The organism is Acetobacter cerevisiae (genome assembly GCF_001580535.1).
Lineage (GTDB): Bacteria > Pseudomonadota > Alphaproteobacteria > Acetobacterales > Acetobacteraceae > Acetobacter > Acetobacter cerevisiae.
In genome coordinates this window covers 1-57671 of record NZ_LHZA01000150.1, presented here as the reverse complement: position 1 = coordinate 57671, position 57671 = coordinate 1, and the positions used below count along the sequence as shown (strand labels likewise).

At 59.3% G+C, this 57671-nt stretch carries 51 protein-coding genes, 1 tRNA gene and 1 riboswitch (1 of these 53 running past the window's edge); of the genes, 29 read left to right on the top strand and 23 right to left on the bottom strand.

Translation table 11 applies throughout. From position 1 onward, the window contains the following. The 3 genes from AD928_RS09710 to AD928_RS09700 all read left to right on the top strand — a co-directional run. Nucleotides 1-334: the 3' portion of a LemA family protein gene (locus AD928_RS09710; protein WP_043549582.1), read on the top strand. 260 nt of this gene lie to the left of the window's left edge; the window shows 334 of its 594 coding nt (coding positions 261-594); its start codon lies beyond the left edge, outside the window; the stop codon is at nt 332-334. Nucleotides 335-359: 25 nt separating this feature from the next. Then, complete coding sequence (locus AD928_RS09705) at nt 360-1352, top strand: TPM domain-containing protein (protein ID WP_062250162.1); 993 nt, start codon at nt 360-362, stop codon at nt 1350-1352. 73 nt (nt 1353-1425) lie between these two features. Continuing rightward, nucleotides 1426-1728 carry a putative quinol monooxygenase gene (locus AD928_RS09700; RefSeq protein ID WP_062250160.1) on the top strand — a complete coding sequence of 101 codons (303 nt, stop codon included), beginning with the start codon at nt 1426-1428 and terminating at the stop codon, nt 1726-1728. 101 nt (nt 1729-1829) lie between these two features. Here the strand turns inward: AD928_RS09700 and AD928_RS09695 are convergent, their stop codons facing one another. The 3 genes from AD928_RS09695 to AD928_RS09685 are packed head-to-tail and all read right to left on the bottom strand — an operon-like array spanning nt 1830 to nt 3594. Next, complete coding sequence (locus AD928_RS09695; RefSeq protein WP_062250158.1) at nt 1830-2504, bottom strand: DUF799 domain-containing protein; 675 nt, start codon at nt 2502-2504, stop codon at nt 1830-1832. After that, nucleotides 2501-2875 carry a DUF4810 domain-containing protein gene (locus AD928_RS09690; RefSeq protein WP_062250156.1) on the bottom strand — a complete coding sequence of 125 codons (375 nt, stop codon included), beginning with the start codon at nt 2873-2875 and terminating at the stop codon, nt 2501-2503. Before AD928_RS09690 ends, AD928_RS09695 begins: the two co-directional genes overlap by 4 nt. 56 nt (nt 2876-2931) lie before the next feature. Continuing rightward, the gene (locus tag AD928_RS09685) at nt 2932-3594 is read right to left on the bottom strand and encodes a CsgG/HfaB family protein (protein WP_231874808.1); all 663 of its coding nucleotides are present in this window, start codon (nt 3592-3594) and stop codon (nt 2932-2934) included. Between the two features lie 668 nt (nt 3595-4262). On the opposite strand from AD928_RS09685, the gene AD928_RS09680 reads away from it, so the two are divergent. Beyond that, the gene (locus tag AD928_RS09680) at nt 4263-7427 is read left to right on the top strand and encodes a TonB-dependent receptor domain-containing protein (RefSeq protein WP_062250153.1); all 3165 of its coding nucleotides are present in this window, start codon (nt 4263-4265) and stop codon (nt 7425-7427) included. 161 nt (nt 7428-7588) lie between these two features. Here AD928_RS09680 and AD928_RS09675 read toward each other — a convergent pair whose 3' ends face one another. Then, nucleotides 7589-9187 (bottom strand): L-lactate permease, encoded by a 1599-nt coding sequence (locus AD928_RS09675; RefSeq protein ID WP_062250152.1) that lies wholly within the window; start codon nt 9185-9187, stop codon nt 7589-7591. A gap of 289 nt (nt 9188-9476) precedes the next feature. On the opposite strand from AD928_RS09675, the gene AD928_RS09670 reads away from it, so the two are divergent. After that, nucleotides 9477-10907, top strand: coding sequence for a lytic transglycosylase domain-containing protein (locus AD928_RS09670; RefSeq protein ID WP_407639266.1), 1431 nt, complete (start codon nt 9477-9479; stop codon nt 10905-10907). 43 nt (nt 10908-10950) lie between these two features. Here the strand turns inward: AD928_RS09670 and AD928_RS09665 are convergent, their stop codons facing one another. Continuing rightward, nucleotides 10951-11316, bottom strand: a complete 366-nt coding sequence (locus tag AD928_RS09665) for an Ivy family c-type lysozyme inhibitor (protein ID WP_062250148.1) — start codon at nt 11314-11316, stop codon at nt 10951-10953. 99 nt (nt 11317-11415) lie between these two features. Here AD928_RS09665 and AD928_RS09660 point away from each other — a divergent pair, with 99 nt between their 5' ends. Then, nucleotides 11416-12114, top strand: coding sequence for a glycosyltransferase family 2 protein (locus tag AD928_RS09660; RefSeq protein WP_062250147.1), 699 nt, complete (start codon nt 11416-11418; stop codon nt 12112-12114). Nucleotides 12115-12123: 9 nt separating this feature from the next. Next, on the top strand, nt 12124-12375 hold the full coding sequence (locus tag AD928_RS09655; protein WP_156470173.1) for a hypothetical protein: 252 nt from the start codon (nt 12124-12126) through the stop codon (nt 12373-12375). 219 nt (nt 12376-12594) lie between these two features. Here AD928_RS09655 and AD928_RS09650 read toward each other — a convergent pair. After that, nucleotides 12595-12671 (bottom strand) — tRNA-Arg (locus AD928_RS09650). Between the two features lie 71 nt (nt 12672-12742). Then, nucleotides 12743-13213: a hypothetical protein gene (locus AD928_RS09645; protein WP_233420034.1), complete on the bottom strand. Its 471-nt coding sequence runs from the start codon at nt 13211-13213 to the stop codon at nt 12743-12745. A gap of 255 nt (nt 13214-13468) precedes the next feature. Between AD928_RS09645 and guaA the strand changes: the two genes are divergently transcribed. Continuing rightward, entirely contained in the window at nt 13469-15070 is a 1602-nt protein-coding gene (guaA, locus tag AD928_RS09640) for a glutamine-hydrolyzing GMP synthase (protein ID WP_062250143.1), read from the top strand. A 277-nt stretch (nt 15071-15347) separates the two neighbouring features. On the opposite strand, the gene AD928_RS09635 is transcribed toward guaA, so the two are convergent. The 5 genes from AD928_RS09635 to mtnA form a co-directional block, all read right to left on the bottom strand. After that, nucleotides 15348-15932, bottom strand: a complete 585-nt coding sequence (locus AD928_RS09635) for a DUF3574 domain-containing protein (RefSeq protein WP_062250141.1) — start codon at nt 15930-15932, stop codon at nt 15348-15350. A 27-nt stretch (nt 15933-15959) separates the two neighbouring features. Continuing rightward, nucleotides 15960-16997, bottom strand: a complete 1038-nt coding sequence (locus tag AD928_RS09630; RefSeq protein ID WP_062250139.1) for a cysteine synthase A — start codon at nt 16995-16997, stop codon at nt 15960-15962. Nucleotides 16998-17102: 105 nt separating this feature from the next. Beyond that, nucleotides 17103-18023, bottom strand: a complete 921-nt coding sequence (locus tag AD928_RS09625; RefSeq protein ID WP_062250137.1) for a DUF2272 domain-containing protein — start codon at nt 18021-18023, stop codon at nt 17103-17105. 149 nt (nt 18024-18172) lie between these two features. Beyond that, nucleotides 18173-18667, bottom strand: coding sequence for a Cys-tRNA(Pro) deacylase (gene ybaK, locus AD928_RS09620; RefSeq protein WP_062250135.1), 495 nt, complete (start codon nt 18665-18667; stop codon nt 18173-18175). 179 nt (nt 18668-18846) lie between these two features. Further along, nucleotides 18847-19941, bottom strand: a complete 1095-nt coding sequence (mtnA, locus tag AD928_RS09615) for an S-methyl-5-thioribose-1-phosphate isomerase (protein ID WP_062250130.1) — start codon at nt 19939-19941, stop codon at nt 18847-18849. 323 nt (nt 19942-20264) lie between these two features. Between mtnA and AD928_RS09610 the strand changes: the two genes are divergently transcribed. Next, nucleotides 20265-20993: a hypothetical protein gene (locus AD928_RS09610; RefSeq protein WP_062250128.1), complete on the top strand. Its 729-nt coding sequence runs from the start codon at nt 20265-20267 to the stop codon at nt 20991-20993. A gap of 457 nt (nt 20994-21450) precedes the next feature. Here the strand turns inward: AD928_RS09610 and AD928_RS09605 are convergent, their stop codons facing one another. The 3 genes from AD928_RS09605 to AD928_RS09595 are packed head-to-tail and all read right to left on the bottom strand — an operon-like array spanning nt 21451 to nt 23645. Then, nucleotides 21451-22488, bottom strand: coding sequence for an asparaginase (locus AD928_RS09605; RefSeq protein WP_062250126.1), 1038 nt, complete (start codon nt 22486-22488; stop codon nt 21451-21453). A gap of 21 nt (nt 22489-22509) precedes the next feature. After that, a complete protein-coding gene (locus AD928_RS09600) occupies nt 22510-23085 on the bottom strand; it encodes a hypothetical protein (RefSeq protein WP_062250124.1) in 576 nt (191 codons plus the stop codon). Next, complete coding sequence (locus tag AD928_RS09595; protein ID WP_062142358.1) at nt 23082-23645, bottom strand: Fur family transcriptional regulator; 564 nt, start codon at nt 23643-23645, stop codon at nt 23082-23084. The genes AD928_RS09600 and AD928_RS09595 overlap by 4 nt, the downstream gene beginning before the upstream one ends. 227 nt (nt 23646-23872) lie before the next feature. On the opposite strand from AD928_RS09595, the gene AD928_RS09590 reads away from it, so the two are divergent. The 3 genes from AD928_RS09590 to AD928_RS09580 all read left to right on the top strand — a co-directional run bounded on the left by AD928_RS09590 (nt 23873) and on the right by AD928_RS09580 (nt 26458). Then, the gene (locus tag AD928_RS09590) at nt 23873-24751 is read left to right on the top strand and encodes a metal ABC transporter solute-binding protein, Zn/Mn family (RefSeq protein ID WP_062250122.1); all 879 of its coding nucleotides are present in this window, start codon (nt 23873-23875) and stop codon (nt 24749-24751) included. A gap of 62 nt (nt 24752-24813) precedes the next feature. Then, nucleotides 24814-25674, top strand: coding sequence for a metal ABC transporter ATP-binding protein (locus tag AD928_RS09585; protein WP_082779846.1), 861 nt, complete (start codon nt 24814-24816; stop codon nt 25672-25674). Beyond that, nucleotides 25667-26458, top strand: a complete 792-nt coding sequence (locus AD928_RS09580; RefSeq protein WP_062250120.1) for a metal ABC transporter permease — start codon at nt 25667-25669, stop codon at nt 26456-26458. Before AD928_RS09585 ends, AD928_RS09580 begins: the two co-directional genes overlap by 8 nt. A 19-nt stretch (nt 26459-26477) precedes the next feature. Here AD928_RS09580 and AD928_RS15290 read toward each other — a convergent pair whose 3' ends face one another. Together AD928_RS15290 and AD928_RS09575 are read right to left on the bottom strand one after the other, a co-directional pair. After that, nucleotides 26478-26612, bottom strand: a complete 135-nt coding sequence (locus AD928_RS15290) for a hypothetical protein (protein ID WP_256441415.1) — start codon at nt 26610-26612, stop codon at nt 26478-26480. 19 nt (nt 26613-26631) lie between these two features. Next, nucleotides 26632-27126 carry a flavin reductase gene (locus tag AD928_RS09575; RefSeq protein ID WP_062142388.1) on the bottom strand — a complete coding sequence of 165 codons (495 nt, stop codon included), beginning with the start codon at nt 27124-27126 and terminating at the stop codon, nt 26632-26634. Nucleotides 27127-27186: 60 nt separating this feature from the next. Here AD928_RS09575 and AD928_RS09570 point away from each other — a divergent pair, with 60 nt between their 5' ends. After that, a complete protein-coding gene (locus tag AD928_RS09570; RefSeq protein WP_062250118.1) occupies nt 27187-28209 on the top strand; it encodes an enoyl-CoA hydratase/isomerase family protein in 1023 nt (340 codons plus the stop codon). Here the strand turns inward: AD928_RS09570 and AD928_RS09565 are convergent. Further along, the gene (locus AD928_RS09565; RefSeq protein WP_062250116.1) at nt 28197-29360 is read right to left on the bottom strand and encodes an arabinose transporter; all 1164 of its coding nucleotides are present in this window, start codon (nt 29358-29360) and stop codon (nt 28197-28199) included. The genes AD928_RS09570 and AD928_RS09565 overlap by 13 nt on opposite strands. Nucleotides 29361-29414: 54 nt before the next feature. Continuing rightward, nucleotides 29415-29864 (bottom strand): hypothetical protein, encoded by a 450-nt coding sequence (locus AD928_RS09560; protein ID WP_062142350.1) that lies wholly within the window; start codon nt 29862-29864, stop codon nt 29415-29417. 211 nt (nt 29865-30075) lie between these two features. Between AD928_RS09560 and AD928_RS09555 the strand changes: the two genes are divergently transcribed. Continuing rightward, a complete protein-coding gene (locus AD928_RS09555) occupies nt 30076-31119 on the top strand; it encodes a glycosyltransferase family 61 protein (RefSeq protein ID WP_156470172.1) in 1044 nt (347 codons plus the stop codon). Nucleotides 31120-31177: 58 nt separating this feature from the next. Here AD928_RS09555 and AD928_RS09550 read toward each other — a convergent pair whose 3' ends face one another. Further along, a complete protein-coding gene (locus tag AD928_RS09550) occupies nt 31178-33328 on the bottom strand; it encodes a TonB-dependent receptor (RefSeq protein WP_062250207.1) in 2151 nt (716 codons plus the stop codon). 647 nt (nt 33329-33975) lie between these two features. Between AD928_RS09550 and AD928_RS09545 the strand changes: the two genes are divergently transcribed. Continuing rightward, on the top strand, nt 33976-35061 hold the full coding sequence (locus AD928_RS09545) for a phosphatidylinositol-specific phospholipase C1-like protein (RefSeq protein WP_233420033.1): 1086 nt from the start codon (nt 33976-33978) through the stop codon (nt 35059-35061). Between the two features lie 97 nt (nt 35062-35158). Here the strand turns inward: AD928_RS09545 and AD928_RS09540 are convergent, their stop codons facing one another. Further along, a complete protein-coding gene (locus tag AD928_RS09540) occupies nt 35159-37387 on the bottom strand; it encodes an FUSC family protein (RefSeq protein WP_062250109.1) in 2229 nt (742 codons plus the stop codon). Between the two features lie 22 nt (nt 37388-37409). Next, nucleotides 37410-37832, bottom strand: coding sequence for a MarR family winged helix-turn-helix transcriptional regulator (locus tag AD928_RS09535; RefSeq protein ID WP_062250205.1), 423 nt, complete (start codon nt 37830-37832; stop codon nt 37410-37412). Nucleotides 37833-38321: 489 nt separating this feature from the next. Between AD928_RS09535 and AD928_RS09530 the strand changes: the two genes are divergently transcribed. From AD928_RS09530 to AD928_RS09480, 11 genes are all read left to right on the top strand, one after another. After that, the gene (locus AD928_RS09530) at nt 38322-38957 is read left to right on the top strand and encodes a sorbitol dehydrogenase family protein (RefSeq protein ID WP_062250107.1); all 636 of its coding nucleotides are present in this window, start codon (nt 38322-38324) and stop codon (nt 38955-38957) included. Between the two features lie 19 nt (nt 38958-38976). Beyond that, entirely contained in the window at nt 38977-40614 is a 1638-nt protein-coding gene (locus AD928_RS09525) for a GMC family oxidoreductase (protein WP_062250105.1), read from the top strand. A 301-nt stretch (nt 40615-40915) separates the two neighbouring features. Continuing rightward, nucleotides 40916-42205, top strand: coding sequence for a c-type cytochrome (locus AD928_RS09520; protein WP_062250203.1), 1290 nt, complete (start codon nt 40916-40918; stop codon nt 42203-42205). 370 nt (nt 42206-42575) lie between these two features. Beyond that, nucleotides 42576-43808: an MFS transporter gene (locus AD928_RS09515; RefSeq protein WP_062250103.1), complete on the top strand. Its 1233-nt coding sequence runs from the start codon at nt 42576-42578 to the stop codon at nt 43806-43808. Between the two features lie 18 nt (nt 43809-43826). Further along, nucleotides 43827-44087: riboswitch (cobalamin riboswitch) on the top strand. Between the two features lie 157 nt (nt 44088-44244). Beyond that, on the top strand, nt 44245-44667 hold the full coding sequence (locus tag AD928_RS09510; protein ID WP_062250201.1) for a DUF1636 family protein: 423 nt from the start codon (nt 44245-44247) through the stop codon (nt 44665-44667). Beyond that, the gene (cobW, locus tag AD928_RS09505; RefSeq protein WP_062143794.1) at nt 44664-45728 is read left to right on the top strand and encodes a cobalamin biosynthesis protein CobW; all 1065 of its coding nucleotides are present in this window, start codon (nt 44664-44666) and stop codon (nt 45726-45728) included. Before AD928_RS09510 ends, cobW begins: the two co-directional genes overlap by 4 nt. Before the next feature lie 18 nt (nt 45729-45746). After that, nucleotides 45747-49283: a cobaltochelatase subunit CobN gene (gene cobN / locus AD928_RS09500; protein ID WP_062250101.1), complete on the top strand. Its 3537-nt coding sequence runs from the start codon at nt 45747-45749 to the stop codon at nt 49281-49283. Next, nucleotides 49280-50731: a cobyrinic acid a,c-diamide synthase CobB gene (locus AD928_RS09495; RefSeq protein WP_062250098.1), complete on the top strand. Its 1452-nt coding sequence runs from the start codon at nt 49280-49282 to the stop codon at nt 50729-50731. Before cobN ends, AD928_RS09495 begins: the two co-directional genes overlap by 4 nt. Before the next feature lie 111 nt (nt 50732-50842). Then, nucleotides 50843-51532 carry a histidine phosphatase family protein gene (locus AD928_RS09490; protein ID WP_082779361.1) on the top strand — a complete coding sequence of 230 codons (690 nt, stop codon included), beginning with the start codon at nt 50843-50845 and terminating at the stop codon, nt 51530-51532. Continuing rightward, on the top strand, nt 51529-52155 hold the full coding sequence (gene cobO / locus AD928_RS09485) for a cob(I)yrinic acid a,c-diamide adenosyltransferase (protein ID WP_062250096.1): 627 nt from the start codon (nt 51529-51531) through the stop codon (nt 52153-52155). The genes AD928_RS09490 and cobO overlap by 4 nt, the downstream gene beginning before the upstream one ends. Nucleotides 52156-52169: 14 nt before the next feature. After that, the gene (locus tag AD928_RS09480; RefSeq protein WP_062250095.1) at nt 52170-53735 is read left to right on the top strand and encodes a cobyric acid synthase; all 1566 of its coding nucleotides are present in this window, start codon (nt 52170-52172) and stop codon (nt 53733-53735) included. A 120-nt stretch (nt 53736-53855) separates the two neighbouring features. Here AD928_RS09480 and AD928_RS09475 read toward each other — a convergent pair whose 3' ends face one another. After that, nucleotides 53856-54680: a mechanosensitive ion channel family protein gene (locus AD928_RS09475; protein ID WP_197461360.1), complete on the bottom strand. Its 825-nt coding sequence runs from the start codon at nt 54678-54680 to the stop codon at nt 53856-53858. A 205-nt stretch (nt 54681-54885) separates the two neighbouring features. Between AD928_RS09475 and AD928_RS09470 the strand changes: the two genes are divergently transcribed. The 3 genes from AD928_RS09470 to AD928_RS14810 all read left to right on the top strand — a co-directional run bounded on the left by AD928_RS09470 (nt 54886) and on the right by AD928_RS14810 (nt 57649). Beyond that, complete coding sequence (locus AD928_RS09470) at nt 54886-55392, top strand: 2-thiouracil desulfurase family protein (protein WP_062250093.1); 507 nt, start codon at nt 54886-54888, stop codon at nt 55390-55392. A 297-nt stretch (nt 55393-55689) separates the two neighbouring features. After that, nucleotides 55690-56520, top strand: a complete 831-nt coding sequence (locus tag AD928_RS09465) for an IS5-like element IS1032 family transposase (protein ID WP_062250199.1) — start codon at nt 55690-55692, stop codon at nt 56518-56520. Between the two features lie 466 nt (nt 56521-56986). Then, nucleotides 56987-57649, top strand: coding sequence for a hypothetical protein (locus AD928_RS14810; RefSeq protein ID WP_156470171.1), 663 nt, complete (start codon nt 56987-56989; stop codon nt 57647-57649). Nucleotides 57650-57671: the final 22 nt, after the last annotated feature.

Genomic DNA, 57671 nt, shown 5'->3' with positions numbered 1-57671 from the left:
CACCGTGGACAACGCGACCCTCCAGCAGAAAATTCTGGAAGCCCAGACCCGCAACGCCAAGGAAATCAGCGCGATTAACGCCGTTGTGGAACAGTCTCCGCAGCTTCAGGCCAATCAGGACTTCACCCGCCTGATGGTGCAGCTGGAAGGTTCCCAGAACCGCATTACCGTAGCGCGCCAGCGTCTGCAGCAGGCCATTCTGTCCTATAACCAGACGGTCATGCACTTCCCCGGTAATCTGGTGGCAGGCATCATGGGTTACCATGCCCGCGTGTACTATCAGGCCTCCCCGGAAGCCCAGACCCCGCCGGTTGTTGATTTCTCCAAACACTGAAACCAGCGCGTTGAGGCATAACACCATGCGGCAGGATCACCTCCCCACGTTCCGCGCTTCGCAGCCCGTGATGCAGGCGGGTTTTCTGGCGCGTATGGCGGCTGCCTGCTCCGGGCTGCTTGTGTTGCGCTGGCTGGCCGGGCGGGGGCTGCCGCGTGTGGCCCGTGCCCGTGCGTTCGGGCTGGCCTCCCTTCTGGGGCTGGTGCTGTGCGGGCTGGGGGCGGGCCTTGCCGCCCCGGCATGGGCGGGTGATGGCGTGCTGCTGCGGCAATGGGTGACAGACCCGCAGAATGTTCTCTCAGCCGATGAGAACGAGGCCCTCTCCCACAAGCTCTATCAGCTCTCCCAGACTGTGCCCGGCAACCCGCAGATTCTGGTCTCTCTGCCCGGCCATGTGGAGGATATAAGCCTCTATGCCAACGAGGCCTTCCACAAGACCGGCATTGGCAAAAAGGGCGTGGATAACGGCCTGCTGGTTGTGCTGGATATTCCCGACCGTCAGTCCCGCATTGAGGTGGGTTACGGGCTGGAAGGTGTGCTGACCGACCTGCAAACCAATGACATCCTGCAAGCTGCCAAGCCCGATTTGCAGGCAGGCCATTACGCACAGGCCATCAACGGCATTGTGGATGCGCTGGCCACTGAGCTGACCCATGCAGACCCTGCCGACATTGGCGGGAATGCCTCTGCCCAACAGCCGGATTCCCAGACAGACGCCATGGAGGCGCTGATTGGTCTGGTTGTGCTGGGGCTGCTGTTTGTCGCGCTGCCCATCTGGCTGATCCGCCGGTCCCGCCGTCGCGCAGCACTCTATCCGGGGGGCTATGTGCCGCCGGAAGTGCAGGCCGAGCGGAGTGCAAAATGGAGCTTCTTCCTCAACCTTGGCCTCAACATTCTCTCCGCCATTCTGCAAAGTCGTGGTGGCGGTCGGGGTGGCGGGTCCTCCGGTGGAGGCGGTGGCGGCTTTAGCGGCGGCGGAGGGGATTCCGGCGGCGGTGGGTCGCAGAGTTCCTGGTAAGGCGGGCAGGGGCGTTTGCTCCCCGAACCGTCTGGCCATGTTTTAAGAATGATCTGAGTGAAAGATAAACGACGTGAGTGAAGACATTACAGTTGTTGCTTTTCTGAAAGCTAAACCGGGTTCAGAGAAAATCGTGGGGGATGCCATGGCAGCCTGCGTGGCCCCGACCCTGAAGGAAGCTGGCAACATCTCCTACGTGCCGCAGCAGGATCAGGACGATGCGCAGACTTTTGTGTTTGTGGAGCGCTGGACCAGCCGCCAGACCCTGAACGAGCATATGGAAACCCCGCACTTCAAGACGCTGATTGCCAGCGTGAAGGACCATCTGGCCGCCCCGGCTGCCGTGCATGTGCTGAAGCCAGTTGCCGGGATCTGATTTCCATCAGGTCTGAGAGTTAAAAAAACCGGGATGGCCTGATGGCTCTCCCGGTTTTTTTGTGCCTGCATACGGTAGGGCTACACGCGGTGCGGGTGGCCTCAGTCCGTACCGTATTTCACGGAACGCGGGCCATAAAGCATCCCGTCTGGCGGACCAACCCGCAGCAGACGTTCCGCCGCGACATGGGCCACGTCAAAGCTCTGATCCGTCAGATTATGCACCGCCTGTTTGACCGCAGCGGTGACGAGCAGGCCAATAATGCCCCCGGCCGCCACCTGCGGGTCGCCCACATCACTACTATTCGCGGTGGCAGAACCACTCCACAGAACGCTGCCGGTTTTAAGGTCCACCAGTTTGGATGTGGCCGTGACAACCGTATTACTGCTGAGAACCTGATAGACGGAGCCATAGGCCGTAATGGTGGTGTACAGCGCAGCATCGGCCCCAAAAACGGACTGCAATTTGGCTGCCGGAGCCTGCATGATGTCATCGGGCGTATCCAGCCCGTTCTGGCGGAAGGTTTCAATTTCCACCGCGACTGGCACCACATAATAGCCGCCTTCGGCCAGCGGGTGCGTCATCTGCGCAATCAGGCCGTTGGAGGCGTTCACATCCGGTGTGTGGTTGACCGGCGGCAGAACCAGAATGGAGCGCGGCCTGGCGGAGCGGAAAGCGGTGTAATCTGGCGCTTTGGCTGTCGTGGTGCTGCAGGCCGAGGTCATCAGCGGCAGGGCGGCGCAGAGGCACAGGCGGGCAAGGTGAGAGAGCTTCATGAGGACGGCTGCGCTTTTTGGCCAAGGTTGTTCAGCAGAAAATCCATGTAGGTTGCGGATTCAGGAAACAGCGTTTTTTCCTGACTGAATTCCTGCTGGGCCAGATCTGTCCTGCCAGTGGTGGCGTAGAGCATGCCCAGATGCGCGTGGAAGCCCGGCGGAAGTGCGAGCCCTTTGGCCTGTGCTTTCTGCACATCCTTTTCCAGAACAATAATCTGGGCCTGCGGGTCGGTTTGCCCTTTCAGATACAGATATTGCTGGGGCGGGAAATCCTGCCAGCTATAAAGGGGCGGGGTTTTGCTCCCATTGGAACATGCAGCCAGACAGCCCAGCAGGCCGAGGCCCGCCAGTGCTTTTTGGGACAAAGCCATAAGCGATAAAATCCAGTTTTGAGAGACGCGTTTTCAGGGGCGGAGGGCTGAACGCCTTACCGGATCTGCCCTGCATCCACCTGCTGCGCGAGATGATTGACGGCATCCTGCACGGCCAGATCCAGCACCTTGCCATTGAGCGTGGAATCATAGCTGGCGGTGCTGCCAAAACCGATAATTTCACGGTCAGACAAGGCATATTCCGCAGCGCCTTCGCTGGACGTGACAATCTGTGAGGTCAGCGGATTGACGATCTGAAGGCTGACTTTGGCATAGGCAATCTGTTTGTGGCCCCGGCCTGCAATGCCAAACAGCTGCTGGTCGCCCACTTCCTTGCGGCCAAATGCCGTCACGTCACCGGTAATCAGATAATTGGCCCCCTGAATGCTCTGGCCCTGCTTGAGGAACGCGGCTTCCTGCCGGCCTTCCGTCAGATTATCGCGGTCCATCACGTTAAAGCGACCGCTTTGTTGCAGGCGTGTGAGCAGGATGGTGCGGGCCTGATTACCCAGACGATCAATCCCGTCGGAAAAAATACCGTTCATGTAATTGGAGCGGTTGGCAAACTTGCCTGCCGCAATCGCCACACGCGGCCCGTTATAAGGCGTCTGGGCAGATGCCACAGGAGGAACAGGCAGCGTGCGCGAGGATTCCGTTGCGCATCCACACAGAAGCAGACCAGTCAGGGCAAGGCTGCTCATAGAAAAAACAGAACGCAAACCGATAATCCTTATAAAAATCATAATGTGAGCAATGTATACTAATATTTAGAAAAATTGTGAATACTTTTGGATGGTATGAAGAAGGCGTCTAATTTTTAAACCGATTGCTGTTTGTGTGGTCCTCTTACCGTTTTCTTCTGAAAAAGAGGCTGAAAGCGTTCCAGAACAAAAAAATCAGCCTTCCCGCAATCGCTAGTCTGTATGACCTCCGGCCAGCCCTGTGGGACGTCTCTTTTTGCCTTCTGAAAGAAATAAGGACTGCGTGCAGATTCGGGCCGAGATGTTCTGCGTGCACGGCTCACGAAGAGCAGGAACAGGTTTGGAAAGGAGGAAGGCGGTCCGACTACCTACAGTCTCAGAGGCTTGCATCGTGCAGACGAGCCGGTTTACAGCCGATTCTTAAGAATTTCTCTTCCAGTCACTCAGAAGGGGTGCTTCAAAAAAGACACAAATCATGCAGAAATCGCATATCTGAATTCCCTTGTATGCAATGAGAAGGGAGAAGTGTGTCGAAAATGTATCATTTCAGGTGCAAAATATTACCCACTTCTATTTTGGGGCTTCCCGACCTCACGAAAAGGCGGCTTTTAAGAAATTACGAGCTTAAAAACTATTTCACACCTTACACCTTGGGAACGAATTTGATGGTGCAGAGACATCGCAGATTGACGAAACACGGGCAGAGCAAAAAGGGGCGCGTTTCCCTGTCCTTTTCCCTGCTGTATGTTTTGCCGGTTCTTACTGCCAGCGCGCCGGTTTTTGCGCAGGCTGCCGCGCCACAGGATGCAGCCAATGCGGCTGAAGTCGCGCCGGGTTCTGCCAAAGCCTCAAAGAAATATGTCACCCGCTCCAAAGCAAAAGCGGCTACAAATTCAGCACCGGCTAAAGCATCTGTCGCCCCGGCTGCCCCGGCTGCCCAGGCTGCTCCGGCCGCTACTGCCCCGATCACTGCCTCAAAAACCAGTGCTGCGCGCACAACCGTTTCCAATGCCCGCCTTGCTGCTGCGGAATCTAACAAGCCGGAAAGTGTGACGGTTATCGGGTCGCTCTTTAAAGATCCTAACCTGAAAAGCATGTCGCCCATCACGCACATTTCGCGGCAGGACATGCAGCGTCGCGGGTTTGCAAACGTCACGGATGCTTTGCAGTCTCTCTCGTCCAACGGGGCAGGGACGCTGGCAAACTCCTTCTCGGCAAACGGTGCGTTTGCCGGTGGTGCCTCTGCGCCGTCTCTGCGAGGTCTTTCAACAGACTCAACGCTGGTGCTGATGGACGGCATGCGTCTGTCCTACTATCCGCTTTCTGATGATGGTGAACGCAACTTTGTGGACACCAACTGGATGCCCTCTTCCATCATGGAGTCAGTCGATACCATGGAAGATGCAGGCTCATCCCTTTACGGTGCGGATGCGGTCGCCGGTGTGATCAACTACAACACCCGTAAAGAAATCAAAGGGTTTGAAGGCAACGCGGAAGGCGGTCTTGCACAGGGCGGTTTTGGCGGTCATCAGAAGCTGTATGCAACATACGGTGTGGGTGACCTGCACCGCGATGGTTACAACTTCTACGTCAACTCTGAATATCAGCAGGATGACGCCATTTATAACCGCCAGCTGGGCTACCCGTATAATACGGCGAACCTGAGCGGCATTGGTGGGATTGACGGCACAACAAACGTGTCTGATGGCGCTGGCGGCATCAATAACTTTGGCGCAACGCCGGTTGCTCTTGTCCGCCCCAGTGATGGCGGCAACAGCGGCACTGGCGCATGGCAGTTGCTGAACCAGTCAGCGGGTTGCGGTAAATATGGCTCCGTGGTGACGGGTGCAGTGGCCGGGGCTGCGGGCACCAGTCAGGCCTGCTCTCAGGATTCCGTCCACGACTATTCCCAGATTTCGCCGTCCCTGCGGCGCATCAGCGCAACCGCGCATCTGACTGTGGACGTGACGCCGCGTTCTCAGTTGACGACGATGTTCATGTATTCGCAGTCTCTGTCTGAGTATTCAAGTTCACCGTATGCGGCACGTTCACGCTCTCAGTCCCGGAATGCGGATAGTTACAGCACGCCGCTTCCTGTCTATTTGCCGGACGGCTCTCTGAACCCGAACAACCCGTTCGCCGCGCAAGGTGAAGAAGCCGAAATTAACTACGCCTTTGGTGACCTTACCCCAACCACGGAGCAGTTCAGCCAGAACTTCCGTGGAGCCCTTCGTTACGCTGGTACAGCAGCCTCCCATTGGGGATCAGACTGGAATTACGACGTCAACTTTACCGGCATGAATACCATGCTGCAGCAGACCATTACCGGTGCGCCCACCATTGCCGGTATCAAGAATGCGATTACCAACGGCACGTATAACTTTGTTGATCCGTCTGAAAACAGTCAGGCTGTTCTGAATTCCATCGCGCCGAAAAACGTCATGAACGCCCGCTCTCAGGAATATTCGGGTGACATGCATGTGTCCAAAGGGCTGTTCCGCCTGCCGGGCGGTATGGCGAACCTCGCGATCGGTGGGAACATTCGTTACGAAGCTCTGAACGACCCAAGCGCAAACCCCTATGACCGTAACAACCCGGATGCGCAGTATGTAGGGTACATTAACCCCTTCAACGCCGCAGGCAGCCGTTGGGTTGAAGCCGGATACTGGGAGCTCGGTCTGCCATTCCACAAAATGGTGCAGGCTGATATTTCCGGCCGTTATGACCATTACGCTCAGGGCAGCGGGTTTGGACGTTACTCACCTAAAGCGGGTCTGTCTTTCACGCCGGTGCGTCAGTTTACGCTGCGCGGCACGTTCTCCCGTGGTTTCCGTGTGCCCAGCTTTGCGGAAACAAACGGCATGAACGTGGCCTACACCACGTATAACGTGACCAACCAGAACTTCATCAACCAGCATCTTAACGCCAACGGCACAGCCAACAGCTATGCACAGGCTTACAGCCTTGGGCAGAACACGGCAGGTAACCCGAACCTGAAGCCGGAAATTTCCACCAACTTTACCGGCTCTGCCATTATCCGCCCCACGGACTGGCTAAACTTCACGTTCGGATATTACTACATCAAGAAGAGCAACTACATTGCGCCGAACCCGCTGGGCGCGACGGCTATTGCCAATGCATGGCTGACGGGCGGGGACGCCGCTCTTCCGGCAGGCACAAGTGTGACGCCGGATGTGGTTGATACACAGAACCCCACTGGGCAGGTTCGGCCCTACATGGTTAACCTGGCCTACCTGAATACCCGCAGCCTCGTCACAGATGGTGTGGATATGAAGGTGAACGCCAATGTGCGTCTGCCGGGCTTCCTGCGGGAGGTCCGTCTCATCAGCACCGGGCAGGCAACCTATGTCCGCTCCTTCAACCTGACGATGCCGGACGGGCAGGTGCAGCATTGGGCTGGCACGCTGGCACCGTACAACGCGGTTTCTGCCTCCGGCACACCCCGCTGGCGTGCTAACTGGTCCAACACCTTTATCTGGAAAAACCTGTCTGTTACGCCGACGGTTTACTATACCAGCGGCTATAAGAACGTGGCAGAAGATACCAACGGTGTCGGCACCCGGAGCTGTGGGGATAGCGCCAACCTTCTGGTCGGCAGTGCATACGCTCCCACCAACCAGTGCCATATTAAAAACTGGTGGGATGTGGATCTGAACGTGACCTATCGTATCAACGACAGATGGCGCGTTTACACCACGGTGTATAACCTGCTGGGTTTCCGCTCTCCTGCTGATTACGGCACGTTTGGGTCTTACCTTTACAACTCCGCCTGGACTGAAAAAGGTGCCATCATGCGGTCCTTCCAGTTCGGTGTGAACGTAACCCTCTAATCCGAAAAACAAAGTTTGCAGGGCGGTGTTTCCTCACCTCCCTGCGGTTCTTTCGGGATACTGCGGACGATATGCAAAAGGGTCAGAGGATTATCCTCTGACCCTTTTTTATGGGCTGTTGCCCGTAGTTTCGGGAAACAGCCAGAACGGAATGCGCCGGCCTACCGCATAATAAACTGCTGCACCGCCACCATCACCCCAAGGCAGATGGTCAGGAACAGGCTGTGTTTGAATGTGCGGGCCAGCACCACGCCTTCCTGCCCTTTGAGGGACGTGACGGCCACGCCGGTGGTAATGTTCTGCGGGGAGATCATTTTCCCCATCACTCCGCCGGATGAGTTGGCGGAGGCAAAGACCACCGGGTCCAGTGAGAGCTGGTGCGCAGCTGCCACCTGCAAATTGCCGAATAGCGCGTTGCCCGACGTATCGCTGCCTGTCAAAAAGACTGCAATCCAGCCGAGGAAAACGGAAACGAACGGGAACAGAACGCCTGTGGAGGCCACGGCGTATCCCAGCGTGTAGGTCATGCCGGAATAGTTCATCAGAAAAGCCAGACCGATGGTCAGGGCCACCGTCACCACGGCCAGCCAGCCCTGCCGTGCAGTGGTGACCAGCGCTGCCCAGATTTTGCGCGGAGCAAGGCGGGTGAACAGGGCCGTCAGCAGGGCGGAAACCAGAATGGCCGTGCCCGTGCCCAGAGGCTCAAAGTTCCAGACGGCCGCATAGGGTTTCTGATACAGCGAGATAAAGACCTGATGGTCCAGCCCTGGCCAGTGGATGGGCATCGCGCCAATTTTGGCAATGTGCAGGGAATCCCACACAATCACCACCAGTACGACCGTGATCCACGGAATCCAGCCCTGCCAGTGTGGGCCGTTCCAGTCGCCTGCCTTGCGGGGCGCCTGTTGCAGAATACGGTCGTCAATGGCGTGGGCCGGGTCAGGCGTTGGCTGCCAGACTTTCAAAAACGCAATGGTGGCTAGCAGAGAAACGCAGGAGGAGAGCACATTGGTCAGGCTGTATGTCACCCAGCTGGAGACAACCACCAGTGTCAGGGCAAAGCTTCCGCTTGCCACTACCAGCACCGGCCAGATCTGCCGCAGTGTGGACCAGCCCGCATACAGCACCATCACATAAAACGGGATGAAGAAAGCAAAGGGTGCAATCTGGTGGCCAATGGTCGCCCCCAGCGTATCGGCGGGCAGGCCGGTAATGGAGGCCAGCACGGTAATGGGAATACCAAGGCCGCCAAATGCCACCGGGGCGGAGTTGAAGATCAGCACATAGGTCAGGGCTTCCAGCGCGGGGAAGCCGAGCATGATCAGCAATGCGCTGGTAATCGCGACAGGTGTGCCAAATCCGGCAACCCCTTCCAGCGCGGCGCTGAAGCAGAACCCCAGCACGACCAGCATAATTCGGCGGTCATTGGGCAGATGGGTGATGATCCACTGTCGGAAGGCGTCAAACCGCCCGCTTTCCATGGCGATGTTGAAGAGAAACAGCGCGGAGAGCGCAATCCACATCACCGGCAGGAAGGAGAAAATCACGCCGTTGCTGATACTGGCGAGGGCCAGCGAGACCGGCAGCCCCCAGACGCCAAGGGCCATGATGACCCCCACAATCAGCCCGCCCAGCGTGGCCTGCCATGCGGGGCGCCTCAGCACGCCCATCAGGACCAGCGTGGTGAGAATAGGGGCGGCGGCAAGAAGAAAGGAAAGAACCAGAGAGTGACCTGCAGGCACGAGAGGCTGAATAAACATGATCGTCTCTTTGACAGGATTAATCCCCAAAACGGGAAGGTCCTATGCGTAACGTGCAAGTCTGTAAGAGGCTGACTCACGTTTGAGTGTAAGAGGCGGAGAAAAGCCGTTTTCATTAAAATGACATAATAGTAACCTTAACAGCATCATCCCTGATGTCAGGGTGACTTGAAGGTTTTTAGCGGAGCGTAGGGTAAAACAGGCGCGTCAGGCGGCAGAGCAGAGCCGGTGGCGCAGGGATAAGGGGCAGATTGTGCGGAGTCGAACACCAAAAGCACATTCACTTTGCGTGCTGGCGACAGCGCTCGGGCTGGGGGCAGGTGGTTTTCTGCCCGCGCAGGCTGGCTCCTATCACGCTGTGTATGACCCCAATGCCGCGTATGACCCGGACGCCATTTATGACATGGGCACCGTCGAGACCACGCACCCGGCCTATCGTGCCCCCGGTCCGGCGGAAGACCCCTGGGGGCCATATATCCGGCAAGCCGCTAAACGCTTTGCTCTCCCCGAGACGTGGATACGCGCGGTCATGCAGCAGGAATCCGGCGGTAAACAATATCTCAATGGCGGCCTGACAACGTCCGGGGCAGGGGCTATGGGGCTGATGCAGCTCATGCCCGCTACCTATGCGGACATGCAGAGCCAGTATGGTCTGGGGGGCGACCCTTATAACCCGAAAGACAATATTCAGGCCGGCGCCGCCTATATCCGCCTGATGTATGACCGCTACGGCGCACCGGGCTTTCTGGCCGCCTACAATGCCGGGCCGGACCGGGTGGATGATTACCTGAATAATGGCCGCCATCTGCCGGATGAAACGGTGAATTACGTGGCCGCCATTACGCCGCATCTGGGCGGTGGTGTGGCCGTGCGTGGCAAGTGGGCGCCGGTGCCTATCCAGAGCACAACGCAGGTTGCGTCTTCCGAGGCCTATTACGCCAAGGCCGATCTCTCCCGAACCGCCGATGGCTGCCTGAGAGACCCGGATGCCGCGTATGACCCTTCCGCTCCCTGCCTGATGGACCGCGACATTCCCCACCCCGACCCGGTGCCCGAGGCCAGCAGTCCGGCACCTGTCGCGGTGGCGCAGGACGATGCACCCACTGTTCCGGCGCAGGCCCAAATGGCGGCCAATACGGGCACTTCCAATGTCGGACAGTTTGCGGCTGGTTCTTCATCTTACGGAACAGAAGCCCCCATACAGACAGCATCCTCTGCCCCTGTAACCCAGTCCGCTACCATCACGCAGGCCAGCCTGCCACCGGCTCGCGTCATGCCGGCCTCTTTCGCGTCTGCGTCGTCATCCCGCACTCAAACAGGCCGCGTGCAAAATGCCGTTTACACGTCGCCCGCATCGTCTTCTGCGCATGTGCTGAGGTTGCCAGCTTCCTCTTCTTCGTCTGCCGGGGCCAGCCGTGCCCCGATGCTGTCTTCTGCGGTTGCAACACGATCTTTGCAGACATCGCATAGCGGTAAGGGCGGCACGGTGCAGGTGGGGGCTTTTGCATCCTATGCGGAAGCGCGGCGTACAGCAGAAAGTGTGAACCGTGTTCTCGCGTCTCGCTCCATGCAGGCAACGCCGACCGTGCAATCCGTCTCCGTTTCCGGAAAAGCCATGTATCGGGCACAGCTTGTCGCCAGTGATGGCTCAGGCGCTTCCGGCGTTTGCCAGATTCTGCATGCCCGTTCCATGCCGTGTATCCCGGTAAGGAGCAGCTAAGCCGGCGGGCAATGATCACACAGGGTCATTGCCTTTTAAGGCGTCATTTCGCCGGATCATCCGGGTTGTTCTTGTGGTAAGACGCCGTGAGTACAGCAAGGGTTTCCGCATTCGGCTCACCGAGCGGCAGCTGGTAAAGCGTTTTGCCGTAACGGCGGGACAGCAGGCCCCATGTGGCCTTGCCATCTTCTGAGAACACAACATCAAGCTGATGGTCGCCGCAGTCATGCGGTTTGCAGAGATGGCCTGTCAGATAGGTCTTGCCGTTCTGCTTCAGCGTTTCAGCCGGTGCAGAAACAGCCGCGGCTTTTGTAACCCAGTCAGGCAGTTCCGTCATGGTTTGCGTGCTTTGTGCAAAAGCCGGGGTCGCAAGGCAAAGCGCCAGTGCCATAAACGGGAGTTTTTTCATTCTTGTTGCTCCTGTCAGAAGACTGCAAAAGGATAGCCCCTCCAGTGTAAACCCGTTAGACTCAAACACAGAGTATAAAATGCGGATGTAAAGACCCAGATGAACACGAATGCGGGACTGGTGGACTTCCTGAATGGACTGAATCATCGCGCAAAACGCGCGTTTGATACGCTGCGGGCCGGACCACGCTGGCAGGTGCGGTCAGACGTCACCATTCCCGCTTTGCGGCATACTGCCCTGCTTATGCTGGTGAAAGATGAAGCCGATATTCTGGGGCTGAATTTACGGCATCATTACCGGCTGGGTTTCCGGCGCTTCTTTATTCTGGATAACAACAGCACAGACGGCACAGCGCAGGAAATTGAGCTTTTTCGAAAAGATGCGCCTCCGGCTGATATTTTTTACGCACAGGACTATCAGGACGCTTATTATCAGGCTGCAAAAATGCAGGCTCTGCAACAGTTTGCAGAAACCTACCTGCGGCATGATGCCAACCCGCCAGACTGGATCTTTTTTGTGGACGCGGATGAATTTATCACCTGCTGCCATACTGGCCCAAAAGCGGGCGAAAAGTTCGCCCGGGTACTGACGGACCCTCAGGCCCGGCTTCTGGTCTTCCACTGGGCGCAGGCGGCGTTGGTCACAAGCACGCCGCCTTATCGGCTGACAGCCTTTGGCCCGTCACTGGCTGAAACAGAGTGTGCCGTGTGGCCCGCCATGCGGCAGGAGGTCACAAAGGTCGCGCTCCGCACCGGGTACGGGCTGACAACAGGGCAGGGCAACCATTTTGTGGAATAGGTCGATAGTGTGCAGGACCATACCCGCCTGATGATGGAAGCCGGGTTCTGCATGTTGCACTTTCCGCAGCGCTCCATGGCGCAGATTGAAAGAAAAGTGCTGAACGGCATGCGCGCCCTACAGGCAAGCACCCTGCCGCCGGAAATGGGGAAACATTGGCGGGAGCATTATGACCGTTATCAGCGCGAAGGCTCTGCTGCCTTACGCGCGTTGCTCACGCAGCATCTGGCGCTGTGTCTGGCAGAAGGGCAGGACACATAACTCAGTGTGCTTTCTGGCCGCGCAGCCCGGAATCTCGCAAAGACCCATGCAGGCAGTCGGGTTTTCTGGAGATTTTGCAGAAAATGGAGAAAAAGCCCGCTGAGCGGGAAATCCCTTAAGCCAGCCTGTCTCTGTAAGGCAGAGAAAAGCGGATCAGTGATGCACAATCCCAGACAGAAAATCTGAAAACCAAAAGTGCTTCAAATTGAAAAAGGGAAGTGGTGCACCCGAAGAGACTCGAACTCCTAACCCCCAGATTCGTAGTCTGGTGCTCTATCCAGTTGAGCTACGGGTGCGCCTTGACGCGGTGTTTAGCCGGGGGCGCCGGGTCTGGCAACCCCCAAAATTCACATGAGGCGATTTTTTTTCAATCGTCCCCCATAAAGTTCTTCCAGGCCCGGCCTTCGGGGCGTTTGAGCGTCACATGCGCACGGCATTCCGGCGTGCCGTAAACGCCTTCAAACGTATCGCCGACCGGATGCGCTTCAAACACCATAGGGAGCTGCTGATGGTGGGAGTCCTGCAGGATCAGCTGTGCATGATAATGCGGCGTCTTCTTATCCGGCACACCACGCAGCACCAGCGCGCCCATTTCCGGCGTGAAGGTGATGTGCTTGGGCTGGACCTGCATGAGCGAGACCGTATGCACCGGGCAGTTGTGGCCTTTCTCGGCCACCAGCGTGCCAATCCATTCCCCATACGGGTCATCCGCCGCCGGGGCCGCCGCGCCACAGAACAGCGCCAGCAGGGCAACCCCGGCCAGCGGCAGGGCGCGCAAAGGCTGGCGCGAGTGGCTGGTGGAGGTCTTGCCGGGGGCCAGAAGAGAGAAAGGATTCATGAACACGCTCCTGTCAGAGAGAAGATCCGGGGCCAGATGCCCCCGTTCAAGGGTCTCACCTGCGCCACGCCTTTATAAAATGATGCTGCGGAGAGTCTTATTATAGGGTGACGTTTGTAACCCATCGCTTTATATCCGCTGTCTAGCATACAGCTGCCCCGTTGCCGGTGTCCCCTGTTTCCGGCGCTCTGCCCCGGTGGTGGCTGTCCGTCGTTTAGAATGCCGCTCAGGCGCTGACCAGAAAGACAGTAGCTCATGCCTGCCGATGCCACCATCCCCGCTTCCTCCACCAAACTGGACGAGTCCCTTCATCAGGACCGTATCCTGATCCTGGATTTTGGCAGTCAGGTGACACAGCTTATTGCCCGCCGCGTGCGGGAAAGCGGTGTCTATTGTGAAATCTGGCCGTTCACCGCCACGGCAGAGCGCATCCGCGCTTTTGCACCGCGCGGCATTATTCTCTCCGGCGGTCCTGCCAGCGTGACCAGCCCGGATTCTCCCCGCGTGCCGGAAGTCGTGTTCGAGATGGCCGTGCCGGTTCTGGGCATCTGCTACGGCCAGCAGGCCATGTGCCTCCAGCTGGGCGGGCAGGTTGAAAGCTCCGACCATCGCGAATTTGGCCGCGCCTTTGTTGATATTGTGGAAGACTGTGCCCTCTTCCGTGGCGCATGGGCCCGCGGCAACCGTGAGCAGGTGTGGATGAGCCACGGTGACCGCGTGACGGAACTGCCCCCCGGCTTCCGCATTGTGGCCGTGAGCGAAGGCGCACCGTTTGCCGTTATCGCGGATGAAGGCCGCCGCCTGTATGGCGTGCAGTTCCACCCGGAAGTGGTGCACACGCCGCACGGTGCCGCCCTGCTGCGCAACTTCACGCATAACGTGGCGGGCTGCTCCGGCACATGGACCATGGCTGGCTTCCGCGAGATGGAAATTGCCCGCATCCGTGAGCAGGTCGGCACCGGCAAGGTGATCTGCGGTCTGTCCGGCGGCGTCGATTCCTCCGTGGCGGCTGTGCTGATTCATGAAGCCATTGGCGACCAGCTGACCTGTATCTTTGTCGATCACGGCATGCTGCGTGCGGGTGAAGCTGAGGAAGTGATTGAAACCTTCCGTGGCCGCTTCAACATCACGCTCGTGCATCGGGATGCGTCCGAGCTGTTCCTGCGTGAGCTGGACGGCGTGACGGACCCGGAAATCAAGCGCAAGACCATTGGCCGCCTGTTTGTGGAAGTGTTTGAGGAAGAAGCCACCAAGCTGGGCGGCGCGCAGTTCCTCGCGCAGGGCACGCTGTATCCGGATGTGATCGAAAGCGTCAGCTTTACGGGTGGCCCGTCTGTCACCATCAAATCGCACCATAACGTCGGCGGCCTGCCGGAACGTATGAACATGCAGCTGGTCGAACCGCTGCGTGAACTGTTTAAGGACGAAGTGCGCGATCTGGGCCGTGAACTGGATATCCCGGAAGCCATTGTCGGGCGGCATCCGTTCCCCGGGCCGGGTCTGGCTATCCGTATCCCCGGTAACATCACGCGGGAAAAACTGGACCTGCTGCGGAAAGTGGATTCCGTCTTCCTTGAAGAAATCCGCGCTGCTGGCCTGTATGACGCTATCTGGCAGGCCTTTGCGGTCCTGCTGCCGGTCCGCACCGTGGGTGTTATGGGCGATGGCCGCACGTATGATCAGGCCTGCGCCCTGCGCGCTGTGACCAGCACGGACGGTATGACGGCGGATGTCTACCCGTTTGACATGAGCTTCCTCAACCGCGTGGCTGGCCGCATCGTCAACGAAGTCCGCGGCATCAACCGCGTCACTTATGACATCACCTCTAAACCGCCGGGCACGATTGAGTGGGAATGATCCCCTAAGTCACCCTCGTAAGAGGTGAAAAGCTGATAAACACAAAAACCGCCGCCTGAAGTTATCTTTTTGGGATGACTTCAGGAGCGGTTTTTGTCGTTCTGGAGTGTCTTGTTTTGTGCGTTATGAAATGCAAGCAGAAACACACTGGTTCTTTGGAAACACTGGCGTGATTAGGAGTTTGTTTCGTTCCTGCGGGGGGCAAGGGCAGTATCGGAGAGGCGCTGGCCTCAGTTCCGTAAGTCTTTACAAAACTGCCTTTACTTTACAGAGCTAATCAAAACCCCGCACAAACCGGGGCCACCATCAGCCCCACAGACTGCTGCTCAAAGCGCTCTTTGTAGCGGTTGCGGATGGTGTCCAGCCGGGTGGGGAGGTCCGCTGCCGGTGCGGCAATGATCGTCACCAGTCGGGCGGGTTCCTGTGAGACACGCCCGGTTTGCGGGTCCTGCCATTGTCCCTGTGCGGACAGCACGGAAAGCCCGGCAGGGAAGGCGGGGGTGAGGGTGGTTTTCAGAAAATCCCGCCATTCAGAGGCAGAAATAGCCTGCCCACGTGGGCGCGTCTGCCCAAACAGCAGCGTAATGTTCAGCATCGGGTGTGTCTGAAAAGCCTGACACAGCGTGGGTGTGGCGTTTGCAGGCGTTGGCTCTGCAATCTTTGAGCCCGCCTCCAGATTTGCCGTGGCGGGCGGCGCGCCAGTCGTGGTGGCCGGGGCGTGGGCCGCGGACGTGCCGACAATGCTCTCAGCACCGGGGGCGACAAGCGCGCTGCCGCACCCGCTCAGAACAACGGCCATTCCGGCCAGCGCACCCCACCGATGGATGCTGCGCGAAGGAAGCAAGGGTGTGCGGACCGGCATGGTGATGACCTCTTGTTTATCCGGTTGTTAATCCAGCCAGGGGGCAACCGGCAGGTTTTTGCCCCGCAGGAAGGTGGGGTTGAACAGCTTGGACTCATAACGCGCCCCGCCATCGCACAGGATAGTCACAATCCGGTGCCCCGGCCCAAGCTTGCGGGCCGTGCGGATGGCAGACGCCACGTTAATGCCGGAGGAGCCACCGACCGACAGACCTTCATCAATCAGCAGGCTATAGATAATGTCCAGTGCTTCCGGGTCGGGAATGCGCTCGGCATCATCAATCGGCGCGCCTTCAAGGTTGGCCGTCACGCGGGACTGGCCAATGCCCTCGGTAATGGAGGAGCCGGAAACGGACAGATCATTGTCCTTCACCCAGCCATACAGGCCAGAGCCTTCCGGGTCAGCCAGCACAATGCGCGGGGCCTTCACGCCAGCCTTGCTGGCGGCGTCATGCAGGCCCATGGCCGTGCCAGCCAGCGTGCCGCCGGTGCCGCAGGCGCAGGTAAAGGCATCAACCTTACCGTCCATCTGCTGCCAGATTTCCGGCGCCGTGGTGGCGCGGTGGCCTTCACGGTTGGCAAGGTTGTCAAACTGGTTGGCCCACACATACCCACCTTCTTCCGCCAGCCGGCGGGAGACATGCACGTAATTGCCTTCATCCCGATACGGCTTGGCAGGCACCAGCCGCAGGTCCGCGCCAATCATCCGCAGAAAGCCGATTTTTTCCTGACTCTGCGTCTCCGGCATCACAATAATGCATTTATAGCCGCGTGCATTGGCCACCAGTGTCAGCCCGATGCCGGTATTGCCAGCCGTGCCTTCCACCAGTGTGCCGCCGGGCTTCAGCACGCCCCGGCGTTCGGCGTCTTCAATAATGGCAAGGGCTGCACGGTCCTTCACGGAGCCGCCGGGATTCATAAATTCGGCTTTGCCGTAAATCTCGCAGCCAGTGGCTTCAGACGCCTTGCGCAGGCGAATGAGCGGTGTGCCGCCCACAGCGCCCGGCATATCGGCAGAAAGGGTGTGCCAGCCGGGGCGGGCGGAGGACGTTGCACTGTCAGTCATATCTGGTTGCACCTTCTCGCTTCGTTCAACAGGCTCGCATCTGCGCGCATCAGATCATGAAGTCTGTCGTATTCAGAACAGGATAACAAGATGGTGCCGGGGTGTTTACAGCCCCGCGTCCGGTTCCGCCTCTGCATCATAGAGCACTTCCAGAATGGTGCACCACGGATAACGCGAGTCATAACTCTCGCCGCTGGGGGCGGAGATGTGGCCGCTTGCGTCCGTTGGCACATGCGTCAGCGCCACGGCATCATCAATATTGCCGCCAATAATGCTTAGCTGATGGCCAAAAGGCTGCCCGGTCTGGTTGGTGGCAACCACATAGCCGCAATGCGCCGGAAAGCCGTAGGAGGTCGGCAGGCTGGAAAAGCGCACGGACGTTTTGGCGCGGCCACGGCCCACGCAGATCAGGTCACCCTGTTTGGGCACATAGGCCGCCGGGTCCTGCGCGCGCAGGACGGAGGTCTGCCCCGCAGCCGCTGCATTGATATAGGTGGAGTGGTTGGGGGAGTAGGGGAAGCGGTTATTCGCCCCGGCCACACGCATCACATAAGAGATAAAGGCAGCGGACCACGCATAGTCGCCGTCATGCACAAAGTTGGTCAGGCGGCCACTGGCGTCATGCTTGCCGGTAAAGGTGGATTCCGTCACGTCCGGGTCCATCCCGATCCACCAGTATTCCCCAACACGTTCCCACAGGCCGGGGGCGCGTTCGGGTTTGACGGAGGCAATCTGGGGTTCCGGGCGTAGTTCCGGGTCATCATCATTCACCGGGCTGCCGAACATCCGCCATTCCCGCATGGCAATGGCCACAACGTCCTGCCGGTTGAACGGCTCATAATTGCGGGTAGCAAAATCCGGCACATGGCCGGAATAGCTGTAACCGTAGCTCCCTGCGGTGCTGCCTGCGGCAGGAGTTGCGGTGGGGCGAGCCCCCGGAACGTGCGAAGGTTGCGCCGCACAGGCTGCCAGACATAAGGGGGCCAGCAGGGCAACAGAGAGCTTGCGTGACAATCTCGTCTCCATCCAGACAAATCCCTCCGGGGTGCCCGGAGCGTCAGGAGCCCTTGCCGTCAAGAGCTCTCCTGTTCTGCATAAGCCGCCGCGCGACGTGGGAAAAGAGGGGAGTGCCTTTTTCACAGCACCCCTGTTTCCTTTTTGTCGCGTCTGTGTCTTCAGGCAGCCGGTTCAACCGTCAGGTCAGCTGTCTGGCCGTTAACGCATTTTACGGCATCCGCCGGGGCCAGTCCAACCACCAGACCACGCCCGCCGCCGTTGATGTACATGATGTCCTGCTTGAGTGCGCTTTTTTCAAACACGACCGGCACCTGTGTGCGGGAGCCAAACGGGCTGATGCCGCCAACCTGAAAGCCCGTCAGCGCTTCTGCCTTTTCCGCACACAGCATCCGGGCGTTTTTACCGCCAAACAGGGCCGCGACCTTTTTCAGGTTCATTTTCTGATGTACGGGAATAACCGCACACACCACCTGCTTTTTATCAATTTCGACCATCAGGGTCTTGAAGACCTTTTCGTTATCAATCCCGATACCTGCTGCGGCGTGCAGGCCAATTTTGCCGGGGTCAGACACATACTCATAGTCATGCATGGTGTAGGCAACGCCATGGGCCGCCAGAAATTGGGTTGTGGGGGTTTCTATCGTCTCAGACATGCTCTTGCCCTTTCAGAATGGCATCATGGCGCGGACTGTATTGCGTCGTATAGCGCTTATCAGGCGCAGGCCGGGGGCCGTCAAGAAAAGCCGTGCGCATAGGCGTATGCACAAAAAAATGCGGCACCGGACAAAGGGGCCGGTGCCGCAGGATCAGGCTCGGATGAAAGACTGTTTGTTTACTGTTCAGGAAACAGAGAGCGCAGGCCTTCTTCTGTCGCCGGGCAGATGCCGCGCTCAGTAATCAGGCCCGTCACAAGCCGCGCCGGGGTGACATCAAACGCCGGGTTGGCGGCGGGGCTGCCGTCCGGGGTAATCTGCACGCGGGTCTGTTTTCCATTCTCGTCCCGGCCCGCGACATGCGTGATCTCGGACGCTGCCCGTTCTTCAATAGGGATTTCCGTCACGCCATTGGCCACGCTCCAGTCAATGGTGGTGGAGGGCAGGGCCACCCAGAACGGAACCTTGTTGTCCTGCGCGGCCAGTGCCTTCAGATACGTGCCGATCTTGTTGGCGACATCCCCTGTGCGGGTCACGCGGTCTGTGCCCACAATGACCAGATCAACCTGACCATGCTGCATCAGGTGGCCGCCAGCATTATCCGCAATCACCGTATGCGGCACGCCGTGGCTGCCCAGTTCCCACGCGGTTAGGGCAGCCCCCTGATTTCTCGGGCGGGTTTCATCAACCCACACATGCACATTCAGCCCTTCATCATGCGCCATATAGATGGGCGCCAGCGCCGTGCCCCAGTCCACGGTGGCAATCCAGCCCGCGTTGCAATGCGTGAGCAGGTTAATCTGTGTGCCTGCCGGGCGGTTTTTGGCAATCTCACGGATCAGTTCCAGCCCGTGGCGACCAATGGCCTCGTTCTGGGCGGCGTCTTCATCACAAATGCGGCCTGCTTCCGCATAGGCCGCAGCAACGCGGTTCTCCGGGGCAACGGGGCGCAGGCTGTTCAGCATACGGTCAATCGCCCAGTGCAGATTTACGGCGGTGGGGCGTGTGGCGGCCAGCATGGCAGCGTTCTGCTCCATGGCGGCATCACTGGCGTCCTGCCGCAGGGCCAGCGCAAGGCCGTAGGCTGCCACAGCCCCAATCAGCGGCGCGCCGCGCACCTGCATGGTGCGGATGGCATGAGCCACCTCCTGCTGCGTGGTCAGGCGCAGGATATCGAGGGAGAAGGGGAGGCGGGTCTGGTCAAAAATGTGAATGGACCAGCCATCTTTTTCATTCACCCAGACGCTGCGATACGGCGTGCCGTTGATCTTCATGAACCTGTTCCTGTCAGGATTGGGGATATGCGCTGATAATACCGGAGAGTTCATCGGATCACCACTCCCGGTCTGCGGACATGGGGTGTCAGCGGCCGGAATGGAACCCGTGGCACAAGGTGGGTCTCCGTAAAACGCCGGTTATTCTTTCTGGTTCTAAAGTATTTTTTGCATTTTCTGTTGTTTTTGTTATGAATGACACGAGTTTCAGGTCATCGGGGCGCCTTTCAGGAGCCTTTCCTGAAAGAGTAAAAAGAATTAATTCTATAATCTCGTTTGTATTTCTTAAAGTTTTGCAAGCGGGGATCAAAATGGAGTTTTGAATGAGCGAAACCAAAAAGCGCCGCGCCACGGCCCGGACTTCCGTATCCGCCGCCCGTACAGCCCCGGTTGCCACGCGCCGCACGCGCAAGACCCCCGCAAAAAACGCGGTAGTGGAAGAAGAAATTGCACCCAAGGCTCCGGCTCGTAAGCCGCGCAAGGTTGCCGCTGCAAAAGTGACGGACGCTGTTAAACCGGCCCGCGCCCCCAAAGCTGCAAAAGCTGAGGCCGCCCCGAAGAAAAGAGCAACCGCTGCAAAAGCTCCGGCCAAAGCCGCTGCCAAGCCTGCCACCCGCACCCCGCGCAAAGCCGCCGCCGCTGCTGCTGAAGCCAAACCGGCAACCCGCGCTACACGCCGCAAGGTTGTAGAAACCGTTGTGGAAGCACCGGCGCCTGCACGTCGTGGCCGTCGTCCGGCTGCTGCCGCTGCTGTTGAAGTCGCAAAGCCGGTTAAAGCAACGCGCAAAGCCGCTCCCCCCAAGCAGGCTGCTGCTAAAACCACCACGGCCCGTAAGGCTCCGGCCCCGGTCAAAACCCGCACACCGCGCGCTAAAGCTGCTCCGGCAGAAAAGAAAGTGCGTCTCTCCGCTGTTGAAAAACTGCGTATTGTGCAGGAAACCCGCCGCCAGAAGCGCTATGACCGTCTGGCAGCAGAAGCGGCTGAAGCTGCAGCCAAGCCCGCTACCACGCGCGGCCGCAAAGCTTCCAAAACCACCCGCAGCAAGAAATAAGTTTTTCTGGTCTGGCCTCTGTGCGCAGAAGCCAGACCGATCTGCTGCGGCCGCCGGGGCCTGTTTTATGCAGGTTTCTCCCGGCTGGTTTGGTTTCCGGCAACACAGAAAATCTCTGCTGCCGATGGTCTTTTTCTCTGGATGAAGACGTTTTTCAGGTCAGACAGACGCATCATGTCAGACCATACACCCTAAAAATATTTTAATGCTTTCTTCAAAATAAACGAATTTTCTACAAAGTGTTTTTGTTTTGTTCCTGTTTTTGCGCAGAATGACTTTGAAATTCACAAATTTTTATGCGTTTGGGGTGTTTGTAAATGCTCTACGGGTCATGGCCGCAGGGATAAGCCGTAACACCTATAAGAAGGCAGCGCCTCACGGCAACGCAGATCATAGCCTGAGGCCAATCTCCACGCTGCCATAAGGGCGATGCAGGCGTTTTATAAAACCGTGATGCTCAGGCCGCTGCGTCGGGCAGCCTGTCTCCGGCCAGTTCACGAGAGGCGCGGAGTTCACCTACCACCAGACCGTTCCAGTTCTTCAGCGGACGGCGCATAAAGTGGTTCAGGATCGGGGCGTCTTCACCCCCAAAGCGGGCAATCAGCGCCGCGGCAGCCGTTTCCGCAGCCCGCACGCCGCCATCCCGACATTTAATGGCAATGCCCAGACCTTTTTCCGGCAGAATGGCAATCATCACGCCTTCCGCGCCCATTTTGGTCAGCACACGCGGGGCCAGATCCTGCATGACCAGCGTATCAAACTGGTCCGTGCCCGCAATCATGAACGGGGCAGAGGAAATGGCAGCCCGCAGACGTTGTGCAGCCTGCGCACGGTCCGCACTCAGCCCCGTGCCGGTGGCAAAGCGCGCATAGGCCAGTGCCAGGGCAGAGAGCGGAATGGCCCATGTGGGAATGGCGCAGCCATCCGTGCCCCGGTTGGCATCGGTATGCGGCACACCCGTTACATCGGCCAGCGTACGGGCCATGGTCTGCATAATGGGGTGTTCCGGGCGAATGTAATGGGCCGGGTCCTGCCCCGTCGCGCAGGAGAGGCAGATAAAGCCCGCATGCTTGCCAGAGCAGCAGTTATGCAGCGCGCAGGCCTGCTCACCCGTGGCCGCCAGAGCGCGGGCCGCATGGGCATCCAGCGGCCAGTGGGTGCCGCATTCCAGCACACCATAATCCCACCCGGTGCGGCCCAGCATGTCTGCTGCAACGGCAATATGCTCAGGCTCCCCCTGATGCGAGGCACAGGCCAGCGCCAGAGCTTCCTGCGGCAGAGAGTATTTGTCCGCAGCGCCTTCCGTTAGTAGCGGTAACGCCTGCAGGGCCTTCACGGTGGAGCGCGGATAGATGGGGGTGGTGACATCACCCGTGGCAAACACGGTTTTTCCCGAGGCATCCATCACAACCGTCGCGCCATAATGGCGGGATTCCACCCGGCCTCCGCGTGTGACCTCAGCCAGAAGCGTGTCGCTTTGCGTGTTTCCTGTCATGGTTGCTTATCGATCCTGTTTCTATCTGCTTCCGCTCAGCAGATAACACGGAGCGGAAAATTCTGCGCTGTGGTCCGGGTCCGGTTCCAGCCACTCGGAGACCATGGTGCGCCGCAGACGTAGCACCACAGGTGTTGTGGCGAAAAGTCCCGGTGGGTCATCAGTCATTTTCGTCAGCCAGTGCGCCACGCCGCCGCGCTCTGTCAGCAAAAGCGGGTGAGTTTTGCGCAAGGGCAGACCCTCGGCCAGAAACTGGCTGGCTGTGTCTGGCTCCGTGACCAGATAAAGCCAGCTGTCAGCTGTGGCGTGCGGGGAAAAGCCAGTGGCAGGCACAGCAGAAAGCCGAAGTTCTTCGGTATCCAGATGCGTGCGGGGTGGCCGGGGGCGCGGCGGCAGAGGGTGCGTAAACAGATCGGTCTGTAACGGGTTTTCCGCTTTTGCGCGGGGCGAGCGTCTGGCGGGCGTTGCACGCTGGGGTCGGTCAGCGTCTGTCTCGTGGGCCGGTGTGGTCTGCGTGCCAGCCTTGCGAGGTCTTTTACCGGGCTGCGCACCCAGCAGGTCAAACTGCACAGGTGGGCGGCCCGGTTTTGAGGTCATGAAGGGGAGGGGGCAGCCTGTTTGCGGGCGGCTTTGCCTGCCGGGCGGGCTTTGGCAGCACAGTCGGCGCACAGGCCAACGACTTCAATGGATGCCCCCTGCATGACAAAATCCTGCTCCCGGCAAATGCCGCGCAGTGTTGTCAGCAGGCTGGAGTCCGCAATTTCCGTCACACTCTTGCAGGATTTGCAGATAAGGAACTGCGCCGTGTGCAGGCAGGTATCATGATCGTGGTCATGGCAATGGTCGGGGTCGTGGCCGGGTGCGTCATGCAAAAGATGGGTGCAGGGCACAAAGGCGGATAGGCGCTCAATCCGGTGGATCAGCCCGTGTTCCAGCAGAAAGTCCAGCGCGCGATAGACTGTCGGCGGGGCCGGGCGGCGGTCCGGGGTTTTAATCTTTTCCAGCAGGTCATACGCGCCAACCGGGGTTTTTGCGTCCAGAATCAGACCAAGAATTTCGCGGCGCTGCTGCGTCATGCGCCCACCCTGCCGGGTGCACAGGGCATCCGCCCGGTCGAGCTGGCTTGTGGTCGCGGGGGAAAACTCTGTGGGGGTCATGCGGTCACTACAGTCTGCGCGGCAGAAATCACGGTTTGTCTCCAGTCCGGCCTTGGGAGCGGGTGTATCTTACGCGTGCCAGAGAGTGAACGCAAAACAGACCAGCCCTTCGGGTTCTGGTCAAAGTCATCATGTTATAATATCACGTTCACCCGGCTGGCGGTCACAGGACTCGTTTGCCGGTCTGCACTGCCTCTGTGAACAGCCGATCGACAAGGATCAGCCTGATGCGTTTTCCTGCTTCTGTTTTGTCTTGCCTGATGCTTGCCGGCATATGGTCCGGTTCTGCTACGGCGGCGGAAACGCCCGTGGTGGTTGCTGCGGAAAATACGTGGGGCGATCTGGCCGCGCAGGTGGCGGAACCGGATATGCACGTCACCTCTATTCTGAACGCGCCGACCATCGACCCGCATCTGTATGAACCCACCCCGGCAGATGCCCGGCTGGTGGCGCAGGCCAGCCTCGTTGTGGCGAACGGCGCGGGGTATGATGCCTGGCTGGACCGTCTGGTGCAGGCCCGGCGCGGGCCGCCGGTGCCGGTGGTGAAAGCAGATGGCTGGACCGGCTGGCATGAGGGTGATAACGCGCATCTGGCGTATAATCTGCCTGCCGTTGCGGCCTTTGTGAGCCGGTTTATTGCTGCCTGTCAGGCGACGGATCCGCAGCATGCCGGGGCGTATGAAGCACGGGGTAAAACCGTCATGGCCGCCATTCAGACTGTTCTGGACGCCATGACCACCCTGCGCGCGCAGGTGCAGGGCCAGCCCGTAGCAGCGACGGAGCTCGTCTTTACCCCGCTGGCCGATAGCCTCGGTCTGGTGATGAAGGAGCAGGCTTTTCAGGTGGCCGTTATGAATGATGTCGAGCCGCCGGCGTCCTCCGTGGCGCAGTTTGATGCCGATATCCGCCAGCATGCCGTGCGGTTTGTGGCCTATAACGCACAGGCCGACCGCCCCTCCGTGCAACGGCTGATTGCGCAGGCGCATGCTGTTGGGGTGCCGGTGCTGCCGGTGCGTGAGATCATGCCGCCTGACACCCACTGGCAGGACTGGATGCACGGTATTCTGACGCAGGTCGCGCAGGTGCTTGGCCAGCCTACCCCATGACATTCCCTTTATCACCTCCGCACGATCCCGAGGCTTGCGGCCACTCTCATGCCGGATCAGGCATGCAGAGTGCGGCAGAGCCTGCACAGGCGCACCTGTCAAAACCGCGCGCTGCACCAGAGAGCATCAGCCTGCAGGATGTCACGCTGGCACGGGGTGGCCGCGTTGTGTTGAGTCAGATCAGTCTGGCCATCCCGCAAGGCAGTTTTGTCGGGGTTCTCGGGGCCAATGGGGCCGGGAAAACCACGCTGTTTCACGCACTGCTGGGGCTGGAACCGGCAGTGCAGGGGAGCATGCAGATCAACGGTCAGCCGGTGCGCCGTGGGCATCGCGCTGTGGGTTATATGCCGCAGATGCGCAAGCTGATTGGCGGGCAGTTTACCGGCTGGAGCATGGTGGCCTCGGCCCTGCACGGGCAACGCTGGGGGCTACCCTGGTATGGTCGCGCCGGGCGAGCGGCGGTGGATGCCGCTCTTGCGGCAGTCGATGCGCAAGATCTGGCGCAAAGGCCAGTTGCTGCGTTGTCTGGCGGGGAGCGCCAGCGCCTGCTGCTGGCGCAAACGCTGCTGGATGACCCTTCCGTGCTGCTGCTGGATGAACCTCTGGCCAGTCTGGACCCCGCCCGCATGCGGGAGACAGTGGAGCGCATTCACACCCTTGCGCGCGCCCGGAACATGACGGTGCTGATGTCCGCCCATGATATCAATCCGCTGCTCGGCCTGATGGACCATGTGCTGTATCTGGCCCGGGGCAAGGCGCTGCTCGGCACGGTGGATGAGGTGATTACCACCAAAGCTCTCACGGCCCTGTATGGCGCACCTGTTGATGTGGTGCGGGCCGGAGGGCGCGTGTTTGTGGTGGCGGAAGGCGGCGGTTCGGCCTTGCAGGAACATGACTGCGGAGGGTGCGTTGCGCATGCTTGATTATGACTTCATGCGCACGGCGTTTCTGGCCGCACAGCTGGTGGCGCTGGTGTGCGGCCCGGTCGGCTGGTTTCTGGTGTTGCGCGGGCAGACCTTCGCCAGCCATGCGCTCTCCCACGTTGGTTTTGCCGGAGCAACCGGCGCGCTCATGCTCGGTCTTTCCCCCCTGACCGGACTTGCCGGAGGCGCACTGGCCGCCGGTATTCTGATGGGTCTGGCCGGAGACCGCGTAGCCGGGCGTGATGTGATGATCGGCCTTGTGCTGTCCGTCGCCATGGGCGTGGGGGCGTTGTTCCTGCACCTGCTCACCCGCTCGGCCAGTGCGGCCACGGCGCTGCTGTTTGGGGATATTCTGGGCATCAGCCCCGGTATGCTGGGCTGGCTGGCGCTGCTTTCCGCCGGGTGCCTGATGGGGCTTGGCATCATGGCCCGCCCGCTGCTGTTTGCCACCCTGCAACCGGAAATGGCGGAAGCCAAAGGCGTTCCGCTTCAACTGCTGGATGTAATGTTTCTTGCACTTGTGGCCATTGCCACGGCGGAATGTGCGCAGATAACCGGCGTTCTGCTGGTCTTCACACTCATGGTCGCCCCGGCGGTAACCGTGCTGCGGCTGGGCCTGTCCCCGCTCGCTGGGCTGGGCGCGGCAGCCGGTCTCGCTCTGGCCGAAGCATGGGGTGGCCTGATTTTGTCATGGTATACAGATTGCCCGACCTCCTTCTGGATCGCCCTTCTGGGCGGCGCGGGCTTTCTGCTGGTCGGACTGGCGCAGCGTTTTAGGGCGTAACAGCCCTTAAGCCCGCTTTTTACTGCGGCAAAGACCAGTCCAGCCAGCCCCACAGCAGAATGAATACTGCCAGACACACATGAATGATAATCAGCGTGCGAACGGTAATAACCGGCACGTCATCTTCATGTTCCATTTTGGGGCGAGGGGCCATGGGTCAGGGTCCTGTCAGATTAAGGCGCCGTATGCGGCAGAGCGTGATAGGCGCGGTTGAAATAGACAAGTCCACCCGCCGTTTCATGAATGCGCAGGGCTTCAACGACCCCAAATAGCACACTATGCGTGCCCACTTCCACAATCTGGCTAATGCGGCAGTCAAACGTGGCCACGGCCTCTTCCAGCACCGGTGCGCCGGTGGCCAGTGTGGTCCAGTGCCCGGTGGCAAAGCGTTCCGCCATGCTGTTGGGGCTGGCAAAATGGTTGGACAGCGCCTGCTGCGTGGCGGAAAGCACGTTCACGCACAGCGGCCCCCCCATCACAAACGCCTCGCGCGCACGGCTCGCGCGGTTCAGGCAGACCAGCAGGGTCGGCGGGGTATCCGTCACGGAGCAGACGGCGGAGGCGGTAAACCCCACGGGGTCTTCCCGCGTTCCAGTGGTCACAATATTAACAGCAGCACCAAGTCTGGCCATTGCGTTGCGGAAGGTACTGGTTTCCAGCGCCAACATCTGCTCTCCTTCATCCCACTCCAGACGCAGTGTTTTGTGCATGAATATAAGAGGAAAGCAATGACTGAAGCCCTCCTTTCCGGCACGCCGACCGTCAAAACAGAACGGATAGGGCCGGTGGGCCGCATCCGGCTGGACCGGCCGGCCAAGCTTAATGCGGTGGATCTGGAGATGGCGGAGGGCATCGCCCGTGTGCTGGAGGCCTGGGAAGAGGACCCGGACGTCACGCTGCTGCTGCTGGACAGCACAAGCCCGCGAGCCTTCTGCTCCGGAGGCGATCTGCGCGCTTTGAGCGATCTGATCCGCGTGGAAGGACCAGAGGCCGGGGTGCGGAAAATTACCCGGGTGTATGGCGTCATGCGGCAGATTGCGGCTTACACGAAACCGATTGTCTCGCTGCTGGATGGGATCGCTATGGGCGGTGGCATCGGGCTGGGCGGCCATGTGCCGTATCGGGTGGTTACGGAGCGGTCTGTGCTCGCCATGCCGGAAACTGGCATTGGCATTACGCCGGACGCCGGGGGCTCGTGGATTCTCGCCCAGATGCCCGGCCTTTCCGGCTTGCGGCTGGCACTGCTTGGGGAGCGGATGACCGGGGCTCAGGCAGTCCAGAACGGGTTTGCGGATTATCTGCTGCCATCCGGCAGCCTGCCGGATCTTGTCACGCAACTCGCCACTCAGCCGGTGCCGGATATGCTGGCAACGCTCGCCCAACCCGTCCCCGCCGCCCCGGAACATGCGGTGGAGGCATGCTACAATGCGCCCGATCTGGCGCAGGTCCTGCACAATCTGGAGGCCGACGGCAGTGAAGCCGCCCGGCAGGACCATGAGGCGCTTTCCCGCCTGTGCCCGTTTTCTCTTCAGATCACATGGGCCGCATGGCACCGGGCGCGCACGCTGGAGTCACTGGATGACGCCTTTGTGCAGGAAACCACGCTGGTCAGCCACCTGATGCCTCGCCCGGATTTTCTGGAAGGGGTGCGCGCCAAGCTGATCGACAAGGACAACGCGCCGCGCTGGCAGCCCGCGACGCTGGATGAGGTCAACCCGGACGAGGTCGCGCGCTGCTTTCAGCGGCTCTGAGGCTTCAGCGCCAGCAGTAGGCACACAAGGCCTGCTCCCAACATGGCGCACAGGCTGCCCAGCAGGAAGACTTCGGCATAACCGCTGCGGTCTGCCAGAAACCCGGCCAGCGGCCCGGTGGCGGCGTAGGCCAGATCCTGAAACGCGGAAAACCCGCCAAGCGCTGTGCTGCGCATGGGGGCGGGCACCAGATGCACCACTTCCACCCCCAGCGAGGGGTAGACCATGGAGCAACCTGCTCCCGTGAGAAACGCGCCAATTAATGCGACTTCCGGCGAGTGCGCCCCCCAGATCAATGCCAGCCCGACGGCTTCCACTAACAGGGACGGAAGGGCCACTTTCAGCCCGCCGATCCGGTCAGGCAGATGTCCGCACAGCAAACGCATAGCCACAAAGGCCACGCCAAAGCAGGTCAGCCCCCACCCGGCATAAGACCATCCCGCCTGCAAAAACCGCAGAGAGAGGAAGGCCCCGAGGGCTGCAAACCCAATTCCCTGCAAGGCAACAGCCAGCCCCGGCCAGCGGATTTTGTTCAGAATGGCCCAGAACGGTTCCCGATGCCCTGTATGCAGAGGGGCAGCAGGCAATGTGCTGATCAGCACCAGCCCCACTAACGGCAGAGCAGCGCTCACCGCCATCAGGATGGCAAAACTGAAGTGCTGATACACAATCAGCCCCACCGGTCCCCCCACAGCAAACGCGCCATACATGGCGGCCCCGGTCCAGGCCATCACCCGGCCTGCCTGCGGTTGCCCGGCCAGACCAATGCCCCAGCCCATCATGCCGACAATGCACAGGCTCTCCCCTAGTCCCAATAAAAGTCGCCCGGCAATCAGCACGCCATAGCGCCCGAATGGGGGAAGGGCGGGCAGGGTGGAGAGCAGGCAAAGCCCGCAGGCCAGCGCGTACAGCACCAGTCCACGCCGCATGCAGCGGTGGCCGCCCGAGGCATCGGCAATCTGCCCGGCATAATTACGGGTAAAAATGGTGGAGAGAAACGGAATGCCCACAGCCAGACCGGCCAGCACGTTGCTGAACCCCGGCCAGGACATGACGTACACCGGCACGGCTGTCAGAGACAACGCCACGCTGAGGTAGGAAAGGAAAAGCGCCAGACTCAGTCTGGGCAGGAAGGAACGATCGGTTTTCATGGATGCGGCAGACCGTATCGTGGTCGCTGGTTTATGGCTAGAGGGTCTGTCCTCTCAGGCGGCCTGACGTGGCGGTGGCGCAGTAAAGGTACGCCATGTGGTGTAGAGGTCCGCCTGCTCCGGGCTGGGGCAGCGTCCTTCCTTCCGTCCGTAATGGTTATAATGCGCGGCACCGGAGGGGCATTCCCCAAGCTGGACGGCAATGGCCACGTCCGGGTTCTGGCGCAGATACCAGTCTTCACAAAAGGGAGGGGCTGCTCCGTCCCGCTCTTCCCAATAGCCACGCGTGGCATAGTGCTCCTGCGCGGAGGATATGTGTCCGGCCCGGATGGCGTCCGCCACATCTGGATTGGTGCGCAGGTAGGCATCTTCATCAAACGGCTGATGCCGCAGATAGTTTTCAATTAGCAAAAGCAGCAGAGAGTGGGGGACCGTCACAGAGTGTTCATCAGCCTGCTCGGCAGACAAGCCAAGAGTTCTGGAGAGAAAGGAATACGGGATCATGCGCTCTCCTCTGTCAGATATTAATATTTCCTTAAAGTATGACAGCGGATTAAGCCGGGCAAGCCACAACGCTGCCCACAGGAATGGCTGACACGTTGGGCCAGACTGTTGCAGAAAGGCCGTTAAACCCGCATCACAGTCTCTCAGCCGGGAAAGAGGGGAGCGCACAAAAGTGGACGTGGTGGATATCCAGAGCCTGCACAGAGTGCCCGTGGCAGACGTTCCCTCTCCGGCGTTTCAGCTTGCTCCCCCGCGTGTGCTCAACCCCTCCACCATCCCGCCGCATATTCTGGACGCCATGCGCCCCGGCTGGTTTACCGGCGCGTTTCCCGCAGGCACTGTCCGCCTGACCAAGCTGTTTGATGTGTATGTCACGCTGGAAGGTCTGGTGTTTACGCAGGACAAAAAGCTGGTGCAGCAAAGCATCGCCCAGCACACGCCGGAAGAATGTGCACAGGGGCTGGCCCAGATCCTGCACGCCGAGCAGGCGCAGACCGTGCAGGTGGTGACCCCATCCTCCCTGCTGCTCCGCAAACGCGGGGAACAGAATTACGGGCACTGGATGGTCGAACTCCTGCCAAAACTCTGGCTGGCAGAAGAGCATTTGCCGCTTTGCTCCCTTGTCGTGCCGCGCCTGAGTGGCAATTTTGCCCGCGTGCTGCGGGATAGTGTGGCGCTCAGCACGTCCTTTGTGGCGCTCTACCATGAAATGGGCGTGCAGGATGTCGCCTTTTTCAAGGAACTGGTGGTGGTGGATGGTCTGACCAATCACGGCGTTTACATGTCGCCGCTGGCTTTCTCCCGCACGGATGACATGGTGGCCTGCGTGCCCGGCGCGCAGGCGCGCAGGCTGTATCTCACGCGCAAAAATCGCGGCAGAACCATTCAAAATGAAGAGGGCCTGATCGCCTTTTTGCAGGAACAGGGCTTTTTGTGTCTGGACCCCGCAGAACTGACTCTGCTGGAGCAGATAAAACTGTTTAAAAATGCAGACTGCGTTGTGGGTGTGATGGGCGCGGCGATGACCAACATCATGTTCTGCCGCAAAGGCACCAGAATTATCAATCTGGCACCGGGGAACATGCCGGATACGTTTTTCTATTTCATCGCCGGGCTGCGCGGGCTGGACTATTACGAAATCCGTGGAAAACTCTGCACTGAAACCGAAAGCTGGGACAGCCCGTTCGAGATTGAACGGGACCATCTGGCGCATGTTCTGAGTCTTGGCCCACAGGGAAACGCTGTTTTAGGGTAAAGCAGAACCAGCAGGCGGCCTCCTTCTTAAAAGGATGAACGCCTGCCGAGAGCGCAGCTTAGTAGCTGAAGTTGATAAAGCCGCCGATGGTGCGACGGGCATCGGGGGAGGTGTAGTGCAGATACCCTGCCGTCCCGTAAAGCTGGTAGCCGGTGGAGAAATACTGGTTGAACATGTTCCGCACATACAGCCCAACCTGAAGGCGCTTGTTAAGCGGCAGCAGGCTGACGCGCAGGTTGACGAGGCTATAAGCCGGAACTTTTGAATAATCAGGCTGCCCGGTTACGGTCCATGTCGTGCCCCGATAGGCGTAATCAAGGTGTGCCTGCACGCCAAGGTGCGGTGTCAGGTCATGGTGGTAGTCAATAAAGGCATTGGCGGACCAGACCGGCGCATTGGTCAGGCGTGTATTGGTATAGTTGGCTTTTGTGCTGGCAACGTAGTCCGTAAAATGGGCATCGGTAAAAGAGACAGAACCCGAGAGCGTCAGATCCGGAATCGGTCTGTAGGCAACATTACCTTCCACACCCTGACTGACCAGTCCGCCGGCATTCCCGATAGCACTTGTCAGAATAGTGGTGCCATTTCCTGCCGGAACAGGGGTCAGCACAGTCGCCTGAAAATCGGTAAAGTCTTCACGGAACACGTCCATGTTCAGACGCAGCTTATGGTGCATCCATTCAGACTTCATGCCGACTTCGTAGGATTTAACGGTTTCCTTGTGGTAGGGGTCGTAATTGTTCCCCACAAAAGCGATGCCTGCCGGTTTGTAGCCCGTGGAGAAGGTAAAATAGGCCATGACATTGGGGTTGAAGTGGTATTCAGGCGAAATGCGGCCTGAGAAGTTTTGCCCCGTCATCTGGCCCCACGGGTAAACGGGCGCGTTATGGGTCGGGGTAAAGGTCGGATTATATCCCGTGACAGCCTGAGCGTCCGTATTGATAAAGCTCAGCCCCTGCGAGTTTTTGTCATGGGTGTAACGCCCACTGATCGCAATATCAAAGTGGCGGGAAATATTGAACTTCAGCTGACCAAAGGCCGCCAGAGACTCATTGCGGGACTGGAAAAGAGAGGTATTCCCACTCTGCCCGACCGCACCGGAGTTGTTATACAGGTTCTGTGCCGGAACCCCGTCAACATAGAGCGGGTCCCCTGCCGTGCCCCACTGATACTGTGTCTGGCGGGCATCAAGGCGGTTGAAGAACCCACCGGCAAGCCATTCCAGAAAATGCCCTTTGGGGGATGAAAAGCGAATTTCATCGCTGAACTTGCGTGTCGTCAGGCTGCCAAAGTTATAGGGATAATAAGCAGAGACATCGAGCGGAACCAGATCGACCGGCGTGTTGTTGTTATAGAGTGACTGACGCCATGCACTAATAAAATTAAGGTCGTTTTCACCAATTTTGGTGTGGATCTTCAGAGCCGCACCATATTCTTCTGAAACAATATTACCATAGATGGGGTCAGCCGTGTCCGCGTTCTTTGCATTGGGGTAGATACCCAGAGAATTGAGTTCAGATGTCACTGCGGCACTCTGCCCACCCACAGGGGTCCGCACGCTGCTATCCCAATGGTGGGCGTAATCGCCCTGTAGGGTAATATCCAGATTATCTGTGGGTTCGACATAGAATTTGGCACGGCCACCATATTCATTGGTTGAGCCGACCAGCTTGTTCAGCACCACATTGCGGCCAAAGCCGTCCTGCGCATTGTCAAAACCGGAAATACGGAAAGCGGCCTTACTGCCCAGCGGAATATTAACGGTTGCATTGAGAATGCGCTCGTTATGTTCACCATAGCTGGCACTGGTGCGGGCTGTCAGTTTGTTCAGTACCGGTTTTCCGGTTGTCACGGCAATCACACCAGAGGTGGAGTTCATGCCAAACAGCGTACCCTGCGGGCCCATCATGATATCAACATTGTTGATATCCACCATGCCAATCATCCCGTTGGCGCGCTGGGCATCCATCACAACATCATCCACCACCACGCTGACGGACTTTGCATTGGAAAAGTCAAAAGATTCGCTGCCAACACCACGGATCTGAAAAGCGGCACCCTGTGTTGGGTCATACTGCACGCCGGGTGCCAGATATTGCAGGTCGGTCAGGGCGGTATAACCAGCGTTTGCAAGCGTTTTACCATCAATGTGCTGGATGGAAATCGGCACATTCTGGTTGTTTTCTGCCCGGCGCTGGGCTGTCACCATCACGGATTCCAGGCCAGACTCTGCATGGTTCCCAGACTTTTTTGTGACCTTGAGAGTGCGGGGCGGCGCGGCCTTATGGGGGGCCTGTCTGGGTTTATGCTCCGCAGGTTTGGCGCTCTCTGTTTCCGCCCATGCCTCGCATGGAAGGACGATGCCGCAACACAAAACAAACTTAAAAAGTGTTTTCTTCATAAGGAAATTTTTCCGGGACATTCGTGGAACAGCACCAGCTGACTGCGGCATACGGACATGGTTGTGGGCATCCTTCAGTCATAGGAATTTCGAATGATTCACCCCTTACAAAGATTCACGCCCCGGCAAAAGAATGATTCCTTGTTCGTAATATAAGTTTCATAAATGTTTATCGATTTGTATTTGTCTTGTCCTGGTTAAAAAATGAAATTTATTTCATAGAACCTGTAGATAATGGTTTGTGAAATAAATATGAAAAAGAGGAGTGGTTTCTTTACTTCCAGCGCCCTCATTCTTATTCCATGCGGGCCATCGGCCTCCCATAGACAGAGTCCGTTCTCATCCTGCTGAAATGGGACATTTCCATGAAACCGGTTTTTTGTGCGTTTCCTGCGCTCCTCTGTGCTTTTTCTGTTTTGTCAACCCCCGCAAGTTTTGCGGACGACACCCTCAAAATGAACCAGATTCAGGTGATCGGCACGCACAACAGCTATCGTCGCAGCCTCTCTCCCACCACACTCGCCTGGTTGAAGAGCCAGTCGGCAGAGATGGCAAACGCACTGGATTATCAGCACGGTTCATTGAAATCTCAGCTGGATGGGGGCGTGCGCCAGCTTGAGATTGATATTTATGCCGATAGTTCGGGCAAACGTTACGCGCACCCGCGCGGCGTGGCGTGGGAGAAAAAGGCAGGCTTCACCCCGGATGCGGACCAGAGTGATGCGACCGATAAGCAGGGCACAGACTTCAAGGTCATGCATATTGTGGATATTGATCAGCGGTCCAGTTGTGAGCCTTTGCGCCAGTGTTTGACGATGATCAAAGAATGGTCAGACGCACACCCCAATCATCTGCCGCTCTATATTGATCTGGAGACCAAGCAGGATGTACCGCTGCCCGGCGGCAAGCTCCCCTTCACCCAGCCCGAGCAGTTTACCAAAGCGACGTATGACAAGCTGGATGCGGAATTGCTGTCCGTCTTCGGTCGGGAAAATATTCTGACCCCCGATGATGTGCGCGGTTCCTATGCCACGCTGGAGGAGGCTATTTTAAAACGTGGCTGGCCTGCTCTGGCCTTTGGGCGTGGCAAGGTTGTGTTCACGTTTGACCGCCCGCATGATACGGCGCGTTATGTGGACGGGCACCCGGCGTTGCGCGGCCGCGTTGTCTTTACCAATGGTCGCCCTGGAGACCCGGATGCTGCGTTTACGGAAGCGAATGAAGGCTTTGTCGGGCGCTCCGGTAACGGCAGCGCTGCGGTTGATAATACGGCCGCTCTCCAGAATATTCAGTCTCTTGTTAAAAAGGGTTATCTGGTCAGAACCCGTTCAGACGCCAATACGGTAGAAGCCCGACAGGGGGATGTTACCCGGCGGGAGATTGCGTTTCAGTCCGGGGCGCAAATCATCAGCACGGATTATCCTGCTTTTGAAACAGCGCCGTGGAACAACTACACTGTTGCCTTCCCCGGTGGTGCTGTTGCGCGCTGCAATCCCGTCAACGCGCCTGCCACTTGTTCTGCGGCTGATGTGACCGAGTAAGGTTCGTAGTCGCTTAAACCGATACAGGCAGAAGTAACCCTGCGACCCTGTGTGGAACTATTACACAGCCGTCGCAGGATGCCTCCTGCTGCTCTGTTTACCCAAACACCACATGCCGCTGTGGCACCATGGCAGAAACAGGCGCATCCGCACCCGGCATGTCTGCCGTAAGTTGTAGCGGGCCGTGGCGGTCAAAAAAGCCCGGCACGGAGCGGATGATATAGGCCGCCTGTTCAAGGCAGGACACAACACGGTCTCGCGCCAGTGCGGTGCCGGGGTGGTCAGGGATAGCGCTGATTTTCTGCGCGGCAAGGCTCAGGCTGGCTGCTGTTTCCAGCGGGGCGCGATGCAGGTGGCGGAAGGCACCCAGAGCCTCTTCCAGAATGTCATGGGTCTGGCCATCGGGCAGGGTGTGGCCTGCGTTCCAGCGCAGCCGGACAATCAGCCGCCCGAGGGAGAGAGCGGCAAAGGCGGCATCCGTATAGCCCCGGCGGTCCACGTTGTCTGTCAGAAAGGAAAACCGCATCATCATCCGGGAGATTTTCTGAATCTGGAATCCTTCCCATGCCACCCACATCACCTTCCGGTTCTGCGGGGCAAGGGCCAGACGCTGCACACTGCGGGTGAGGGACGAGACCAGTCGTGCCGCATCCAGCCGATGGTTTGCAGGCAAGATTACCCGGAAGACCAGCACCAGCAGAACGCACGCGACCGCCATGGTCATCCAGTTGTTGGTCAGTGTCAGGTCGTCATAGGTAATCGGGTTATTTACGGCGAGCATCATGGTGAAAAACACCGCATAGCCAAATGCACCAATGCTGTAGCGTGGGTGGAACTGCAACCACACACCGGGCAGCAGAAACAGGCAGATGGTCAGCCAGAGCAGCGGGTAACCATCAATCTGCGGCAGGCCGAGCGTGTGGCACAAAAAGCTGGCAGGAATAGCGAGGGCCGTGCCGCAGGCCATCAACGGACTGGTTTTTGCGGCAGAGGGCGTTGTGGACAGCAGGCTGGAAGCCGCCACCACAAACAGCATGAGCATCGGCCCGGTGCTCCAGTGCAGCACGTACCACATCATCCCGGCCAGCAGGGCAATAAACATGCCACGTGCGCCGTTGCGCAGCGCCATGGGCCATTCCAGATACGGTCGCAGAGGCATGCGCGCACGGGTCGGGCGGCGGATCGTCAGGTCATGCAAGGCCTGATCCAGCTGCACCAGCACATCCCGCGTATTGTCCAGCGAGGCCAGAACGGTGGGGGATGTCGTCTGCTGTTCCAGCCGCTCCAGCGCATGCAGCGTGGTGCGGATGCAGGCGGAAATAGGTTTGGGGTCTTCCTGCCAGCCCGGTTTTTCCGTCAGTTCCAGAATGCGCGTTAGCGTGGCAGCCACTTCCTGATGCACCGCGCAGGAGGCCCCGTTGGCCAGAGAGAGGTTCAGCCAGTAGGGGTGGTATGTCACAATCAGCCCGGTCAGGCGGCTCAGGCCAATGCGCAGGCGGTTGACGCGGGCCTGCATGTCCCGGTCATCAGCCGCGGCATATTCAATAGCAGGCCCAAGTCCGGCCATGCGGGCCAGCAGGCGGCTGCGGCTGTCATACAGCGGTTGCGGCAACGCGCGGAAAGACGGGGCAGGGGCTGCGGTTTCCAGACGCTCAATCTGTTCCGCTGCGTGCTCCGTGGCGGCTGCCGTTGTGGGGTGCTGGCTTTCCGCTGCGTGAAAGGACAAGGCATGGCGGACTGTTTCCCGGAACGCATCCCCCAGCGCACTTAACACCCTGCCAGGCTTGCGCGGGGAGGTGAGCATGAACACAAAAGCAGTGGTTACAACGCCGGTTGTCACCGCAGAAAGCCGCCCCATGGCTGCCAGAAAGATATGCTCCGGGTTGGCAAAAGCCGGTGCGGACACAATCACAATCGTATAGCCCACCAGCACGGCGGCATAGGCGCGGAACAGCCGCAGGAAGGTGGCGACCATACAGGCCAGCCCCACAAAGACGGAAAGCGCTGCAAAATACAGCACCGGAGACTGCACAAACGCCGCCATCACGCCCACGCTGATGGACGCGCCAATGACCGTGCCAATGACACGCCACACGCTTTTGGAAACCATGGCCCCTACTGTGGGGTTTGCCACAATCAGCACCGTGGTCGCCGCGCTCATGGGGGACTGCAACTGGAACATGAAGGCCAGAAACAACGCAATACCAATGCATAGAAACACCCGCGCCGTATAGGCGGCGGTGCCCAATGTGGCCTGCCAGCGCTCATCCTCTGCAAACATGGCGGGCATCAGGCGGCGGAGTGTGTCTGAAAAACTGTTGGACATGGCGCAGGCTATTCCGAAGGCCTTAAGAGGGCAGAGAGTGGGCGGTGGTCAGAAGGGCATCCATGCGGGCCAGAAGGCCCTGCGTATCCTGCGCGGTCATGCCCTGTTTCATGCTGTGTTCGACTTCTCCTGCAACCTTGTGGAACAGAGCGCATTTTTCCCGCCCCGCTGCGGTCAGGCTCAGACATTTGGCGCGGCGGTCCTGCGCGTCCGGCGTGCGTGAGAGCAGACCTTCCTTTTCCAGAAGGTCCAGCACCCGCACCAGGGCGGAGCAGTCCGTGTCCATCACCAGAGCCAGATCCCGCAGGGTGGTGCCTTCGGGCGTCATCATCAGATACGCCAGAGGCCGCATGACAGCCACGGTCATGCCGTGCGGACGCAGGGCGCGTTCCAGCCGCGTGCGCCACACCGCCGCCAGCCGCATGACGCGGAAGGTGAGCGCCATGGAACTGAACGCGGAATCATCCAGAGCCGGCAGGCCGTGCTGGGTCACCAGAAACCTCTATTTTGTTAGGGTGGGAATATTTGACATGTAAAATATATTGGTAGCAATATAACAGACGGCTCAGGCCGGTCAATACGGGCTACGTCTTTGTAATATTCAGAAAAGTGTGAGGCTCATCAGCCCGGCCGGGGAAGGCAATCAGAACCGCAGTCGGGGGCTTGGAGGGCGTCATGGCCAGAATAACCCTGTGCAGGCGGTCAAAACATTCTGAACAGAAAACAATGCGCCTGCAAAAATGGCAATAATATGTATTCTATTTGAGAATAAATATCATTTTGAGGAAATCCGGAAAGGCGGGAATTTCAGGCTGGACGCCTGCCGGGTACGTCATTATAGACTTTACCCCTGATGAAATAACAAAAAGGACCATGGCTCATCTGGGCCGATGGTCTGCCCGGTTATGTACAAACCTGTGGAAAAGGACTGACCATGAAGAAAGACTGGCCCTGCGTGCCTGTCAATCTGCAAAATGTCTCGCCCAATGCTATGAGAATGGCAAGACTGATGCGGATGTCCCGGCGCGATATGCTGATGACGGGCATGGGCGCTGCCGTTACGTATGGTGTTGCCAGTGGCATTGCCGGTGCGGAGGAAACGCAACCCAGCCCCGCATCTGGCGCGGACCCTGTGGCCACGCAGTTCATGGCGGTCTCTCGTTTGCTGACAGATCGGCCCACGCTGGATCTGCGTATCGGGAATGCCATCTATGCAGGAATTGTGCAGAGCAGTGCCGACCGGCAGGCGCAGATCAGCAAATTGCATGATCTGATGGGCTCCGGGCAGTTCACCAGTGCCTCCGCATTTGCCGCGGCGGCAGAGAAGGCGGACCCGGCTCTGAAGGATGTCATCCACGATATTATGACCGGCTGGTATCGCGGTGTGGCGGACGGCAAGGTGGTGGTTTATCGCTCCGCCCTGATGTTCGACATCACGAAGGACGCCATTTACCCCAAGACCTACGCCACAGGCGGCCCGTTCTACTGGACCACCCAGCCGCCGGAAGTCGACCGTCCCACAGGGCATCCAGCCCTTTCACCCTCTAAATTCGTCGTAGAACCGACCTGAGAGCGGGAATATCAGCCGTATGCCTTCTGAACAGACTCTTTCCGCCGATGTTGTCATTGTCGGGTCCGGTGTTGCCGGGTCTTCCATTGCTAATGAACTCGCGCGTGCCGGAATTTCCGTCATTGTGCTGGAAGCAGGCCCCCGTGTGGACCGCCAGCATTTTGTAGAAAACTTCCGTAATCTGGAAAACAAGCCCTCTTATCAGGGACCATTCCCGGCTGTGCCGTGGGCCAGACATCCGCCAAACCAGATCACCCCGAACGATTACCTGCACACCTCCGGCCCGAATGCGGAAGCGTATCAGCAGGTGTACCTGCGTATGATGGGCGGCACCACATGGCACTGGGCCGGGTGCGCATGGCGTTACCTGCCGTCCGACTTTGAGCTGAAAACCCGCTACGGGCAGGGGCGTGACTGGGCTTTGAAATATGAAGACCTGGAACCGTTCTATTATCAGGCGGAAGTGATGATGGGCGTCTGCGGGCCGGACCCGGCCAAGGAAGACCTCGGCTCTCCGCGCAAGCAGCCGTACCCGATGGAAGCGCTGCCCATTTCCTACGCCGCGCAGCAGTTCCGCAAGCTGATTGACGAGAAGACGCCCTGGCGCGTTGTGCATGAGCCGCAGGCCCGTAACACCCGCCCGTATGACAGCCGCCCGACGTGTGAAGGCCACAATAACTGCATGCCCATCTGCCCCATCGGGGCGATGTATAACGGCAGCTATTCCGTGTACCATGCCGAGGCTGCCGGGGCGAAGTTCATCCCCAACGCTGTGGTCTATAAAATCGAGCGTGACAGCGCGAACAAGCGCGTGACCGGCGTCCAGTATTATGACCCGGACAAAAACTCACACCGCGTAACCGGCAAATACTTTGTGATTGCCGCGCATTGTATTGAAACCGCCAAACTGCTGCTGGTCTCCGCTGATGAGCAGAGCCCGGACGGTGTGGCCAACAGTTCCGGCCATGTCGGGCGGAACATGATGGACCATACCGGCGTGCAGGTGACGTTCATTAGTGGCGATAAAGCCCTCTGGCCGGGCCGTGGCCCGCTGGAGACGAACGTGATCGATAACTTCCGTGATGGTGACTGGCGGAATGAGCGCGGCGCGTATCTGGTGCATATGGTGGATGACAATCAGGTTGATTTCGCCACCCAGATGGCCATTTCCAAAGGCTATGTCGGGCGGGAGCTGGAAGAGCAGATCCGGTATCTGTCCTCCCACACCGTGCGTCTGTTCAGCCATAACGAGGCGCTGCCCGACCCGGATAACCGCCTGACGCTGAGCAAGACCAACAAGGACATTCTCGGCATTCCGCACCCGGACGTGTATTACAAACTGCCGGAATACACCGTGAAAAGCTGTGAACACACCCGCAAGGTGTTCAAGGAGCTGATCGGCCTGATGCACGGCACGGATGAGGAATGGACCCCCGGCTACTTCCCGCAGGACCATCCCTCCGGCAGCACCATCATGGGTACGGACCCCAAGGATTCCGTGGTGGACGGCCATTGCCGGACGCATGACCATGAGAACCTCTTCATTGCCAGTTCCTCAGTTTTCTCAACCGTGGGCACGGGCAACATCACTCTTACGGTCGCAGCGCTGGCGCTGCGTGTTGCAGATACGCTGAAAAAAGAACTGCTTCATGGCTGATTTCAGAACTCTCCTCTGTTCCGCACTCGTTGCCGGAACAGCCCTCGCTGGCGTGGCTCTTGCTCCGGTTGCTCTGTCTCCGGCCGCGCTGGCTCAGTCTGCGGATAAACCTGCCGACAAGCCTGCCGCACAGCCTGCGCCCGCTCAGCCCACGGTACCCGCACCTGTGGCGGAAGAGGGCAAGCCTGCCGCCGGGTCCGATGCCAAAACATCTGACCACAGCCCAACCTCTCAGACCCCGGCTCCCGCCGGGGAGGCTGCAACGCCTGCAAACAGCCAGTCCGCAGCAACCGGGGCCGCCATGGCCCCGGCTTCCGGCACAAATGCCGCGGCCCAGCCGGAAAGTGCGGATGCAGAACTGGCGCGTGGTGCGTATCTCGCCACCGCGGCAGACTGCGTGGCCTGTCATACCAAACCGGGCGGAAAACCCTTTGCAGGCGGCCTGAAAATCGCCACCCCGATGGGTGATGTGGTTGCCACCAACATCACGCCGGACCCGCAGCACGGTATTGGGTCTTATACGGAAGCCGACTTTGAAAACGCGCTCCGTCATGGCGTGCGCAAGGACGGGTCTTACCTGTATCCGGTCATGCCGTATGTGTCTTACGCCGGCATGACGGATCAGGACGTAAAAGCCCTGTATGCTTGGTTCATGCACGTGGTCAAACCTGTGGCGGAATCCCCGGAGGAGACAAATCTCTCTTTCCCGGCCAGCCTCCGTTCAGCCATGATGGCGTGGAACTTTGTCGCCAGTAAGGAAACGCCGGAAACGGGTGATTCCAGCACGTATGACACGCTGCGTCGTGGCCGCTATCTGGCCAATGCGCTGGAACATTGCGGCACCTGCCACACCCCGCGTAACTTCATGCTGAGTGAAAAGCAGGACCATTATCTGGCGGGCGGGTCACTCGGCACATGGTATGCCCCCAACGTCACCTCCAGCAAAACCGGCGGTATTGGTGACTGGAGCGAGGATGATCTGGTGGCCTACCTGCGCAGCGGGCATGTGGCCGGTCGCGCTCAGGCTGCTGGCCCCATGGCCGAGGCCGTGGAGCACAGCACCAGCCACCTGACGGATGCGGACCTGCACGCGCTGGCCGCCTTTATCCTGAAGGTCGCGCCGATGGATGATGATGCCGACCATACCGCGCGTGACGCTGCCGGTAAGGCAGCAGAAATGCCCGACATCCGCACCAAAGGCCCGCAGCGGATTGATGATCTGGCGGAAATGGATGGCCCGCATATCTATGATGCCAACTGTTCCGCCTGCCACGGGCATGATGGCGCTGGCACGAAGGACCATTACGTGCCGTCGCTGTTCAACAACTCCACAGTGGGGGCCGGGCGTCCGGGCAACCTGATCATGACCATCCTCAAAGGGGTGGATCGCACGGCAGGCACGGAACATGCCTTCATGCCGGGCTTTGATGGTCAGTCCAACGTCCAGCGTCTGAGCGATGCGGAAATTGCGGCCCTGACAAACTACATCACGGCCACATTCGGCACCGGCGACCATCAGGTGACGCCGGAACTGGTCAAAAGCCTGCGGAAAGATACCCCGGTGGTCAATCCACTGGCCAAAGGCAAATAAGGTAACCTCAAGACAGGCCGGACCATTCTTTAAGGTCCGGCCCCTGATTCGGGTTGGGAAGAGGGCAGGGGACTGCCCGGTTGCCCTCTTCCTCCCGTCTTCCCCCCTCCCGTCACAAAATTGTCTTTCTTCCCACCCGGTGGCTGGCATGGGGCAGGTGCGCCCTCCGGCATGCGGCCTGTGGGGCATTTCCCCAGCTTTTCCGCGGCTGCTGGCGTGGCCGATCTGAGCAGGGGCGGGTTTCGTAAAACCCGCCAGCTTCACTCTCCTGTTCACGAATTGTTGCAGCGGTTTTTTAGGGGAAGATTTTTAGAAAAAATACGATATGGACACCGCCCTTTGACGAACACTTTGAGCAAGGGTGAAAACAGTGTTCAGCACGCTTTCTGTTTCAACACGGATCGGCCTTGTCGCGCTGTGCGCGGCAACCTTTACGGCTATCACCAGTGAGCTTGCTCCCGTTGGGCTTCTGCTGGATATGGCGCGCGCTTTTAACATCAGCACAGGCCGCGCCGGGCTTGCTGTCAGCGCCTATGCGCTGATTGTCACGGTGGCCGCTGTCCCGCTGACGGTGCTGACCGCGCGCGTCGAGCGCAAACGTCTGCTGCTTATCGCCCTTTCGGGGTATGTGGTCTCCAACCTGATTTCAGCCTTCGCGCCCACCTTTGGCATCGTGTGTTTTGGCCGCGCGATTGGCGGCGGCGCGCATGCGCTGCTCATGTCCATGGTGTCCGCCTATGCGGCCCATCTGGTTCCTAAAAAACTGACCGGGCGGGCCATCTCTTTTGTGTTTGGCGGGTCTTCCATGGGGGGCGTGCTGGGCGTGCCGGGAACGGCGGCCATCAGTCAGCTGGCGGGCTGGCGCGTGGCCCTTATGGTCGTGGCGGGTCTGGCTGCGGTCCTGACGGTGCTGATTGCGGTTTGTCTGCCGCCGGTCATCAAACCCGCCGGGCGTCCGTCCGGCCCGTATAAGGTGCCGCGTGAGTCTGTCCGGGCTTTTGCGTGGGTAATCTCGGCCAATGCGCTGTTTTTTGTCGGGCATAACGTGGTGTACACCTACATCGCCCCGCTGCTGATGGCGCATGGCCTGCCGGAAACCTCCGTCAGTGTCGCGCTGCTGTTTATCGGGGTGTTCAGCCTGTCCGGCCTGTGGGCGTCCGGCCTTATGGTGGACCGCTGGCCACGTGTGGGGGTGCTGGCATCGGGGGCTGCTATTTCGCTGGGGATTGGGCTGCTGGGCGGCCAGTTTATGCCTGCGTGGGGTGGCGTGGGTGTCGCGGCTCTGTGGTGCGCGGGCTATGCGTCCATCATTCCGTTCATGATGTCCGGCGCCATTCGCGCCCGTGCCACCACGGCGGATACGGCCGGGGCGGCCATCAACAGCACCAGTAACCTCGGCATTCTGCTTGGTTCCGCACTCGGCGGGCAATTGCTGGCGGTGTATGGGGTCAGCGTTCTGGTGCCGGTGGCGCTTGGCGTCTGTGCGCTCTCCATGCTGGTCATTCTGCTTAGCGGTAATGCCTTCCCCGCGCATCTGGGCGAGCATGAGGATGAAGAGGCGGCGGAACAGGTGTGTGCGGAACGCGGTCCGCTCATGACTTGAAAAATACCCCGGTTATGCGATGCTCAGCCGCATGATGGTGTCCCGCAAGGGATGAAAAGGGAAGAACGGTGCGCAGCTTCGGCTGCAAGGCCGTCGCTGCCCCCGCAACTGTAAGTGATTGCATGGTCCGCTGTGGGCCTGCCCCCTCAACCGGGCAGGTCCATGCCACCGGCCCCCACCGGGCCGGGAAGGCAGGCAGACCCGCAGACTGCATGGTTAACCCCCGTGCAGACCCTGCACGACACAAGCCAGGAGACCTGCCATCATCCGCAAGCCCATCGGGGCGTGCGGTTGTCTGAGGTGTCGTGTCCGGCGGGGTGCCCGGAAGGCGAGGGTGCGCCGCGCCGCGCATCACTTCTGCCTTGGCAGGAGCACCGGTTGTGCACTCCGTTTAAGTGCCGTTCCGCAGGGAATGGTGCCTGATCGGGAAAATTTTATGCCTGCGTCTGTTACGCACTCCGCCTCTCCCCCCACATCCCCTGCTGCCGCGGCAGAAGGCCCGGTGCTGCATGTCTGCACCACGTGCCGTCGCGGTGGTCCCGCCATGGAGACCCCTCCGGGCGCACAATTGCTGGACCGCCTGCAAACGGTGCTGGATGCCAGCCCGCAACCCATCACTCTGCGCCCGGTTGCCTGTCTGGCAGCGTGTGACCGGGGCTGCACGGCGGCCATTGCCATGCCGGGCCGCTGGACATGGCTGCTCGGCCATCTCGGCCCGGAAAAAGCGGAAGATCTGCTGGCTTACGCAAAACTTTACGCCGCCTCGGCAAAGGGCACGGTCATGCCGTCCCGCCGCCCGGCCTCACTCTCTGATATGATTCTGGGCCGTGTGCCCGCAGCCGAACAGGAGCCGTCATGACCGGTTTACCCGCCCGCGTTCCCGTAACCATCATCACCGGCTTCCTCGGGGCCGGAAAAACCACGCTCCTGCGGCACATTCTGCAAAAAGCGCAGGGCCACCGCATTGCCGTGGTGGTGAATGAATTCGGCTCTCTGGGCATTGATGGAGAAATCCTGCGCGGCTGCGGCGTGGAAGGCTGCCGGGAGGACGATATTGTCGAACTCACCAATGGCTGCCTGTGCTGCACCGTGGCGGATGATTTCCTGCCGACAATGGAAGCCCTGCTGGACCGCGCCGACCCGCCGGAACATGTGGTGATTGAAACCTCCGGCCTCGCGCTGCCCAAACCGCTGCTCAAAGCCTTCGGCTGGCCGACGGTGCGCAGCCGCATGACGGTGGATGGCGTGATTACGGTGCTGGACGCCCCCGCCGTGGCCTCCGGTCGCTTTGCGGATGACCCGGAAGCGGTGGCCAAACAGCGTGAGGCCGATCCCTCACTGGATCATGACAATCCTCTGGCCGAAGTGTTTGAAGACCAGCTCAACGCGGCGGACCTGATTGTTCTCAACAAGACCGATCTGCTGGACGCTGCCCAGTTGGACGCCGTGGAAGCGGAAATCAAAAAGCTCTGTCCGCGCCCCGTGCGGATTATCCGTGCGCAGGATGGCAAGGTGGACCCCGCCGTGCTGCTGGGCCTCGGTGCGGAAGCGGAAGCTGATCTTCAGGCCCGTCCGTCCCACCATGATGCGGAAGATGGCGAGCATGAGCATGATGATTTTGAAAGCTTCGTCGTCACCGTGCCCGAACAGCTTTCCGTCGAACGGTTCCTGACACTCTTGCAGGATGTCGCCGCCCGGTATGACGTGCTGCGCATGAAAGGCTTTGCCACCGTGCAGGGCAAACCCATGCGTCTGGCCGTGCAGGGCGTGGGCACGCGCTTCCGGCATGAGTTTGACCGCCTGCTGACCCCACAGGACGCCCGCACGGGCCGCATTGTGGTCATCGGTCAGAAGGGGCTGGATGAGGCCGCCATTACGGCAGCCCTCGCGGCAGATGCCGCCGCAACCACCGCCGGTTAAACAGGCAGGACCGCCCTTATGCACCTCCTTGTTCGGGAAAGCAGGACGCTTGATGAGCAGGATGAGGCCGAAGACCTCGGCCTGCCGCCTGCGGATCTGGTGGTCCTCTCCTTTACGGAGAGCGACCTGCTCGGCCTGCTCCACGCGCAGGAGCGGCTGAAGGCCGAACACGGGGCAGAGGGGGCACCGCCGTCCCTTCAGGTCACCAGTCTGGCCCGGTTGCGCCACCCCATGTCGGTGGATCTGTATCTGGAAACCACTCTGGCGCAGGCCCGCTGTGTGGTGGTGCGTCTGCTGGGTGGTCTGGATTACTGGCGCTATGGCGCGGAGGAACTGGCCGCATGGTGCCGGGAGCATAAGGTGCCATTGGCCCTCCTGCCCGGTGAGGCCATGCGGCAGGGAACCAATGCCTCTCTCCCCATGCAGGATGATACCCGTCTGGCGGCCCTCTCCACCGTTCCTGAAGAAATCCGTAATCGCCTAAACGGATTTTTTCAGCATGGTGGAACCCGCAATATGGTGAACGCCCTGCGCCTGATGGCTTGTCTCGCCGGACAACGCCCGGATGAGAGCGCGCAGCCAGAGCCTTTGCCGCAATGGGGCCTCTATCGCACCGTGACAGGCGTTCCGGTTGTAAAAGCCACAGCCGCAGACGGGATTGATCGGGAGGCCACCCGCCTGCCGTCAGGCCGTGTCATGCGGGCCACGCTGGTATTTTACCGCGCGCATCTGATGGTAGGGGATATCGCCGCACTGGATCTGCTGGCCGAAACCCTCGCGGCGCAGGGCTGCACGGTGGAGATGCTGTTTGTCACCTCGCTCAAAGATCCAGTCGTCGCCAAAGGGGTTGCAGAGGCGCTGAGGCGGTCTCAACCGGATATCCTGCTCAACGCCACGCTGTTTTCCTCCAGAAACCCGCAAGGGGACTCCCCCCTCACCGGGGCGGATGTGCCCATTCTGCAACTGCTGCAACCGGGGGCCACACAGGCCGTGTGGGAACGCAGCCCGCGCGGTCTCTCCCGGTCGGATCTCGCCATGCAGGCGGTGCTGCCGGAACTCGATGGGTCTGTTGCAACCCTCCCCATTTCCTTCCGCGCAGAAGCCCCGCCGGGTCTGCCCGCCGCTCGCGTGCCGTATCTGCCCGGCATCCGCCAGACGGCAGACCGCGCGCTGGCATGGGCACGTTTGCGGTATCTGGCACCCGAGCAAAAACGAGTGGGCATCATCCTGTCCGATTATCCGGGGGCAGGGCTCACGCAGGAAACCGGGCATGTGGCTCACGCTGTCGGGCTGGATGGGTTCGCCAGTCTGGCTTCCATCCTCACCCTGCTGCGGGCGGAGGGGTATCAGACGGGTGCAGCACCTCTGCCGCAACCGGAACAGCTCGCGGCCATGCTGGCGCAAAGTGCCCCTCGGCCTCTGTTTTGCGTCGCCACTTATCGCGCTCTCGCAGCCGGGCTGGATGCTGCATTTATGGCTTCCGTTACACAGGCATGGGGAGAGCCGGAAGAGGACCCGTGTGTGCAGGACGGCACATTTCACCTGCGAGCAATAGAACTGGGCCATCTGACACTGGCCGTGCAACCGGACCGGGGGCGGCAGGCCGACCGCAAAGCCCTGTATCATGACCCGGACAGCCCATCCTGCCACGCCTATGTTGCGTTCTATCTCTGGTTGCGCAGTGTGCGGCGGCTGGATGCGCTGGTGCATCTGGGCACCCACGGCACGCTGGAATGGCTGCCCGGTAAGGCCGCCGCTCTGTCCGCCTCCTGCGCGCCTGCCGTGCTGACGGGGGATCTGCCGGTTATCTACCCGTTTATCGTCAATAATCCGGGCGAGGCTGCCACAGCCAGACGCCGGCTGGGCGCTGTTACCATCGGGCACATGACGCCCCCGGTCATGCAGGCAGACCTTTCCCCAGATATGCAGGCGCTGGAACGGCTGATTGACGAATATGCCGAGGCCGACGGTCTGGACCCGCGCCGGGGTGCGCTGCTCCGTAAGGATATTCTGGAAAAAGCATCCCGCACAGGCGTCCTTTCAGAAAGCGGCGTCCGCCCCGGTGAGGACGATGAGGCCGAAGCGCTGGCCCGTCTGGACGCCTATTTGTGTGACGTAAAAGATCTGCAAATCCGGGACGGCCTGCACGTGTTCGGCCAGAACGCGCCGAAGGCCGACACGCTCGCACAGGCTATTTTTCAGGCATGCAGGTCTCAGGATGGGAGTGTCCAGAACGACGCGCAGCCCTCTGAAAAACAGACAGCGTTGAAAGAAGAAATTACAAACCGCATTCTCCAGAGCGGCCCGGCGGAAGCACAGGCGCTTCTGGCCGCCCTCGCTGGCCGGTTTGTCACACCCGGTCCCGCCGGAGCCCCCACACGCGGGCGGCTGGATGTGCTGCCCAGCGGGCGCAACCTGTTCACGCTGGACCCGCGCGCACTGCCCACGCCCTCCGCTATGATTCTGGCAGAAAAAATGGAAAAGCTTTTGCTCACACGGCATTTGCAGGAACAGGGTGAACCGCTGACCCGTCTGGTCATGGACCTGTGGGGTTCAGCCAGCCTGCGCACGGGCGGCGAGGACATGGCCCTTGCCCTCCGCCTGATGGGTGTGGAGATCAAACGGGCTGAAGGCACCGGGCACGTCACAGGCTTTGAAGTCATCCCGCTGCCCGTGCTCAATCGCCCCCGCGTGGATGTGACGCTGCGCATCTCCGGCCTGTTCCGCGATGCCTTTCCGGATCAGATTGCCCTGTTTGATCAGGTTGTCAGCGCCGTCGCCAATCGGCGAGAGCCGCCGGAATGGAACCCTCTGGCCGCCAGCGCCAAAGGTCTGGACGGTGAGGCCCGCACTCGCGCCACTGCCCGCATTTTTGGCGCAGCGTCAGGCTCCTACGGCACCGGGGTGGAAGAGGCTTTGCAAACCGGCACATGGGCGGATCAGGCCGCTCTGGGCAAAGCCTGGCTGGAAGGCTCCGCATGGACTTACGGCGGCGGGCGAGACGGCGGGCAGGACGCCGACGCACTCGCCACCCTGCTGGGGCAGGCGGATGCCGTGCTGCATGTGCAGGACCACGCGGAAACGGACATGCTGGAAAGCCCGGAAAACGCCGCGCATGAAGGCGGTCTGGCCGCAGCGGCAGCAACCCTCGGGGCCAGTCCAGCCCTGTGGCATGGGGATACCTCGCGCCCGGACAGGCCCCGCCTGCGCGCCACCGCGCAGGAAGTGGCGCGCATTGTGCGTGGGCGGCTGGCCAACCCGCGCTGGATTGAGGGCATGCAACAGCATGGCTACGCAGGTGCTGCGGAACTGGCCCGCGGGCTGGACGCCCTGCATGGGTTTGCCGCCACGCTGCCCCAGCGGTTTGACCAGCAGTTTGACATGGTTTTTGCCGCCACACTGGGGAATGAGGCGTGTGATGCCTTCCTCCAGCGGGAAAACCCGGCAGCGCGGGAGGCCATGCGCGCCCGCTTTGCTGATGTCTGGCAGCGTGGCCTGTGGCACCCGCGCGGCAACAGCGTCGCGCAGGTTCTGGAAAGCGGAGAACGGGCATGAGCGCACGTGCTATCATGGTGGCAGCACCCCGGTCCGGCGGCGGGAAAACCACGGTTACGCTGGCCCTGCTGGCGGCCTTCCGGCGGCGGGGTATCCGGGTGGGGGCTGCCAAGACCGGCCCGGACTATATTGACCCCGCCTTCCATGCCGCCCTCACGGGTCGCCCCGGCCTCAATCTGGATAGCTGGTGCATGAACCCGGCCCTGCTGGCCGCAACACTGGAGGCCGCCCGGCAGGATGTGGATCTCGTGGTGGTGGAATCCGCCATGGGCCTGTTTGACGGATTAGTCGCCCCCAATGGCGCACGCGGGTCACCATCTGACATTGCCGCCCGCTTCAACATCCCCGTGCTGCTGGTGCTCGATGTGTCCGGTCAGGGCCAGACGGTGGGTGCGGTGGCGCATGGCTTTGCCACATGGCAGCCGGATGTGCAGGTGGCGGGCGTGGTGCTCAACCGCGTGGCGTCCCCGCGCCATGCCAGACTGACGGAAGGGGCCATTGAGGCCGCAGGTCTGCCCGTCTGTGGCACATTGCTCCGCCAGCCCGGCACGCCGCTGCCGGAGCGTCATCTGGGGCTTGTGCAGGCGCGGGAGCATGACGGCCTGACCGACTGGCTGGAAGACCTGGCCGACAAGGCCGAGCGCGAACTCAACCTCGACGCCATCCTCGCTACGGCCAGACCTCTGCCAGAAAACCTGTTGCCCGATACGCTCTTACAGGCTCCGAATAGTCAGTTTACCCCCCTAAACTCAGCCATCTTACAAGGCTCCAGTTCGGCTCCTATTCAGGCGCTCCCCCCCGGCGCTCTCCCACCTCCCGGCCAGCGTATCGCTCTCGCGGATGATGCCGCGTTCTCCTTCCTCTATGGGCATCTGGCGCTGTTCTGGCGGCAGGCCGGTGCGGAGCTGGTGCCGTTCTCACCACTGGCGAATGAAGCGCCAGACCCGTCCTGCGATGTGTGCTGGCTGCCCGGTGGCTACCCGGAACTGCATGCAGGCCGACTGGCGGCGGCAGAGCATTTCCGGGATGGGCTGGCCAGCTTTGCACAAACGCGCCCGGTGCATGGGGAGTGCGGGGGCTTCATGGTGCTGGGTGAGGCGCTGGAAGATGCGCAGGGCACCCGCCACCGCATGACGGGCCTGCTGGGCCACGTCACCTCCTTTGCGCGGCGCAAGCTCAATCTGGGCTATCGGGAGGCTACGCTGCTGGCACCGTCCGTGCTGGGGCAGGCGGGCACCACACTGCGCGGGCATGAATTCCATTATGCAACAGTGGTGGAAACGGGGGCAGATGCCCCACTTGCGCACCTGCGGGCAGGAGACGGCACGGACCTCGGCCCATGCGGTGGGCGCAGAGGCGCTGTGTCGGGTTCATTTTTCCATGTGCTGGCTTGTGGTCATCCGGCCTCGCCCCCACATTCTGGCTGGTCTCATACCGGGTCTTCGTGAAATGCACGGAGCCGGGCGGGACGGTGCTGCGTTGAAAAGCGTGGTTTACAACAGCAGAGGTGTCAGGGCAGGGGTTATAAAGACCGGCCGCTTCTGGCTGAGGAGAGAAAAATGGCGCAGTCTTTCCCTGTTTTATTAGTGCGCCACGCACCCGTTATGGTGCCGGAGGGCGTGTGTTACGGGCGGCAGGATGTCGCCCTGCGCCCGGGGTGGGAACGGGTCACGTCCGGGCTGGCTGTGCTGGCACAGGGCGCAGTCTGCCGGGTGCTCTACAGCTCCCCCGCAGAACGCTGCCAGCAGATGGCGCGTAAACTGGCCGCTTCCACAGGGATGGACTTACGAATCGACCCCCGGCTGGCAGAAATGGATTTTGGGGAATGGGAAGGTCAGCCCTGGCAGGATATTGATCGCGGCCTGCTGGACGCATGGGCTGCGGACCCGGAGGGCTTTGTGCCACCGGGCGGGGAGAGCGGTCGTGCCCTCTGTCGCCGCGTTCTGGCCTTCTGGCAGGATGTGCAGCAGGCCGGAACCCCTGCCTGTGTGCTGTCCCACGGCGGCCCCCTGCGGGTGCTGAGCGCGCTGGCGGCTGGTACGCCCCCCGCCTTGCTGGCTCCTTCCATGCCGCAGGGCTTTGCGCGTCTCTTTATGGTCAACGGACCTGCCGGGCTTACGCCAGAGGTCGGGGCTGATGAACCGGCTCTGGCTCCCGTCGTGCCCCTCTGGCCGCGTGATGCCCGCCGCACACCGGCTGATGTCAGCCTCACTTTTCCCAAAACTGATACAGGACAAACCCTCACATGACCTCTGCCGCGCCGTCCTCTCCGGAAAGTGAAGCCGCCCGCCATCGCGAGAAAATGCAAAAGCGCAAGGCCGTGCAGGATCAGGAAGTCGCGGGCAAGCAGATCGAAAAAGGTTTGCTCATGGTCCATACCGGGCCAGGTAAAGGCAAATCGACCGCCGCCTTCGGGCTGGCCCTGCGCACGGTCGGCTATGGCCGCCGCGTGGTGGTGGTGCAGTTTATCAAAGGCGCGTGGGATACGGGTGAACGCCGGGCGCTGGACCGGTTTGAGGGCCTTGTGGAATTCCATGCTCTGGGCGAGGGTTTTACGTGGGAAACACAGGACCGCGCGCGGGATATTGCCGCCTGCCAGCAGGCATGGGCCGTGGCGAAGGAGGCCCTCTCTAACCCGGATGTCGCCCTTGTGGTGCTGGATGAACTCAATATCGCCCTGCGGTATGATTACCTGCCGCTCCCTGAAGTTCTGGCAGCTTTTGCGGCCCGGCCCGAGGGCCAGCATGTGATCGTGACAGGCCGCAACGCTAAACCGGAACTCATCGAGGCCGCGGATCTGGTGACGGAAATGACGTTGGTCAAACACCATTTCAAAAACGGCGTTCGGGCCCAGCAGGGAGTGGAGTTTTGAGCGCACGCGTTCTCATGGTGCAGGGAACAGGCTCAAGTGTCGGGAAATCAACTCTGGTGGCAGGTCTGGCGCGGGCCTTTACCCGGCGCGGCCTGCGGGTGCGGCCCTTCAAACCGCAAAACATGTCCAATAATGCCGCTGTTACCGCAGAGGGCGGGGAAATAGGCCGCGCACAGGCGTTGCAGGCGCGGGCCTGCGGTGTGCGTCCCACAGTGGACATGAACCCGGTCCTGCTCAAACCCCAGGGCGAGACCGGAGCACAACTGGTCGTGCGCGGTCAGGTGCGGAACAGCCTTGGCGCGCGGGATTATCAGAAACGCAAAGACACCCTTCTTCCCGTTGTGGTCGAAAGTTTTCAGCGCCTTGCCGAACAGGCGGACCTCGTTCTGGTGGAAGGTGCTGGCTCCGCATCGGAAATCAACTTACGCGCCCGCGATATTGCCAATATGGGCTTTGCAGAAGCCGTCAACGCCCCCGTGGTTCTGGTGGGTGATATTGATCGCGGCGGCGTCATCGCCAGTCTGGTCGGCACACAGGTTGTGCTGCCACCGGAGGACGCGGCCCGCATCAAAGGCTTCATCGTCAACAGAATGCGCGGTGATATCTCATTGTTTTATGATGGCATGGACTTCATCGTCCAGCGCACCGGCTGGACAGCCCTCGGCCTTGTGCCGGACCTGCCCGCTGTCCGCACTCTGCCCGCAGAAGACGCCGCCGATTTGCTGACCAATCTGACAGCCCGCCGCACCACGCCCCCTGTGTACATCTCTGTGCATAACGGGGATGATAACGCGCAGCGCCCTTTACGCATTGCCATTCCCCTTCTGCCACTTATTGCGAATTTTGATGATCTGGACCCGCTGTGTGCAGAACCGGGCGTGCAAATTCTCCCCGTGCAACGTGGGCAACGCCTGCCGGAGTGTGATCTTGTTTTGCTTCCCGGTTCCAAAGGCACCTTGGCGGACCTCGCGACTTTCCGGGCGGAAGGCTGGGCGGAGGATCTCACCGCCCATCTGGCCCGAGGCGGCCATGTGATGGGCCTGTGCGGCGGCTATCAGATGCTGGGCCAGACTGTGGCAGACCCACACGGCACGGAAGGCCCATCCGGCGCAGCCCCCGGCCTCGGCCTGCTGGCCGTGGAAACAGTGCTGAGTGACGATAAACATCTGGAAGACACATCCGGCACCGTTGCAGGCACACAAGCCCCGGTGTCCGGTTATGAAATGCACATTGGCCGCACCACCGGCCCGGACCGCGCCCGCCCGTTACTGGTTCTGAACGGGGACGGGGAGGGGGCCATCGCCGCCAGCGGGCAGGTTTACGGCACGTATCTGCACGGCGTGTTCGGCCACCGCGCGGCCCGCATGGCCCTGCTGGCCCGCGCAGGCGGGGCTGCGTTCTGCCCCGGTGGGATCTGGTATGAGGCCAGCCTGCCGGAGCATCACGATACCGTCGTAGAACAGGCGCTCGACAGGCTGGCAGACCATCTGGAAGCCCATATCGATCTGGATGCCCTTCTGGCCCTCGCAACCGTGCCAGACTACAAAACGCTCACGCCCCAAGAGAGCTGTTTTTCCTAAGCGTTTACGCCATAAAAAAACGCGGCCTTCTCTGTAAAAAAGAAGACTGTGCTCAAAACGCTAACCAATAACAGGTCCGTTTGCCGATGTGTGGCGCTCAGACCTGCCTGTATCCCGCGTTCAGTTAGCCGGAGCCGCGCGGGTGGTGGTGCCCAGACGGTAGCCGTTCTGTTTGAGAACCTGAATGGCCGTTTCAGAATATTTACCCGTCAGCGGCGTGACGTTACCCGGCGCACACCAGAAGCTGAGTGTCACTGCAATGTTAGCAGGCTGCGGCAGGAAACCGACGGACGGGCCGGGGTTTTTCAGAACCAGCTCATCATTTTGCACAGCACCAAGCAGCAGGGCGCGGGCTTTGTCGATATCGTCGTTATAGTCAATCAGCAGCGTAACAGAGGCCTGCAACATGTCAGACTGAGAGCTGTTGACCACAATGTTGTTGGAAAGCGTGCCATTGGGCACATAAATCAGATCGTTTTTGGCATCCCGCAGAACAGTGCGGAACATTTCGATAGATTCCACGGTGCCTGCGCTGCCACCGGCCACAATGGAATCCCCCACCTTGAAGGGGCGGAACAGCAGGATCAGCACGCCACCGGCAAAGTTCGCAAGGCTACCCTGCAACGCCATGCCCACGGCCAGACCGGCCGCCCCCAGAACGGCGACGAACGATGTTGTGGCAATCCCCACCATGGAGGCCACGCTGATCAGCAGCAGAGCCTTCATCAGCAGGCCCGCAACGCTCAGCAGAAAGCCCTGCAATGTCGGTTCAATATGGCTTGCCGCCATCATCCGGCCCATGGCGCGGATGACCATGTTGATAATCTTCCAGCCAACCAGAAGCACAATAAGAGCCAGAATAACCTGCCCGGTGTAGCTTAATACTGTCGGTAGCCAGGCATTAAGCTGGCTCCATAATGAATTAACCTGATGTTCCATAACCATCCCTGAAGTGTCTGTTTGTCACGCGTACGCATCCGCGCACTTACCCCTTTAGTCCAGGGTATTCTGGGCAATTTCAAGACCATGGGGGGAATTGTGACCGCGCGGCCTGCAATAAAGGGGACAAAAAGCGCATGAAACAGGGTAACACCGCATCCGTTTCTGCCCTAAAACAAAGGGCATCCCCAGCACGCAGGAAGGACGGTCCGTGACACTCCCAAAAATTCTGATCAGCGCCTGCCTGCTTGGCCGTCCCGTCCGTTATAACGGCTCCGCAAAGCCCGTTTTACATCCGGCTTTGAGCGCATGGCACAAGGCGGGGCAACTTGTCATCATCTGCCCGGAAGTCGCTGCAGGCTTCAGCACCCCACGCCCCCCGGCTGAAATCACCCAAGGCCACTCCGGCCCCGACGTGCTGGCCAGCACCGCCCGCGTGCAGGATACAACCGGAGCGGATGTGACAGACCAGTTCATCACCGGTGCCAAAATCGCACTGGCTTTGGCGCAGGAACACGATTGCAAATTCGCCATCCTGACCGACGCCAGCCCCTCCTGCGGCAGCACCCACATCTATGACGGCACCTTTCAGGGCCAAAAACACCCCGGCACCGGCGTCACCACAGCCCTCCTCCGCACCCACGGTGTGCAGGTGTTTGCGGAGACGGAGATTGATGGACTTGTGGCTTTTCTCTCAAAAGTTCTTCCAAAGAATTAATTTTTCAAACTGTTATGACTGCTTTCGCCTTATCTCAGATGAAAAATCTCAGATGAAAAGTATGGTCGTTGTGTTAGATATCACGGTGCCATATTGGCAGTCCAAATGGTTTTGAAGGGCGATAAGCCGCCTCTTGATGAGCTAGTCTGCGGCGAGGATAATCGCTCGCAAACTGGATATTTATAGTTATTCCGAAAAATTTTGTGACTAGGACATTCTTAGTGTCTGACCGAAAATGAGTTGAGTGATTTCAGCAGGTTATGATTCATGGGTTTGCGAGAACCTGATGAGATCAAGATGGCCTGGACTGAAATCACCCGAGCGCAGTATCGCCGGGACGACCTGGAATATGCAAGCGACCTGCGCGATGCGGAGTGGGCGCTGATTGCGCCGCTGATGCCCGAGAAGAAACGGCTGGGCAGACCACGACGTACGGATTTGCGCCGGGTCATGGAGGCGATCCTCTATATCGTCACGACCGGCTGCCAATGGCGGCAGTTGCCCCGGCACTTTCCGGCCTTCACGACCGTACAGGGCTATTTCTACCGTTGGATCCGCGAGGGAAGATGGGAAGCCATTAACCATATTCTCGTGATCCTGTCGCGTGAGCAGGACGGGCGAGACGCCACGCCTTCGGTAGGCATTATTGACAGCCAGTCGGTTAAAACTGCTGAAAACGGCGGTCCACGCGGTTATGACGCGGGCAAGAAGATCAGGGGACGCAAGCGGCATATCACGACCGACACGCTGGGTCATGTCGTGGCGGCTGCCGTGCATCCCGCCGACATTCAGGATCGTGACGGTGCGCCGCTGGTAGCGACCAGAATACGCTCATTATTCCCTTGGCTTCGCCATCTGATCGGTGACGGGGGATATGCTGGCGAGAAGTTGCGTGGTGCGCTGGCTGAACTCGGCCGATGGACGATCGAGATCGTCAAACGTAGCGATCGGGCCGAAGGCTTCGTCGTCTTGCCCAAACGCTGGATCGTGGAGCGTAGCTTTGCATGGCTCGGACGTTGCCGTCGCCTCACGAAGGATGTCGAGGCAACAATCTCGTCATCCCACGCGTGGTTGATGATTGCCCATATCCGCAGAGTTCTGCGAAAAATCAATCAAACCGCTTTCTGATTCAGGCTCTTAGTTTATTCACTTTCATGTGATGGAATTTCGTTTTTTGTTCGAATTGCGTTTAGAATCCTCAAAAATCCATTCTGTACACGAATTTTCTTTATCTATAATGAAAATTATTGCTGTGATATTGGAAATAAGATACTATATTATATTAATCATCTTACAATAAGAAGGAATATTAAGGTATGAGTATTTCAGAAAATCCAAATGGAAAAAAAATAAACCTAAAAAAAATATTCTTATTTTTTGTTCCATTGATTACACCTGTTCTATTGCTGTCAATTCCTGGATATGTAGTGTTATTTTATTATCAAATTCATATTAGAAATCTATCATCATTTTTAACGCAAATAAATGTACCTATATTTATTATTCTGGGCATTGTTAGTGTTTTTTTTATACGCTTCTCGTTCTTTACGGAATGGCATCAAGTCTTTGGTTATACATGCTAATAAATTTTTTCATGAAGAAAATTTTGAATGCGAGTAATTTAGATAAATCTAACATAATACCAAATACAAAGAGTTGGGTTTATTGGTATTTTATTGGATCTATTTTAGTTTTTTCTATTATTTTTATTAGTTTATATGTAGAAAGAGTAAATAATTATAGTATTTCATTGTCGGTTTATTTTTTCATGGTTGGATTTTTTTCTATTGCAGCAGTTGATAAAATACCTAAAGATAATTATAAAAGATCATTATTTTTAATATTATCTCCTGTTGCAGCAGGATTGATACTTCCAGTATTTCTTCAGGGTACCGGGCCCATGATCGCCGAAGATTTTATATCTATTATAGGCATGAGAACACGGAATTTTAATAATGTTTATATATCAATGAATGAATATCAAAAAATAGATGCATTGCTTAAAGTGTTGAGTGGAGTGGAGCAAAGTGTTTGTTATGTATCTGTAAACGGAAGAGAGTTTGTAAATATAAAAATATCATTTGGAAAGGAAAAAGACAGTATTCCGTTGGTAGTTTTATGGAATGATAATTCCGACCATAAAATAGTAGGATTTGATAATAGGTGGACTCCTAATGGTCCATTTGAATTTCCAACTTTTTCTATTTCTAATAATGATTTTTTTGAGTTGCCTAAAAAATTTGTAAATAATTGTTAGAGCCCTTTTGGAAATTCGCTAT

What these genes read in the sequence shown, in the direction of transcription:
- AD928_RS09490 (WP_082779361.1), top strand. Translation starts at nt 50,843, where the DNA reads ATGGCGCAGTCTTTCCCTGTTTTATTAGTGCGCCACGCACCCGTTATG.
- AD928_RS09575 (WP_062142388.1), bottom strand. Translation starts at nt 27,126, where the DNA reads ATGTTGGCGCTGGAAACCAGTACCTTCCGCAACGCAATGGCCAGACTT.
- AD928_RS09635 (WP_062250141.1), bottom strand. Translation starts at nt 15,932, where the DNA reads ATGCCGGTCCGCACACCCTTGCTTCCTTCGCGCAGCATCCATCGGTGG.
- AD928_RS09550 (WP_062250207.1), bottom strand. Translation starts at nt 33,328, where the DNA reads ATGGTGACAGCCCAGCGCCGGGCAGAAAACAACCAGAATGTGCCGATT.
- AD928_RS09705 (WP_062250162.1), top strand. Translation starts at nt 360, where the DNA reads ATGCGGCAGGATCACCTCCCCACGTTCCGCGCTTCGCAGCCCGTGATG.
- AD928_RS09570 (WP_062250118.1), top strand. Translation starts at nt 27,187, where the DNA reads ATGACTGAAGCCCTCCTTTCCGGCACGCCGACCGTCAAAACAGAACGG.
- AD928_RS09480 (WP_062250095.1), top strand. Translation starts at nt 52,170, where the DNA reads ATGGTGCAGGGAACAGGCTCAAGTGTCGGGAAATCAACTCTGGTGGCA.
- AD928_RS09665 (WP_062250148.1), bottom strand. Translation starts at nt 11,316, where the DNA reads ATGAAAAAACTCCCGTTTATGGCACTGGCGCTTTGCCTTGCGACCCCG.
- AD928_RS09695 (WP_062250158.1), bottom strand. Translation starts at nt 2,504, where the DNA reads ATGAAGCTCTCTCACCTTGCCCGCCTGTGCCTCTGCGCCGCCCTGCCG.
- AD928_RS09660 (WP_062250147.1), top strand. Translation starts at nt 11,416, where the DNA reads ATGAACACGAATGCGGGACTGGTGGACTTCCTGAATGGACTGAATCAT.
- AD928_RS09540 (WP_062250109.1), bottom strand. Translation starts at nt 37,387, where the DNA reads ATGTCCAACAGTTTTTCAGACACACTCCGCCGCCTGATGCCCGCCATG.
- AD928_RS09610 (WP_062250128.1), top strand. Translation starts at nt 20,265, where the DNA reads ATGAGCGAAACCAAAAAGCGCCGCGCCACGGCCCGGACTTCCGTATCC.
- AD928_RS09605 (WP_062250126.1), bottom strand. Translation starts at nt 22,488, where the DNA reads ATGACAGGAAACACGCAAAGCGACACGCTTCTGGCTGAGGTCACACGC.
- AD928_RS09465 (WP_062250199.1), top strand. Translation starts at nt 55,690, where the DNA reads ATGGCCTGGACTGAAATCACCCGAGCGCAGTATCGCCGGGACGACCTG.
- AD928_RS09595 (WP_062142358.1), bottom strand. Translation starts at nt 23,645, where the DNA reads ATGACCCCCACAGAGTTTTCCCCCGCGACCACAAGCCAGCTCGACCGG.
- AD928_RS09545 (WP_233420033.1), top strand. Translation starts at nt 33,976, where the DNA reads ATGAACCAGATTCAGGTGATCGGCACGCACAACAGCTATCGTCGCAGC.
- AD928_RS09600 (WP_062250124.1), bottom strand. Translation starts at nt 23,085, where the DNA reads ATGACCTCAAAACCGGGCCGCCCACCTGTGCAGTTTGACCTGCTGGGT.
- mtnA (WP_062250130.1), bottom strand. Translation starts at nt 19,941, where the DNA reads ATGAAGATCAACGGCACGCCGTATCGCAGCGTCTGGGTGAATGAAAAA.
- AD928_RS09690 (WP_062250156.1), bottom strand. Translation starts at nt 2,875, where the DNA reads ATGGCTTTGTCCCAAAAAGCACTGGCGGGCCTCGGCCTGCTGGGCTGT.
- AD928_RS09645 (WP_233420034.1), bottom strand. Translation starts at nt 13,213, where the DNA reads ATGAATCCTTTCTCTCTTCTGGCCCCCGGCAAGACCTCCACCAGCCAC.
- AD928_RS09565 (WP_062250116.1), bottom strand. Translation starts at nt 29,360, where the DNA reads ATGAAAACCGATCGTTCCTTCCTGCCCAGACTGAGTCTGGCGCTTTTC.
- AD928_RS09590 (WP_062250122.1), top strand. Translation starts at nt 23,873, where the DNA reads ATGCGTTTTCCTGCTTCTGTTTTGTCTTGCCTGATGCTTGCCGGCATA.
- AD928_RS09520 (WP_062250203.1), top strand. Translation starts at nt 40,916, where the DNA reads ATGGCCCCGGCTTCCGGCACAAATGCCGCGGCCCAGCCGGAAAGTGCG.
- ybaK (WP_062250135.1), bottom strand. Translation starts at nt 18,667, where the DNA reads ATGTCTGAGACGATAGAAACCCCCACAACCCAATTTCTGGCGGCCCAT.
- AD928_RS09510 (WP_062250201.1), top strand. Translation starts at nt 44,245, where the DNA reads ATGCCTGCGTCTGTTACGCACTCCGCCTCTCCCCCCACATCCCCTGCT.
- AD928_RS09530 (WP_062250107.1), top strand. Translation starts at nt 38,322, where the DNA reads ATGAAGAAAGACTGGCCCTGCGTGCCTGTCAATCTGCAAAATGTCTCG.
- AD928_RS09560 (WP_062142350.1), bottom strand. Translation starts at nt 29,864, where the DNA reads ATGATCCCGTATTCCTTTCTCTCCAGAACTCTTGGCTTGTCTGCCGAG.
- AD928_RS09630 (WP_062250139.1), bottom strand. Translation starts at nt 16,997, where the DNA reads ATGACTGACAGTGCAACGTCCTCCGCCCGCCCCGGCTGGCACACCCTT.
- AD928_RS09675 (WP_062250152.1), bottom strand. Translation starts at nt 9,187, where the DNA reads ATGTTTATTCAGCCTCTCGTGCCTGCAGGTCACTCTCTGGTTCTTTCC.
- AD928_RS09525 (WP_062250105.1), top strand. Translation starts at nt 38,977, where the DNA reads ATGCCTTCTGAACAGACTCTTTCCGCCGATGTTGTCATTGTCGGGTCC.
- AD928_RS09625 (WP_062250137.1), bottom strand. Translation starts at nt 18,023, where the DNA reads ATGGAGACGAGATTGTCACGCAAGCTCTCTGTTGCCCTGCTGGCCCCC.
- guaA (WP_062250143.1), top strand. Translation starts at nt 13,469, where the DNA reads ATGCCTGCCGATGCCACCATCCCCGCTTCCTCCACCAAACTGGACGAG.
- AD928_RS09580 (WP_062250120.1), top strand. Translation starts at nt 25,667, where the DNA reads ATGCTTGATTATGACTTCATGCGCACGGCGTTTCTGGCCGCACAGCTG.
- AD928_RS09495 (WP_062250098.1), top strand. Translation starts at nt 49,280, where the DNA reads ATGAGCGCACGTGCTATCATGGTGGCAGCACCCCGGTCCGGCGGCGGG.
- AD928_RS09535 (WP_062250205.1), bottom strand. Translation starts at nt 37,832, where the DNA reads ATGGCGCTCACCTTCCGCGTCATGCGGCTGGCGGCGGTGTGGCGCACG.
- AD928_RS14810 (WP_156470171.1), top strand. Translation starts at nt 56,987, where the DNA reads ATGAAGAAAATTTTGAATGCGAGTAATTTAGATAAATCTAACATAATA.
- AD928_RS09585 (WP_082779846.1), top strand. Translation starts at nt 24,814, where the DNA reads ATGCAGAGTGCGGCAGAGCCTGCACAGGCGCACCTGTCAAAACCGCGC.
- cobW (WP_062143794.1), top strand. Translation starts at nt 44,664, where the DNA reads ATGACCGGTTTACCCGCCCGCGTTCCCGTAACCATCATCACCGGCTTC.
- cobO (WP_062250096.1), top strand. Translation starts at nt 51,529, where the DNA reads ATGACCTCTGCCGCGCCGTCCTCTCCGGAAAGTGAAGCCGCCCGCCAT.
- cobN (WP_062250101.1), top strand. Translation starts at nt 45,747, where the DNA reads ATGCACCTCCTTGTTCGGGAAAGCAGGACGCTTGATGAGCAGGATGAG.
- AD928_RS09475 (WP_197461360.1), bottom strand. Translation starts at nt 54,680, where the DNA reads ATGGTTATGGAACATCAGGTTAATTCATTATGGAGCCAGCTTAATGCC.
- AD928_RS15290 (WP_256441415.1), bottom strand. Translation starts at nt 26,612, where the DNA reads ATGGCCCCTCGCCCCAAAATGGAACATGAAGATGACGTGCCGGTTATT.